This is a genomic window from Curtobacterium sp. MCPF17_047, assembly GCF_003234045.1.
In the GTDB taxonomy this organism is placed as follows: domain Bacteria; phylum Actinomycetota; class Actinomycetes; order Actinomycetales; family Microbacteriaceae; genus Curtobacterium.
In genome coordinates this window covers 1-55,744 of record NZ_QKSF01000018.1, presented here as the reverse complement: position 1 = coordinate 55,744, position 55,744 = coordinate 1, and the positions used below count along the sequence as shown (strand labels likewise).

General features: G+C 70.0%; 47 protein-coding genes. 23 read left to right on the top strand and 24 right to left on the bottom strand.

The window, feature by feature from the left end; all coding sequences use genetic code 11:
- Positions 1-64: 64 nt before the first annotated feature.
- Complete coding sequence (locus DEJ33_RS15375; RefSeq protein ID WP_111195443.1) at positions 65-766, top strand: response regulator transcription factor; 702 nt, start codon at positions 65-67, stop codon at positions 764-766.
- 106 nt (positions 767-872) lie between these two features.
- Complete coding sequence (locus tag DEJ33_RS15370) at positions 873-2,903, top strand: potassium transporter Kup (RefSeq protein ID WP_258378187.1); 2,031 nt, start codon at positions 873-875, stop codon at positions 2,901-2,903.
- A 10-nt stretch (positions 2,904-2,913) separates the two neighbouring features.
- Here DEJ33_RS15370 and DEJ33_RS15365 read toward each other — a convergent pair whose 3' ends face one another.
- Together DEJ33_RS15365 and DEJ33_RS15360 are read right to left on the bottom strand one after the other, a co-directional pair.
- Complete coding sequence (locus DEJ33_RS15365) at positions 2,914-3,345, bottom strand: hypothetical protein (RefSeq protein WP_111195442.1); 432 nt, start codon at positions 3,343-3,345, stop codon at positions 2,914-2,916.
- A 112-nt stretch (positions 3,346-3,457) separates the two neighbouring features.
- Entirely contained in the window at positions 3,458-3,808 is a 351-nt protein-coding gene (locus DEJ33_RS15360; protein ID WP_111195441.1) for a hypothetical protein, read from the bottom strand.
- Positions 3,809-4,000: 192 nt separating this feature from the next.
- Between DEJ33_RS15360 and DEJ33_RS15355 the strand changes: the two genes are divergently transcribed.
- Both DEJ33_RS15355 and DEJ33_RS15350 read left to right on the top strand, forming a co-directional pair.
- Positions 4,001-5,335, top strand: a complete 1,335-nt coding sequence (locus tag DEJ33_RS15355) for a sensor histidine kinase (protein WP_111195440.1) — start codon at positions 4,001-4,003, stop codon at positions 5,333-5,335.
- Positions 5,332-6,039, top strand: a complete 708-nt coding sequence (locus tag DEJ33_RS15350) for a response regulator transcription factor (protein WP_111195439.1) — start codon at positions 5,332-5,334, stop codon at positions 6,037-6,039. The genes DEJ33_RS15355 and DEJ33_RS15350 overlap by 4 nt, the downstream gene beginning before the upstream one ends.
- A 20-nt stretch (positions 6,040-6,059) precedes the next feature.
- Here the strand turns inward: DEJ33_RS15350 and DEJ33_RS15345 are convergent, their stop codons facing one another.
- From DEJ33_RS15345 to DEJ33_RS15325, 5 genes are all read right to left on the bottom strand, one after another.
- Positions 6,060-7,358 (bottom strand): PP2C family protein-serine/threonine phosphatase, encoded by a 1,299-nt coding sequence (locus DEJ33_RS15345; RefSeq protein WP_111195438.1) that lies wholly within the window; start codon positions 7,356-7,358, stop codon positions 6,060-6,062.
- 163 nt (positions 7,359-7,521) lie between these two features.
- Positions 7,522-11,361, bottom strand: coding sequence for a TIM-barrel domain-containing protein (locus tag DEJ33_RS15340; protein WP_111195437.1), 3,840 nt, complete (start codon positions 11,359-11,361; stop codon positions 7,522-7,524).
- A 310-nt stretch (positions 11,362-11,671) separates the two neighbouring features.
- Entirely contained in the window at positions 11,672-12,979 is a 1,308-nt protein-coding gene (locus DEJ33_RS15335) for a carbohydrate-binding protein (RefSeq protein WP_111195436.1), read from the bottom strand.
- A 235-nt stretch (positions 12,980-13,214) separates the two neighbouring features.
- Complete coding sequence (locus DEJ33_RS15330; protein ID WP_111195435.1) at positions 13,215-13,676, bottom strand: hypothetical protein; 462 nt, start codon at positions 13,674-13,676, stop codon at positions 13,215-13,217.
- 121 nt (positions 13,677-13,797) lie between these two features.
- Positions 13,798-14,520 carry a CPBP family intramembrane glutamic endopeptidase gene (locus tag DEJ33_RS15325; RefSeq protein WP_111195434.1) on the bottom strand — a complete coding sequence of 241 codons (723 nt, stop codon included), beginning with the start codon at positions 14,518-14,520 and terminating at the stop codon, positions 13,798-13,800.
- Between the two features lie 157 nt (positions 14,521-14,677).
- On the opposite strand from DEJ33_RS15325, the gene DEJ33_RS15320 reads away from it, so the two are divergent.
- From DEJ33_RS15320 to DEJ33_RS15295, 6 genes are all read left to right on the top strand, one after another.
- Positions 14,678-16,123, top strand: coding sequence for a polysaccharide biosynthesis tyrosine autokinase (locus DEJ33_RS15320; RefSeq protein WP_111195433.1), 1,446 nt, complete (start codon positions 14,678-14,680; stop codon positions 16,121-16,123).
- A 16-nt stretch (positions 16,124-16,139) separates the two neighbouring features.
- On the top strand, positions 16,140-17,069 hold the full coding sequence (locus tag DEJ33_RS15315; RefSeq protein WP_111195432.1) for a hypothetical protein: 930 nt from the start codon (positions 16,140-16,142) through the stop codon (positions 17,067-17,069).
- 13 nt (positions 17,070-17,082) lie between these two features.
- Positions 17,083-18,549 (top strand): sugar transferase, encoded by a 1,467-nt coding sequence (locus tag DEJ33_RS15310; protein WP_111195445.1) that lies wholly within the window; start codon positions 17,083-17,085, stop codon positions 18,547-18,549.
- Positions 18,549-20,066, top strand: coding sequence for a lipopolysaccharide biosynthesis protein (locus DEJ33_RS15305; RefSeq protein WP_111195431.1), 1,518 nt, complete (start codon positions 18,549-18,551; stop codon positions 20,064-20,066). Before DEJ33_RS15310 ends, DEJ33_RS15305 begins: the two co-directional genes overlap by 1 nt.
- Entirely contained in the window at positions 20,063-21,133 is a 1,071-nt protein-coding gene (locus DEJ33_RS15300) for a polysaccharide pyruvyl transferase family protein (protein ID WP_146242652.1), read from the top strand. Before DEJ33_RS15305 ends, DEJ33_RS15300 begins: the two co-directional genes overlap by 4 nt.
- A gap of 281 nt (positions 21,134-21,414) precedes the next feature.
- Positions 21,415-22,194, top strand: coding sequence for a glycosyltransferase family 4 protein (locus DEJ33_RS15295; protein ID WP_181437327.1), 780 nt, complete (start codon positions 21,415-21,417; stop codon positions 22,192-22,194).
- 106 nt (positions 22,195-22,300) lie between these two features.
- Here the strand turns inward: DEJ33_RS15295 and DEJ33_RS15290 are convergent, their stop codons facing one another.
- A complete protein-coding gene (locus DEJ33_RS15290; RefSeq protein WP_111195428.1) occupies positions 22,301-23,722 on the bottom strand; it encodes an O-antigen ligase in 1,422 nt (473 codons plus the stop codon).
- A gap of 75 nt (positions 23,723-23,797) precedes the next feature.
- On the opposite strand from DEJ33_RS15290, the gene DEJ33_RS15285 reads away from it, so the two are divergent.
- A complete protein-coding gene (locus tag DEJ33_RS15285) occupies positions 23,798-24,862 on the top strand; it encodes an acyltransferase (protein ID WP_181437326.1) in 1,065 nt (354 codons plus the stop codon).
- Between the two features lie 232 nt (positions 24,863-25,094).
- On the opposite strand, the gene DEJ33_RS15280 is transcribed toward DEJ33_RS15285, so the two are convergent.
- From DEJ33_RS15280 to DEJ33_RS15265, 4 genes are read right to left on the bottom strand one after another with little or no spacing between them, the layout of a single operon-like run.
- Entirely contained in the window at positions 25,095-26,048 is a 954-nt protein-coding gene (locus DEJ33_RS15280; RefSeq protein ID WP_146242651.1) for a glycosyltransferase family 4 protein, read from the bottom strand.
- Positions 26,045-26,923: a glycosyltransferase gene (locus tag DEJ33_RS15275; protein ID WP_181437325.1), complete on the bottom strand. Its 879-nt coding sequence runs from the start codon at positions 26,921-26,923 to the stop codon at positions 26,045-26,047. Before DEJ33_RS15275 ends, DEJ33_RS15280 begins: the two co-directional genes overlap by 4 nt.
- Entirely contained in the window at positions 26,920-27,999 is a 1,080-nt protein-coding gene (locus DEJ33_RS15270) for a glycosyltransferase (protein ID WP_111195424.1), read from the bottom strand. The genes DEJ33_RS15275 and DEJ33_RS15270 overlap by 4 nt, the downstream gene beginning before the upstream one ends.
- Positions 27,996-29,090 carry a glycosyltransferase gene (locus tag DEJ33_RS15265; protein WP_258378186.1) on the bottom strand — a complete coding sequence of 365 codons (1,095 nt, stop codon included), beginning with the start codon at positions 29,088-29,090 and terminating at the stop codon, positions 27,996-27,998. Before DEJ33_RS15265 ends, DEJ33_RS15270 begins: the two co-directional genes overlap by 4 nt.
- 167 nt (positions 29,091-29,257) lie before the next feature.
- Here DEJ33_RS15265 and DEJ33_RS15260 point away from each other — a divergent pair, with 167 nt between their 5' ends.
- The gene (locus DEJ33_RS15260) at positions 29,258-31,078 is read left to right on the top strand and encodes a DUF4012 domain-containing protein (protein ID WP_111195422.1); all 1,821 of its coding nucleotides are present in this window, start codon (positions 29,258-29,260) and stop codon (positions 31,076-31,078) included.
- Positions 31,079-31,525: 447 nt separating this feature from the next.
- The gene (locus DEJ33_RS15255; protein WP_111195421.1) at positions 31,526-32,080 is read left to right on the top strand and encodes a hypothetical protein; all 555 of its coding nucleotides are present in this window, start codon (positions 31,526-31,528) and stop codon (positions 32,078-32,080) included.
- Between the two features lie 269 nt (positions 32,081-32,349).
- Here DEJ33_RS15255 and DEJ33_RS15250 read toward each other — a convergent pair whose 3' ends face one another.
- The 3 genes from DEJ33_RS15250 to DEJ33_RS15240 form a co-directional block, all read right to left on the bottom strand.
- A complete protein-coding gene (locus tag DEJ33_RS15250; protein ID WP_111195420.1) occupies positions 32,350-32,703 on the bottom strand; it encodes a hypothetical protein in 354 nt (117 codons plus the stop codon).
- Positions 32,700-33,860: an ATP/GTP-binding protein gene (locus DEJ33_RS15245; protein WP_111195419.1), complete on the bottom strand. Its 1,161-nt coding sequence runs from the start codon at positions 33,858-33,860 to the stop codon at positions 32,700-32,702. Before DEJ33_RS15245 ends, DEJ33_RS15250 begins: the two co-directional genes overlap by 4 nt.
- An 81-nt stretch (positions 33,861-33,941) precedes the next feature.
- The gene (locus DEJ33_RS15240) at positions 33,942-34,484 is read right to left on the bottom strand and encodes a VanZ family protein (protein WP_111195418.1); all 543 of its coding nucleotides are present in this window, start codon (positions 34,482-34,484) and stop codon (positions 33,942-33,944) included.
- Positions 34,485-34,768: 284 nt separating this feature from the next.
- Here DEJ33_RS15240 and DEJ33_RS15235 point away from each other — a divergent pair, with 284 nt between their 5' ends.
- The 3 genes from DEJ33_RS15235 to DEJ33_RS15225 all read left to right on the top strand — a co-directional run bounded on the left by DEJ33_RS15235 (position 34,769) and on the right by DEJ33_RS15225 (position 42,999).
- Complete coding sequence (locus DEJ33_RS15235) at positions 34,769-35,092, top strand: hypothetical protein (protein WP_111077550.1); 324 nt, start codon at positions 34,769-34,771, stop codon at positions 35,090-35,092.
- A 369-nt stretch (positions 35,093-35,461) separates the two neighbouring features.
- Positions 35,462-42,388 (top strand): Ig-like domain-containing protein, encoded by a 6,927-nt coding sequence (locus DEJ33_RS15230; RefSeq protein ID WP_181437324.1) that lies wholly within the window; start codon positions 35,462-35,464, stop codon positions 42,386-42,388.
- Between the two features lie 386 nt (positions 42,389-42,774).
- On the top strand, positions 42,775-42,999 hold the full coding sequence (locus DEJ33_RS15225) for a hypothetical protein (protein WP_146242650.1): 225 nt from the start codon (positions 42,775-42,777) through the stop codon (positions 42,997-42,999).
- Positions 43,000-43,044: 45 nt separating this feature from the next.
- Here DEJ33_RS15225 and DEJ33_RS15220 read toward each other — a convergent pair whose 3' ends face one another.
- Complete coding sequence (locus DEJ33_RS15220) at positions 43,045-43,602, bottom strand: histidine phosphatase family protein (protein ID WP_111195415.1); 558 nt, start codon at positions 43,600-43,602, stop codon at positions 43,045-43,047.
- A 46-nt stretch (positions 43,603-43,648) separates the two neighbouring features.
- Between DEJ33_RS15220 and DEJ33_RS15215 the strand changes: the two genes are divergently transcribed.
- Complete coding sequence (locus tag DEJ33_RS15215) at positions 43,649-44,104, top strand: GNAT family N-acetyltransferase (protein WP_258378185.1); 456 nt, start codon at positions 43,649-43,651, stop codon at positions 44,102-44,104.
- A gap of 49 nt (positions 44,105-44,153) precedes the next feature.
- Here the strand turns inward: DEJ33_RS15215 and DEJ33_RS15210 are convergent, their stop codons facing one another.
- From DEJ33_RS15210 to DEJ33_RS15200, 3 genes are all read right to left on the bottom strand, one after another.
- Positions 44,154-45,380 (bottom strand): MFS transporter, encoded by a 1,227-nt coding sequence (locus tag DEJ33_RS15210; RefSeq protein WP_181432812.1) that lies wholly within the window; start codon positions 45,378-45,380, stop codon positions 44,154-44,156.
- Positions 45,381-45,545: 165 nt separating this feature from the next.
- Complete coding sequence (locus tag DEJ33_RS15205; RefSeq protein WP_111195412.1) at positions 45,546-46,124, bottom strand: NADPH-dependent FMN reductase; 579 nt, start codon at positions 46,122-46,124, stop codon at positions 45,546-45,548.
- A 248-nt stretch (positions 46,125-46,372) separates the two neighbouring features.
- Positions 46,373-47,053, bottom strand: a complete 681-nt coding sequence (locus DEJ33_RS15200) for an SDR family oxidoreductase (protein ID WP_181432810.1) — start codon at positions 47,051-47,053, stop codon at positions 46,373-46,375.
- A gap of 124 nt (positions 47,054-47,177) precedes the next feature.
- Here DEJ33_RS15200 and DEJ33_RS15195 point away from each other — a divergent pair, with 124 nt between their 5' ends.
- Entirely contained in the window at positions 47,178-47,735 is a 558-nt protein-coding gene (locus DEJ33_RS15195) for a TetR/AcrR family transcriptional regulator (protein ID WP_220034058.1), read from the top strand.
- Between the two features lie 33 nt (positions 47,736-47,768).
- Here the strand turns inward: DEJ33_RS15195 and DEJ33_RS15190 are convergent, their stop codons facing one another.
- Positions 47,769-48,500 carry an SOS response-associated peptidase gene (locus DEJ33_RS15190; protein WP_111195410.1) on the bottom strand — a complete coding sequence of 244 codons (732 nt, stop codon included), beginning with the start codon at positions 48,498-48,500 and terminating at the stop codon, positions 47,769-47,771.
- 66 nt (positions 48,501-48,566) lie between these two features.
- Between DEJ33_RS15190 and DEJ33_RS15185 the strand changes: the two genes are divergently transcribed.
- A complete protein-coding gene (locus DEJ33_RS15185; protein WP_111195409.1) occupies positions 48,567-49,193 on the top strand; it encodes an NAD(P)H-dependent oxidoreductase in 627 nt (208 codons plus the stop codon).
- On the opposite strand, the gene DEJ33_RS15180 is transcribed toward DEJ33_RS15185, so the two are convergent.
- From DEJ33_RS15180 to DEJ33_RS15170, 3 genes are all read right to left on the bottom strand, one after another.
- On the bottom strand, positions 49,178-49,852 hold the full coding sequence (locus DEJ33_RS15180) for a maleylpyruvate isomerase N-terminal domain-containing protein (protein ID WP_111195408.1): 675 nt from the start codon (positions 49,850-49,852) through the stop codon (positions 49,178-49,180). The two genes, DEJ33_RS15185 and DEJ33_RS15180, sit on opposite strands and share 16 nt — an antisense overlap.
- A gap of 51 nt (positions 49,853-49,903) precedes the next feature.
- Positions 49,904-50,578: a hypothetical protein gene (locus DEJ33_RS15175; RefSeq protein WP_111195407.1), complete on the bottom strand. Its 675-nt coding sequence runs from the start codon at positions 50,576-50,578 to the stop codon at positions 49,904-49,906.
- Positions 50,579-50,698: 120 nt separating this feature from the next.
- On the bottom strand, positions 50,699-51,484 hold the full coding sequence (locus tag DEJ33_RS15170; RefSeq protein ID WP_111195406.1) for an SDR family oxidoreductase: 786 nt from the start codon (positions 51,482-51,484) through the stop codon (positions 50,699-50,701).
- An 82-nt stretch (positions 51,485-51,566) separates the two neighbouring features.
- Between DEJ33_RS15170 and DEJ33_RS15165 the strand changes: the two genes are divergently transcribed.
- From DEJ33_RS15165 to DEJ33_RS15155, 3 genes are all read left to right on the top strand, one after another.
- Positions 51,567-52,154 (top strand): TetR/AcrR family transcriptional regulator, encoded by a 588-nt coding sequence (locus tag DEJ33_RS15165; RefSeq protein ID WP_111077559.1) that lies wholly within the window; start codon positions 51,567-51,569, stop codon positions 52,152-52,154.
- A gap of 163 nt (positions 52,155-52,317) precedes the next feature.
- Entirely contained in the window at positions 52,318-52,743 is a 426-nt protein-coding gene (locus tag DEJ33_RS15160) for an organic hydroperoxide resistance protein (protein WP_111074879.1), read from the top strand.
- A 225-nt stretch (positions 52,744-52,968) separates the two neighbouring features.
- Entirely contained in the window at positions 52,969-53,349 is a 381-nt protein-coding gene (locus DEJ33_RS15155) for a YchJ family protein (RefSeq protein WP_111195405.1), read from the top strand.
- Positions 53,350-53,506: 157 nt separating this feature from the next.
- Here DEJ33_RS15155 and DEJ33_RS15150 read toward each other — a convergent pair whose 3' ends face one another.
- Positions 53,507-54,373, bottom strand: coding sequence for a shikimate dehydrogenase (locus DEJ33_RS15150; RefSeq protein WP_111195404.1), 867 nt, complete (start codon positions 54,371-54,373; stop codon positions 53,507-53,509).
- A 75-nt stretch (positions 54,374-54,448) separates the two neighbouring features.
- Between DEJ33_RS15150 and DEJ33_RS15145 the strand changes: the two genes are divergently transcribed.
- Positions 54,449-55,462 (top strand): iron-siderophore ABC transporter substrate-binding protein, encoded by a 1,014-nt coding sequence (locus DEJ33_RS15145; protein WP_258378184.1) that lies wholly within the window; start codon positions 54,449-54,451, stop codon positions 55,460-55,462.
- Positions 55,463-55,744 lie beyond the last annotated feature (282 nt).

The window sequence follows — 55,744 nt, the reverse complement described above, 5'->3', positions numbered from 1 at the left end:
GGACGCGGATGGTGCGGCCGCCGGCCGCGACCGCGCACCCCGGCACCACCACGGAAGGCCCCCGATGACCGACAGTCCGGCCGACGGCCGCACCATCCGCGTCCTGGTCGCCGACGACCAGCCCCTCGTCCGCGCCGGCGTCTCCGCACTGCTCGACGCGGAACCCGACATCGAGGTCGTCGCCGTCGCAGCCGACGGTGGACAGGCGCTGGAGCTCGCCCGGAGCACCCGTCCGGACGTCGCGGTCCTCGACATCCGGATGCCGGTCCGGAACGGCATCGAGGTCGCCCGCGAACTCTGCCGCCCCGACGCCGACCCGGCCGTGCCGGCGCTGATGCTCACCACGTTCGACATGGACGACCTGGTGTTCGGTGCACTCGAGGCTGGAGCGTCCGGGTTCCTCCTCAAGGACGCCGAACCCGACGTGATCATCGGCGCCGTCCGCCAGGTCGCCGCCGGCAACGGCACCCTCGACCAGGCGCTCACCCGCCGGGTGCTCCGCGAGTTCGCCTCGCGCCGGAGCCTGCAGCCGGTCACCGGGGACCGCCTGGACGGCGTCCTCACCGCGCGCGAACGCGACGTCCTGCTCCTGCTGGCGCAGGGCATGTCGAACGAGGAGATCGCCGCGGAGCTGGTCGTCGAGGTGTCCACGGTGAAGTCACACCTGGCACGCATGCTGCCGAAACTCGGCGTCCGGTCCCGCCTGCAGGCCGTGGTCTGGGCGTACCAGAACCGGATCGTGACGGTGCCGGAGCAGGACCGGTAGAGCCGTTGGGCGCAGGCGCGGGTGTTCCCGGCGCTCCGCTGTCACTCCGCGGGTGCATGATGGGCGCGGCCGTCGCACCCGTACGGCCCGGACTGGAGTACCTGCTGTGACCGAGACCCGCGCATCGTCGCAGTCGTCCGACCGCCCCTCGGGTGGGCGCGATGCCCAGCCCGGTGACGCCGGTCCCGGCGACGACGCCACGCATCCCGCGAAGGCCGCGCAGCACCCCGCCGGCCGGGAGGCCCGTGGGCACCGTGGCAAGGCCGGCCTGGCCCTCGCTGCGCTCGGCGTCGTGTTCGGCGACATCGGCACCAGCCCGCTCTACTCGATGCGCACCGTGTTCTCCGTGGACGGCGGCATCGTCCGACCCGTCCCCGAGGACGTCTACGGCGTCATCTCGCTGCTCTTCTGGTCGATCACCATCGTCGTGTCGATCAAGTACGTGCTCGTGCTCATGCGCGTCGACAACCACGGTGAGGGCGGGGTGATGGCGCTCGCCGCACTCGCCCGACGGCTGCACGCGCACCGTCCGGGCGGCACGACGGTGTTCCTGGTCATCGGCATCGTCGGGGTGGCCCTGTTCTACGGCGACTCCGTGATCACCCCGGCGGTGTCGGTGCTGTCCGCGGTCGAGGGTCTGGGCACCGCAGCCCCGTCCGTCGAGCACCTGATCGTGCCGATCGCCGCCGTGATCCTCGTCGGGCTGTTCATCGTGCAGAAGTTCGGCACCGCGAAGGTCGGCGCCTCGTTCGGTCCCGTGATGATGCTCTGGTTCATCGTCATCGCGGTCGCCGGCATCCCGCGCATCGTCGAGCACCCGGGCGTCCTGCAGGGACTGTCCCCGACGTGGGCGATCGCGTTCCTGTTCGCGCACCCGTTCATCACCTTCATCGCGATGGGCGCCGTCGTCCTCGCCATCACCGGCGCCGAGGCGCTCTACGCCGACATGGGCCACTTCGGGCGCATGCCGATCCTCCGGGCTTGGTTCTTCGTGGTGTTCCCCGCGCTCGTCTGCAACTACCTGGGCCAGGCGGCCCTGGTGCTCGAGGACCCGACCGCGACGAAGGACCCGTTCTTCCTGCTGTTCCCGAACTGGGCGCAGCTGCCCGTCGTGATCCTGGCCACCGCCGCGACCGTGATCGCCAGCCAGGCCGTCATCTCCGGCGCGTTCTCGCTCACCCGTCAGGCCGTGCAGCTCGGGCTCCTGCCGCCGCTGACCATCCGGCAGACGTCGAAGCGCGAGGGCGGCCAGGTCTACCTGCCGGCCGTCAACCTGCTGCTGTTCATCGGCGTGATGGCGATCATGCTCGCCTTCCGCTCCTCGGCCGCACTCGCCACCGCGTACGGCGTCTCGGTCACCGGCGCACTGGTCGTCGACACCCTGCTGCTGCTCGTCGTCGTGAAGCCGCTGTGGCGCTGGGCGACCTGGAAGCTCGTCACCGTCGCCGTGGTGTTCGGCGGCCTCGAACTGACCTTCCTCGCCGGCAACCTGTCGAAGGTCCTGCACGGCGGATGGGTGCCGCTGCTCATCGCCCTCGCCGTGATCACCCTCATGACGACCTGGCACCGCGGCCGGCAGCTCGTGCAGATCGAGCGCCGGAAGCGGGAGGGCTCGCTGGCCGAGTTCATCGAGACCGTCAACGCCGACCACATCCCGCGCGTCCCGGGCATCGCGGTGTTCCCGCACCCGAACAAGGAGACGACCCCGCTCGCGCTCCGTGCCAACGTGGAGCACAACGGCGTCGTCCACCAGCGGGTCATCATCGTGTCCGTCCTGACCGCGAACGTGCCGCACGTGGCGATGGAGGAGGCGTTCCGCCGCGACGAGCTCGGCTACGACGACGACGGCATCGACCACATCACCATCACGTTCGGGTTCTCCGACGACCAGGACCTGCCCGCCGCGATGCGTGCCGCGTGTGCCGGGGGTGTGCTCGACCTGGCGCAGGAGGACATGTCCACGGCGTCGTACTTCATCTCACGCGGAGCACTCCGGACCGGCGCGGGCAAGGGCGGCATGGTGTCGTGGCGGCGGAAGCTGTTCGTCGCGATGGCGCACAACGCTGCCGACCCGGCGGCACGCTTCGGGCTGCCGCTCCGCCGCACGGTGACGATGGGCAGCGACGTCGAGGTCTGAGCCGCGGCGGTCAGCCGTCGAGACGCTCGGCGGCACCCGGCACGACGAGCTGCCACGGGCCTCCGCCCCGGACCCGCGTCAGGGACAGGCGGTAGCTGCCGGGCTCGGCGAGCGGGTCGCCGTCGACGTACTCGACGGGCTGGCCGCTCGTCGTGCACTGGTCGGAGGTCGCGATCACGTCGATCCGGTCGTGCAGCTTCCCACCCTTCCGGGACGCGGTGACCGTGGCCTCGTACACGCGGTACCGGCCGAAGGCCTCGACCGTGCGGTCGGTCGAGCGGACGTCGGCGTCGACGACCAGGGTCGCCTGCCGTGCCTGCTCCGCCGGGGTCATCGAGACGTAGTCGACGCAGCGTCCGACCGCGGCCACCGAGCAGCCGGCGGCGCCGGCCCCGATCGCGCACACGATCCCGATCGCCAGCGCTGTCTTCCCCCATGTCATGCGGCCAGTGTGCGGCACGTGCCGGCCGCCGGTGCCGATCGTGACCGGATCGTGCCGAGCCTCGTGGTGGGCGACACGGCTCGCATGCCGGCATCCGCGCGCGCCGCCGCACTCACCGCAGCACGCGCGCCAGCTCACTCCGGTAGCCGCTGAGCTGCCGGACGAGCCCCTCGCTGGCACGGGACCCGCCGAGGTCCCCGAGCAGCCGGTCGACCCGTCGGAGCACCGCGTGCTGGTCCGACCGCGAGAGCGTCCGGAAGCGGTCCGCGTCCGGCAGCTGCCCCGGCCATCCGTCGTCGTCCGAGGTCGCGACCGTGGTCTGCACGACGGTCGACGTGGTCGCGGGACGCACGACGTCCGACGAGGCGTCCGGGCCCCCGATGGTCGCCGCCGCGGCACCGGTCCCCGCGATGGCCAGGATGAGGGCCAGGGTGGCCAGACTGACAGCGGTCTTCTTCTGCATCAGGTGCTCCGTTCGACGGCCGCGGACTGCGGCGGGCCGCGCACTGCGGCAGGTCCAGCCTCTGACGAGGCGGGCGGGAGGCGCATCGGCGGAAGGTGGTGGGCCTCCCGTCCGTTCGACTGATCGTCCGGACCCGGCGCTTCCGTCGTTCGGGGGAGGCGCGGAGCCGCCTCGGGCGGCTAGCCTCACGCCATGCGTCCTCTCTCGATCCCGCCGTGGGCGCGTTCTGCCCTGGCCGGGGTCGTGTTCCTCGCCGTCGCACTCCTCGCGATGGAGGGGCTGCACCGCGCCGGCTGGTACCCGACGCGCCTCGACGACTACCGGGTGACGGCGGCGCTCGTCGCGCTCTGCATCGTCGTCGGCCAGCGTTCGCCGTACCCGCTGCTGGTGGTGGTCGGGCTCGTCGTGGCGTGGCCGACGTGGGCGTTCGACGTGCTGACGGTGCGACTGATCCCCCTCGTCATCGCCGTCTACCTGGCGTGCGCCGCCGGGCGTCGGGTGGTCGCCGTGCTGGCCGTCGCGGCGGTGCCGACGTCCATGGCGATGTTCCTGCCCCTCCGGTACGAGCCGGTCAGCGCGTGGCTGCCGGTCCTCCGCGCGTGGCGGGTGTGGTCGAGCGACGCGGACTGGTCGACCATCGTCCTGATGGGGATCCTGCTCGTGGCGTGCGCGGTCCTCGGCCGTGCCACCGCCCGTCGTCGTCGTTCCGAGCTCGTGCTGCAGCGCCGCAACGAGGAGCTCGTCCGGCTGCGGGAATCTGATCAGGCCCGCATCGCGTCCGAGGAGCGGACCGCCGTCGCCCGCGAGGTCCACGACGTCGTGGCCCACCACATGGCCGCCATCGTCGTCCGTTCGCAGGCCCTGGTGCGGGTCGGCGTCGCGGACCAGGCCGAGTTCGCCGAGTACGCCGCGTGGGTCGCCGGCACCGGGCAGCAGGCGCTGTCCGAGATGCGGAAGGTCGTGCGTGTCCTCCGCGCGGGCGGTGACGGCGGCACGACCGACGCCCCGGTGTCGCTGCGGAGCGCGCTCGAGGACGCCGTCGACCGCGTCCGCGCGACCGGCGTCCGCGTCGAGGCCGACCTGCGTGTGCCCGAGAGCCTGGGCGTGATGCAGGACTTCGCCGTCCTCCGCGTCTGCCAGGAAGCCCTGACGAACACCCTCGTGCACTCCGACGGCTCGTCGGTGCGGATCAGCCTGGCCGCCTCCGAGGACCGCATCCGCCTGGAGGTCCTGGACGACGGGGGCTCCGAGGGCAGCCCCCGGGTCCCCGAACTCGCCGCCGGTGGCGCCGGGATCCGCGGGATGCGGGAGCGCGCCGCCTCCATCGGCGGTGTCCTGGACGCGGGTCCGGCCGAGGGCGGTGGGTGGCGCGTCACGCTCGAGGCCCCCCGGGAGGCCCGTGGTCAGACCGCGGGCAGCCTCCGGCCCGTCACGGGGTCGGGTGTCGCTGCCGGTCCGGCTGGCGCTGCGACTGCTCCTGCTGCTCCTGCTCCTGCTCCGGCCGGTCGTCGGGCGGTCGCGTCGTGATCCGCGTGGTGATCGTCGACGACCAGGCCGTGGTCCGCACGGGTCTCGGGATGATGGTCGACGCCGAACCCGACCTGACCGTGGTCGGCCAGGCGCCGAACGGGGCCGAGGCGATCGCCGTCTGCGCCGAACTCCGCCCCGACGTCGTGCTGATGGACGTCCGGATGCCGGTGCTCGACGGCATCTCGGCCACCCGGTCGATCGTCTCCGCCGGCACCGCGGGCGCGGTCGTCATCCTCACCACCTTCGACGACGAGGAGTACCTGCTCGACGCCGTGCAGGCCGGGGCGCTCGGGTTCCTGCTCAAGGACGCCGGCCCCGACCTCATCGCCGCCGGGGTCCGCTCGGCGCACACCGGCGACACCCTCATCGCGCCGTCGATGACCCGTGCGCTGCTCGAGAACCGGTTGCTCGGCGCCCGGTCCGGCGGGGGCACGACCGGCGGCGCCGCCGGTGCGCCCGCGGTCCCGCCAGCCGAGCACGCACCGGTGCTGGCATCACTGAGCGCCCGTGAGCGGGAGGTCCTCACCGCCCTGGTCCGCGGGGCCAGCAACGCGCAGATCGCGAAGGACCTGTGGATCAGCGAGGCCACCGTCAAGACCCACATCAGCAGCGTGCTCGGCAAGGTCGGGGCCGCGAGCCGGGTGCAGGCCGTCGTGTTCGCCTACGAGAGCGGCTTCGTCCGGCCCGACTGGTCGGCGTAGCCCGGCCGGGCACCCGCAGGTCAGACGGCGCGGGAGCGGGACAGCGGCGCGGCCGTGACCTCGGTGACTCCGGTGGCGGCGGCCTCGCGGCGGATCGCGATGACGGTCACGTCGTCGTCGTGCGGCACCTCGGCCGCACGGTCGGCGAGGGCCGCGACGATCGCAGCCGGCGTCCGGTCGGCGCGCGCCAGCTCGGCGACCGAGTCCACGGCGTCGTCGCGCCCGCCGAACAGGTCGAGCACGCCGTCGCTGAACGAGATGAGCAGGTCGCCCGGCTCCAGGGTCCCGGTGGTGGTCGCCCACTCGTCCCGGAGGCCCATCCCCAGCGGCAGGTCGACCGAACGCAGGCGCTCCACCCCTCCGGCAGCACGGAGGATGAAGCTCAGCCCGTGCCCGGCGTCCGCCCACTGCAGCGACCCGTCGTCGTCGATGCGGGCGTGGAACAGCGTGGTGAAGGTGACGTCGGTGCCGGCACCCTCGGCGGCGAGGCCGTCGGAGGCACGGCGCAGGGCCTCGGAGGCGTCGTCGACCGTGCGGGCGCTGCGGATCGTGGCCCGGACCGCGGCGGCGATGAGTCCGGCGCCGACGCCCTTGCCCATCACGTCGCCGAGCCCGACGGCGATGCCGTTCTCGGTGCGGTACCAGTCGAAGAAGTCGCCACCGACGCTCTTCGCCGGGAGACAGGTGCCCGCGACGGTGACGAAGTCGCCCAGTCCGTCGCTGGAGGTCGGCAGCAGGGAACGCTGGACGTCGGCGGCGCGGCTGATCTCCTCGAGGACCTTGTCCTCGCGGGCCTGGGCGGAGCGGACGGAGCGGCGTGCACGCCGGGAGAGCTCGTGCACGATGACGGCGACGGTGCCGAACACCACGACGGTGATGCCGAGGCGCACGAGTTCGCTGACCCGCGGCGCGTTGTCCGGCAGGAGCACGTACGGAGCGAGGATCACGAGCGTGACACCGAGGACCGAGTAGACGATCGTGCGTCGTCCGTCGAGGGAGGCCCACCACACCACGGGCAGGACCACCAGGGACGTGAACACCGACGCTCCGGCACCGGTGCCGGTGCGGAACAGGGCGAGGGACACGAAGTCGACGGCCAACAGGATCGGGATGAGTGCGATCGCGCGCGGGAACCGCAGTGCGAACGCAGCGAGCACGGTCGCGACGGCGGTGGCGACCAGGCTGGCGAGGAACAGCCCGGGATGGCTGATCTCGAGCGACGGGAGCACCAGGCTCAGCAGCGCACCGAGGGCCAGCAGACCCGTGATCGGGGTCTGCCGGACGAGGGGGTTGTCGATGACGCTGGTTGGGCGAGACATGTTCAGGGAAGGCTACTGGTTCGCGGTGGGCTGCGCCGGTGCGTCGACCCGAAGAGGGGCGGACAGTTCCGTCTGCCGCCGGGGACGCCGAACGGCGGGGCACCCGTTCCCGGGTACCCCGCCGTTCGGCGTTCAGGAGCGCAGCGCTCCCGCGTCTCCTGCGCTACTGCGCGCGGCGGCGACGCATCCGCTGTGCCAGGAGCAGTCCGCCCGCGGCGAGGAGCACCACGGCGAGGATCCCGATCGGCACGACGTTCGCACCCGTCCAGGCGAGGGCGCCGTCACCGACGGAGGACGAGCCTCCCGGCTGGTCACCCGCACCGTCACCGGCACCCGGTCCGGCGCCCGCGCCGGCACCCGGCGCAGGCGAGCCCGGCGCAGGGTCACCCGGTGTGGGTGTGGGGGAGCCCGGCGTGGGTGACGGCGATGCCGTCGGGGGAGCCGCGGTCACCGTGAAGGCAACCCGGGCCAGCACGACGCCGCCCACCGAAGCGGACACCGTCACCCGACCGGAGGCCGTGGCCGGCACCGCCAGGTCACTGCTGAACGTGCCGTCGGCGTCGGTGCGCACGGTGACCTCGCCACCGAGGGCCGGCGTCGTCGACAGCGTGACCGTCGCGTTCGCCGGGAACCCGGAGCCGGTCACGGTCTGCGTGCCACCGGCGGTGACCTGCGGGGACGCGACCTGGAGGCTCGGCACCGCAGCAGCGACGCTGGAGTACCGCACGACGGTCCGGTCCGTCACCGAGCGCTCGGCGACCGGCACCGTGATGGTGCGGCTGTCGGCGTCGTACGTCCAGTCGGACGCGGCGACGGGGGCGCCGTCGATGGTGACCGACACGGGGCGCTCGGCATTCGTGAACGTCGCCGTCCACGAGCGGTCGCGCACCTGGCCGGTGAACGAGCCGTCGGCGGGGGCGATGTCCAGCGTGCCGCCGTCGGCCTGCTGCGTGAACCGCATGGCGGTCGACGCGGAGTCGCCAGCCGCACGGGCCGTGGCCTTCGTCGGCTGGCCCTCGCCCGAGTCCTCGTGCAGGGCGAAGGTGCCGTCGGCGCCGGTCGCGACCGTCACCGTGACCGCGTCGAGCGGTGCGGCGTCGTTCGCGACGTGGTGCGAGCGGGTCGGGACGATGCCGCCGCTGCGGACGAACACCGGCATGGTGGTCAGGTCCGTCGTGACGTCGGCCGTCGTGCCGCCCTCGTACGTCTTGCCGGTGAACCAGTCGGTCCACGAGTCGCCGGCCGGGAACCACACGGAGCGGGTGGCGGTGCCGTCGTCACCGTTGCCGGTGGTGACGGGCGCGACCAGCACGTCCTTGCCGTAGAGGTACTCGGAGCCGGCCTGGGCGTAGGACTCCTGCGCCTCCGGGTACTGCAGGTAGAGCGGCTGCAGCATCGGGGTGCCGGTCGCCGTGGCGTCGGCAGCGAGCGTGTAGGTCAGGGGGAGCAGGTCCTCGCGGAGGTTGAGGAACTGCTTCGCCGACGCGTTCGCCTCGGCCGGGTACTGCCAGGGCAGCCGGTCGCTGTGGTTGCTGTGCAGGCGGTCGATCGGCTGGAAGGCACCGAACTGGACCCAGCGGGCGTACATGTCCGCGGGGAGCTGGGTCGTGCCCGGCTCCTTGCCCTCGATGCCGTACTGGCCGCCGTTGTGGCCACCGATGTCGTGGCTGATCGCGGACAGGCCGGTCGCAGCCGACTCACCGGGCGTGTACCCGACCTGGGCTGCGAGTTCCTGCCAGGTCGACGTGGTGTCGCCGGTGAAGTGCACCGTGGTGCGCTTGTCGGCCCACGGTCCGGTCGGGACGGCCTGCGGGTTGCCGTAGCCGCCCGCGGTCAGCGAGCCGTACGCGCGGGAGAACGCCAGACCGCGGCCCTTGAGCTGCTCGTCCGTGTACTTCGCGTACTGCTGGTTGATGAACGCGTCCGGGGTGACACCGTTGGCGGAGTACTTCGAGTTCTCACTGCAGCACCAGTCGAGCCACCACATGTCGACGCCCTCCGGCTGCAGCGACGTGTGCAGGTCGAAGTAGGCCTTGAGCTGGTCGGGGTCCGACCAGTCGAACAGGTAGCGGTCGCCGTCGCCCTTGGTGAGCTTGCCCTTCGCCGTGGCCTGGGCCTCGGCGAACTTGGGGTCCTGGCTCGAGATCGACGGGTGGATGTTGAGGGTGTTGTGGATGCCCTCGGCGTGCCAGTCGGCGAGCAGGCTCGTCATGTCCGGGATGCGGGCCGGGTCGACCGACCAGCCGTCCCACTTGCTGTCGCCCTCGTTCGTCGGGCTGCCGATCTTGTAGTCGGTGTCGATCGCCATGACGTCGACGGGGACGCCCTCGTCCTTGAACTTCTTCGCGATGTCCAGGTAGTCCTGCTGCGAGCGGTCGTAGTACTCGGAGTACCAGACGCCGTACGCCCACTGCGGCAGGAGCTTCGACGGCCCGGTCAGGGTCGCCAGGTCCTTCAGCGCGGTCGTGTACTCGGTGCCGTACCCGAAGACGTAGCCGTCCTGGTAGCCCTCGCCGCCGTGGTCACCACGGGGCGTGGTCTTCTCGGACGCGGTGTCGTACAGCGCCGAGGCGGTGTCGTCGAGCAGCGACCAGCCGTCCTGGTAGAGCAGGCCCGGGTTGGTCTTGACGGAGCCGTTGGCCGTGTCAAGGTCACGACGGTAGCCGCCGAGCGGGGCGTGCGCGGCGAGCACCGGCGACGCGGTGTCGACGACCGCGATGGTGTCGACGTTCACGTTGCAGTTGTTGTCGACCGTCGGGCAGCCGAGCGCGATGTCGTTCGCGCCGGCGGCCAGGTGCACGGGGACCGTCACCGTGTTCCAGTAGTCCCAGCCGCTGGTCGGGGCCAGGGTGCCGGTGGTGGCTTCCTGTCCGGTCGGTGCGACGGTCAGCGCCGGGGAGTTCCCGGTGCCGTTCGCGTACCGCACCTGCAGGGCGTAGTCGCCCGCGGCGGGGACACCCGTGACGTGCGTGGTCAGTGCCGAGTCGGCGCCGCCCCACAGGCCGGAGGCGAAGCCGTCGCCGGAGAAGCCGTTGTGGTCGGTCGCGACCTGGGCGTTGCCGGCCTTGCCGGCGTCCTCGGCCTCGCAGACCGCGCCGAAGGCGCAGTCCTGACCGGCGTTCGCGGCGGTCGGCGCCGGGTAGGCGGCACCCGAGGGGACGATCGCCAGGCTGTCGACGTTCACCCGACCGGAGTCGCCGTCACCGCGGACGACCTTGACCGTGTGCTGGCCGGCGGTCAGGTCGAGGGCCGCGGTCGTCTGCTTCCACTCGTCCCAGTTCTTGCCGGCCGGCAGGCGCAGCGTGACCGGTGCCCCGCCGTCGACGACGATGCTCAGCGTGCGGGTCTCGACCTTGCCGTCGCCGCCCTGGTTGTTGGCGTAGCGCATGGCGAGGTCGTACGACCCGGCCTGCTGCACGGTCGTGCGGAACGTCATGGAGTTGCCGACGTTCTCGAACCCGGCGGCGAAGCCCGATCCGGTGTACCCGGCGTGGTCCTTGGCGGACGCCAGGCCCTGCAGCGCGAGTGCCTCGCCCTCGCAGAGCGTGCCCACCGCGCAGGAGGGCGTCTCGGCGGTGACCCAGGGCGAGCCGGTGACGGCCTGGCCCAGGGAGGTCGTGAGCTTCACCCGGAGGTTGTCCTGGCTGAAGTCGCCGGTGCCCTCCCGGTACTGCACGGTCATCGAGCCGGTGTCGAGCGTCAGCCAGCCGTCCTGCACGGTCTTGGTGAACGGGGTCGCGGCGAAGTCGTCGCGCCCGACCACGTTGAACGTGCCCTGGTCGGTGAACTGCCCGTCACCGGCGTACTCGGTGCGGATCAGGGTGGGGGAGAGCACCTGGAAGCGGGCCTCTCCGGACACCACTGTGCGGGCGTCCGGGGCGGCTGCTGCCGGCAGTGCGGAGATACCGAGCCCGCCGAGCGCAAGCGCTCCGACCAGGGCTCCGGCGAGGGACGACCCGAGGACGCGTCTGCGCCTCCGGGTCTGCGTGGGGTTGGGACGCAAGGGTGTGTGCTCCTCGTGGACGGCGTCGTCCGGTCATTCGTCGGCGGTCTGGCCGCCTTGTGCGGGTACGTGTCCCGCGGCCACCCCCCTAGAGGGCCGCGTTACAACGTGGAAACTGTAGGGCCTCATAGCTCGTACATGGAAGCCCGCAAGGAGAACGCGTCCCTCGAGCGGCGCTCAGCGGACCAGCCGGGAGGCCCGGATCGCCTCCCGCAGACCGGCCCGCCCCTGCGCGGGGGAACGACGACGGGCCGCCCGGCGCGACCGAGGTCACACCGAACGGCCCGTCGATGATCGGACGCTCCGGAGCTCACTTCCCCAGGGCGGTGAGGAACCGGTTCGTGTACGACAGGGCAGCGTCCGGTCGGGAGCTGCACGTCGCCGAGGCGGTGCTCTGCGCGCACGGGGTGTCACGGTCGAGCGACCAGTAGTGCACGCCCGCCAGTGCGTTCGCCCGCGCGTACGCCGAGACCGTGTCGACGTCGGCGAGGGTGAACACGTTGCTGACGACGTCGTTCACGCCGATCATCGGCGTGACCTCGATCTTGTTGGACGGAGTGCCGTACGTGTGCTGCAGGTTCTTGACCGCCTGCACCGTCGAGGCACCCATGTCACAGGCGCCGTTCGTGACGACGCACACCGCCGAGGACGCCCCGCCGAAGTCCATCGTCATGAGGTTGATCGTGTAGTTCGTCAGCCCCGAGGCCTTGATCGCCGTGACGGTCGTGTCCCCGGTGCTGTTCAATCCGGCGAAGGACCCGTTCGACGCCGCGAGGGTGGCGAGGGTGAACGAGAACCGGAGCTTCGGGTACTGCGCCTGCGCGGCCGCTGCCGAGCTGACGAGCGACCGGATGTCCGCCGCCGACTGACCGCTCTCGATGTCGAAGTCGATGCCGACCAGGTGCGGCGAGGCGTAGCGGGCGATGAAGGCGTTCATCGCTGCCCCGGAGGTGCACTTGAACGACCCAGCCGCGCCTCCCGTCGAGACGACGTAGTCGACACCCGCGGCGTCGAGCGCCAGCACGTTCGCCTTCGCGAAGGCGTCGCCGGCCACACCGCCCCAGTTCTCGCTGCCACACGTCCCGGTCGCGAAGGCGAGCGAGAGCGGCCGGAGCTTCGGGACCTTCGTCGCGAGGCTGTTCGACCCGCCGGCCACCGGGATCGTGCTGCCGGTGATCGCGGTCTGCATCACGTTGGTGTTCCAGTTCAGGTTGACCGTGACGTCCTTGTACGGGCTGAACAGGGTCCCGGTGGTGGCGCCGGTCCCGGTGCCGCCGCCGGTGCCGCCTCCGCTACCACCGCCACCGGTGCCCCCGCCGCCGGTGCTGGCGGGGGTGCAACTCCCTGCCGAGGTCCACGGCTGCCCGGAGCCGGTGGCTCCGGAGTGGGTCGCCGGGTCATCGCCCTGCGTCCACCAGTTCGCGGTGTAGTTCGTGCTGCCGGTGCTCACGCTCGCGCCGCCGGAGTACGCGGTGGACGCACTCCAGGTCGGTGCGCAGGTCGTCGCGGCGCTCGCCGGTCCGGCGGTGACGAGCGCTCCGCCGAGCACGAGCCCGGCGATCGACGTGACGAATCCGAGACGCCTGATCCGACGTCCGATCGATGGTGTTCTGGTCATGACAGATCCTCCACGATGGGCGGCCCGGGCGACGCTGCCCGAACTCGCGGGAGGTTTTCGAAACCTCCTTGCGTATTCGTACTGCGATCGCCGGCGGATGTCTGTCCGCATTTCGCTGGACGAACAGCCGGGACGTCGACCGCCACCTCGGTCTCGCGGCGGAGATCGTCCGACACCTGCGGACCTCGGGCGCCCCGGCCGCCCGGGCACTCCGCCAACCGGCCGCGCCGAGCGGTCACCCCGGGAACGGGGGCGTCGTCACGGAACAGGTGACGGGCCTCCCGGGCTGCCCCTGTCGTTCTGCGATCGCGCGCTTGCCGTCCAGCAGCACCCGACAGGTGGCGGTCGTTTCCGGCGGCGGCGTGACGGCGACGCGTGCGCGGTCGCCGGTCAGGACGATCGCCTTCTGCTGCCACCGCGATCCGGCCGTACCGGCTGACAGCGCGGTCGTCGTCACCTGCGGGTACCGGTGCGCGGTCGGTGCGTCGCCCCGCCGCTCGGCCCCGCGGACGGACACGTCGGTCAGTGCGGTTCCGGCAGGGGCGTCCGTGGTGACCTGGTAGGTCACGGACCAGGCGTCCGCCGTCTGCTGCCGGATCATGGCGCAGCCGGTCGTCGCCGCGACCAGGGCGGCCGCGATGGTGAGCACGCCGATGGCGCGTGTGGTGGTCGTGGTGGAGTGGCTTCCGTTGGACATGCGTCCAACGTCTCCTCCGCCCGGTGCTCGGCGCGACCGCTGCGGGGATGACCGGGGTCATCCTCTGGTCGCGGGTCCGGTCGCGGCTGTCGCTGTCGCGTGCCGGGAGGCGCGGCTCGACTCAGCGAGGCCAGGTCGCGACGACCGCGACCGCGTTGAACAGCACGTGCGCCAGGATCGCGCCGCCGATGCGGTTCGTCATCGCGACCAGGGTGCCGGTCAACGACCCCAGGGCGAAGATCGTCAGGAACACCCGGAAGCCCTCGAGCTGGGTCCCGCCGGCTCCGAGCAGGACGTGCAGGACCGCGAACAGGAACGCGGTGAGCAGCACGGCCAGGAAGCGGGTCCGCGGCGTCAGCTCAGCGGCCATCCGGCGCTGGAAGAGCCCGCGGAAGAAGACCTCTTCCAGGAACGGGCTGACCAGGACGATGCCGATGGCCGACACGACGAGCAGGCCGATGTCCGGCGTCCCGAGGGTCGGTGCCGGCGCGAGACCGGTCGAGCCGGTGAAGGCCAGACCGAGGAACACGTCGAAGACCCGGCAGAGGATCACGATGCCGATCGCGAAGATCGCGTCGCCGAGTCCCAGTCGCAGGCGCGCCGCATGGTCCGTACCCGCCGATCGTCGCAGCACCCAGACGATGCCCGCGACGAGCGGCAGCCAGACGGCGAAGTCGGCGACCAGGACCTGCATCACGGGCGGCTGGATCTTCCCCGCGGTGCTGAAGCCGGCCGCGACCCGGGCCAGGATGACCGCCACCCCCAGCGCGACCAGCAGGATCACGAGGTCCCGCTGGCGACTGGTGTCGGGCTCGGCGTGGGTCACGTCGGACTCGGTGCTCATGGGCTCACCGTAGAGGACGGGAGGCCCAGAACGGCCGATACAGCCGAGCGTTGCTCGATCATGTGGCACTATTTGAATGCCGTCTGCTGGGACATCCCCAGTGCACTCGTGTCGGGACCACGGGAGAGCGGCGGGATCGTCGGGGAAGGCGGGCCGCGTGGAACTACGCGACTACATCACCGTGCTACGTAAGGGATGGGTCCTCATCCTGGTCTTGGCACTCGTCGGGGTCGCCGCTGCCGCGGGCTTCTCCCTGCTGAAGAAGCCGGTGTACTCCGCTTCGGCGCAGGTCTTCGTCTCGACGGAGACCTCCGGCAGCGCGAGTGACCTGGCGCAGGGCAACACCTTCACCCAGCAGCGCGTCCTGACGTACTCGAACCTGGTGTCGACGCCGATCGTGCTCCTGCCGGTCATCTCGAAGCTCCAGCTCGACATGAACGCCGACCAGCTCGCGACGATGGTGTCCGCGACCGCGCCGACGAGCACGACCCTGATCTCGATCAGCGTGAACGACACGGACCCGGTCCAGGCGGCAGACATCGCGAACGCGACCTCGCAGAGCCTGACCAACGTCGTCGAGGACATCGAGGCCACCGACGCCGAGGGAACGAGCAGCGTCAAGCTCACCCGCGTGAAGCAGGCCGACGTGCCGAGCAGTCCGGTCAGCCCCAACGTCCCCGTCAACGTGGCCCTGGGCCTCCTGGTCGGTCTCGCACTGGGCGTCGGCATCGCCGTCCTCCGCGAGACGCTGGACAACCGCGTCCGTACCGAGCAGGACGTCGAGAAGATCAGCGACAAGCCGGTCGTCGGCGGTATCGCCTTCGACAGCAAGGCCTCGGAGCGTCCGTTGATCGTGCAGGTCGACCCACGCAGCCCGCGTGCCGAGTCGTTCCGCACGCTCCGCACGAACCTGCAGTTCCTGGACATCGGCACCGGCGCCCGCACCTTCGTGATGACGTCGTCCGTGCAGTCCGAGGGCAAGAGCACCACGGTCGCCAACCTGGCGATCGCGCTCGACAGCGCCGGCTTCCGCGTCATCCTGATCGACGCCGACCTCCGTCGTCCCCGCGTCGCCGAGTACATGGAGGTCGAGACCAACGCCGGCCTGACCGACGTGCTCATCGGGCGTGCCGAGCTGGAGGACGTCGCCCAGCCCTGGGGCCGTGGCAACCTCGTCGTGCTGCCGGCCGGTCAGATCCCGCCGAACCCGTCCGAGCTCCTCGGTTCCCGCGCCATGCAGGACCTCATCGAACGCCTGGAGGGCGAGTTCGACTACGTCCTGTTCGACGCCCCGCCGCTGCTGCCCGTCACCGACGCGGCGATCCTGGCGAAGAAGGCCTCCGGCGCGATCGTCGCCGTGGCCTCGGGCAAGACGCACAAGGGCCAGTTCGCCGCCGCGGTCTCCGCACTCGAGAGCGTGGGTGCGCCCATCGCCGGCTTCGTCATCACGATGATGCCCGTCCGCGGCCCGGGCGCCTACGGCTACGGCCGGTACGGCTACGGGTACGGCTACGGCCTCGAAGAGGACGAGAACACACCGAAGGTCAAGCCGCCGAAGCGCGGCGGGAAGAAGCTCGGCGCGCTGAGTCGCGCCGAGCGCTGAAGCGAGGTCGGGGGACATGAACGCACGCCGGGGGACCCGAAACCTCGGCTCGACGCGTACACGAACGACCCTGATCTGGGTCGCCATCGTGATCGTCGTGCTGGTCGTCATCGACATCGCACTCGTCACGCTCGCACTGGGACGCACCGCACCGAACTCAGGTGACCCGGCGGGCCCCATCCCGACCTTCTCCAGCTCACCGCGCTCCAGCACGAGCCCATCACCGAGCCCCACCGCTGACGCCGCCGGCGCACGTCGGTCCCTCGCCGCGGTCGACGGCCAGGAGGCATGGCGCGCGACCGGCGGCACGTGCGGCGGTCCCGCCCCCACCCTCGAGCACACCCTCGACGCGGGAGCGACCTGGAAGCCGGTCACGCTGGGAGGCGACGTCTCGTCGGTCATGGCGATCCGCGCCTCCAGCGCGAGCCTGACGGTCCTGGCCGGTGTCGGCGACGACTGCACGCCCACGGTCCGTTCCAGCACCGACGACGGCGTGACCTGGAACGCCGCCGCGGACGGCGATGCCGGGGCGGGCATCTCGACCGCGGGTGTCGTCCTGTCGACCGGTGTCGTCGACCCGCCCTGCAGCGACCCGATCGAGGCGTTCCAGGGCAAGCAGACCTCCGTCGTGATCTGCGACGGTCAGCTCGACTGGCGGTCCGGTACCGGCGACTGGGTGGACGTGCCGCTCGACGGCGTCCGCTCGATGGCCGACGCCGGCAACGACTACTCGCTCGCCCGCATCGGCACCGACACCTGTGACGGCGTGCAGATCGAGTCGATGCCCGCCGTCGGTGTGACGCCCGCGACGACGACCACTCCGATCGGCTGTGACGCGGACGCCGCCACCGAGGGGCCGATCAGCCTGGACCGATCCGGGGACGACGTCTGGCTCTGGGCCGGCGACACCGTCGCGGTCTCGACCGACGGCGGTGCGACGTGGTGAGCCGGTGGCGGACATGACAGCGGGCGCGGTGCGGGTCTCCCCGTCGACGGGCTCCACCGAGGAGTGGAGCCGGTCGTTCTCGCGCCGCGTCCTGATCACCGACCTGCTCGCGCTGTTCTGGGTCGTGTTCGGCGTGCAGATCGCGTGGCTCGGTCTCGACTCGAACCTGGCCACCAACACGGCTGACCTGCGCCTGAGCTACACCGGGATCTCCATCGTCGTGATCGCCGTGTGGATGACCGCTCTGGCCCTCTACGACACCCGTGGTGACCGCGTCATCGGCGTCGGCAGCACCGAGTACCGCCTGGTGGCCGATTCGAGCGTGCGTGTCTTCGGGGTCCTGGCGATCGCCGCGTACCTGCTCCACGTCGATCTGGCCCGCGGCTACATCCTCATCGCGTTCCCGGTCGGCATCGTCGTGCTGCTGCTGTCGCGGTGGATCTGGCGCCAGTGGCTGGTCGCCGAGCGCAAGCGCGGCAACTACTCCGCGAAGGTCCTACTGGTGGGCTCGACCGCCAGCGTGCTGCACCTGGCACGCGAGCTCGGACGCTCGCCGGAGGCCGGCTACCGCGTCGTCGGCGCAGCGGTGTCGGCGGGGACCCGCGGAGTCCTGCCCGGGTCGACCGTGCAGAGCTTCGGTGGCTTCGACGACCTGACGGACGCCCTCGCCGCCACCGGTGCCGACACCGTCGTCATCACCAGTGCCGACGACCTGCCCCCGGAGCGCGTCCGCCAGCTCAGCTGGTCGCTGGAGCCCGGCCGACAGCACCTGGTCGTCGCCCCGAGCCTGACTGACATCGGCGGCCCGCGCATCCACACGCGTCCGGTCCAAGGTCTGCCGCTGATCCACGTCGAGACGCCGACCTACTCGGGGCGCAAGCTCTACACGAAGCGTGCCTTCGACCTGGTCGGGTCCGCCCTGCTGATCATCGTCCTGTCGCCCGTCCTGCTGATCCTGGCGCTCGTGGTGAAGACCACGTCCCCGGGCCCCGTGTTCTTCCGCCAGGAACGCGTCGGCCTGAACGGTGCCACCTTCCGGATGATCAAGTTCCGGTCGATGGTCGTCGATGCCGAAGCCCGCCTGCAGGAGCTCAGCCAGCTGGACCGCGCCGAGGGCAACGACGTCCTGTTCAAGATGAAGAACGACCCCCGTGTCACCCGTGTCGGGGCGTTCATGCGGCGGTACAGCCTGGATGAGGTGCCGCAGCTGTTGAACGTCCTGGTCGGCGACATGTCGCTGGTCGGCCCGCGGCCGCCGCTCGCCAAGGAGGTGGCGCGCTACGACTCCCACGTCCACCGCCGGTTCCTCGTGAAGCCCGGCATGACCGGGTTGTGGCAGGTGAGTGGCCGATCGGATCTGTCCTGGGAGGACTCCGTGCGGTTGGACCTCTACTACGTCGAGAACTGGTCGATGGTCGCCGACATCGTGATCCTCTGGAAGACGCTCAGAGCCGTCGTCCGCAGCAGTGGGGCGTATTGATGGCACGCAAGGGACGCGGTGGTCACCGCGGCCTGGCAGGGGTTCTCAGCAGCGCAGGAGCCGGTGTCGCCGGCCTGATCGCCGGGATCGTCCTACTGCCCGTCATCATCAGCACGGTGTCTGCTGAGCAGTACGGGATCTGGCTCGTCGTCTCAGCGATCGCGCAGTACCTCAACTACTCGGACCTCGGAGTGGGTACTGCGATCGTCCACTTCGGGTCGCGCTCCCGAGCTGGTGGGGAGGAGCGCGACCTCGGAGCCTTCCTGCAAGCCGGGTTGATCTGGAATGCGCTGGCCCTGGTGGTCGTGGCACCTGTGTTCCTCGTCGTCGCCTACCTGTACCTCTGGTCGGGCAAGGCCCAGGAAGTCCTCACACAACCCGAATCCCTGACGTTGCTGCTCGTCGGTGTGGCGATGCTCGGAGCACTGCTCCTCAAGCCGTTCGGCTCGGCTCTGAACGGAGCGGGGCTCCTGCCGATCGAGCGGCGCAACCAAGCGGTCGGGGTGCTCGTCCGTGTCGTGCTGACGCTCGTCGCGTGTCTGGTTCTCCGGGACATCGTCTTCGTCGCAATGGCTGAGGCGATCGCCGTGATCGTCCCGGTCTGCCTTTCCTGGGCAACAGTCCGCATGCGGAAGCTCGCGCGCATGAAGTGGGCAGGATTCCCGGGAGGGACGCTTCGCTACATGCTCTCCTACAGTGTGCGGTCGTTCGCCGTGAACGCCGTCGGCGCGTTACTGCTCCAAGCAGGGACCATCGCGGCCGGCGTCACGCTGCGGCCGCAGGACGTCACCTACTACAACGCTGCTTTCCGGGTCTACACCAGTGTCCGACAACTCATCGGGTGGGCGAACGACCCCTTCCGTCCGGCTTTGAGCCGCCTCAACGTCGCTGCACCTGCCGAAGCGCGACGGGCCCTCTTGTCGATCTGCTTCGTCACCCTGTCGCTCAGCGTCGCGGGGTGCGCCGTCCTCATGATCGCTGCGCAGGACGTCATCCGGATCTGGCTCGGCCCAGGAGTCCCCATCGCCACGATCGCTGTGACGATGGTCGTTCTGCTGGCCGGCCTCATGGTCAACGCGATCCACCTTCCACTGATCCCCGCCGCCGATGCGTCCGGCGCACCCGGTGTGTTCTTCGTCCCGCAGCTGATCTGGATGCTCCTGACGGTCGGTGGTTCCCTGTTCTTCGGCGCGGTGTTGGGCCTGCCGGGCATCGCTCTCGGTCTGACACTGCCACTCATCGTGATCGAGCCGTTCTACCTCGTCCGGGCCGCAAGGGTCCTGCGCTTCACCCTGCTCGACTGGACCCGTGCAGTCGCCCGACCGGTGCTGATCCTCGCCGCCGGTGGCGGCGCTGCCGTGGGGTTGTGGCTTCTCGCTGCAACTGTGTCCGACCTGCACGGCTCGGGGATCGTCGCCGCGGTGGCCTTCCTCGTCGGGAGTGGAGTCACCGCCGTTCTCCTCAGGAACGTGTTGCCGTGGCGGAGTTTCGTGACCATGGGAAGGCTCGAGTTGTGAACCGATCAAGCGAACCGAAGGCTGCCGCGCGGCCGCAGAGTCTCGAGCAGTTGCGGCACGAGACGCAAGCTGTCCTGCAGGCGCTCGTCGGACCGCACCGAGACGTCGCGCTCCTGGACTTTCCCAATCACCAGAACGTGGGCGACACCATGATCTGGCGTGGCGAACTCGACCATCTGGCTGGTCTCGGCCTCCGTGTGCGGTATCGGACCGACATCCAACGCTTCTCGCGGGAGCTCCTGGACAAGTTGGTTCCTGACGGCCCGATCTTGCTCCACGGCGGAGGCAACTTCGGCGACCTCTGGCCGGACTTCCAGCGCTTCCGGGAACGGATCGTCTCGCTCTACCCGAACAGACGTGTGATCCAGCTCCCGCAGTCCATCGAGTTCCGTGACCCTGCCGCAGCAGAGGCAGCGAACCAGGTTTTCGGGCAACACGACGACTTCCATCTCCTCGTACGGGATTGGCAGTCGCATGCTCGTGCACGAGCGACGCTCCCCGACGTGCGAGTGCAGTTCTGCCATGACGCGGCCCTCGGTTGGCAGCCGAGAGCCGGGGGAGGGCGCACGAATGAGAAGGTCGATGTTCTCGTGCTTGCCCGGCGAGATCACGAGCGGGGCATCGGGATCAGCCGATTCGTGCAAGCACGCCCTGGCCGTCGTGATCGCACAGCCGACTGGGGGCTGAGCGGCATCGACGCGCTGCTCTGGCGGTTGGCTCGCGTCCCGCTGGGCCTCGCCCGGACGGTGCCGAAGCTCGCGTCACTGCCCGCCTACTACCCGGCGATGTCATTCGCGTACCGCGCTCTCGCTGCCCTCAACCTCCGAGACGGCCTGCGCCTCTTCCGAGGAAGTCGTGTGATTGCGACTGATCGACTCCACGCTCATGTCCTCGCACTCCTGCTGCGGAAGCCCCATGTCGTAGCCGACAACAACTACGGCAAGATCGCAGGTGTGATGAACGCGAGCACCGGCGACCTCGGTGACTTCCTGTTCGTCTCCGGTGACGGCGACGTCGATCCGGCGAGGTGGATCGATGAAGCTCTCCAGCGGGACGAGGCGCGATGACAGTGCAATCCGGTGGTCCCCGATCAGGGATGAACATCGTCTTCGCTCAAGGGCGGGATGTTCCGTCATGGGAGCAGCGTCACGCGAGTGGGTTGATCCCCGATCGGTGGCCCTACGGGTTGGACGGCGTCACACGCCGATTCCAGGAAGCACGAGCTGTCGAAGTCGGACCGCTCCGCCCCCTGCGACTCCTGCGAGCCCTACTCGCACGGAGGGAGCGGCAGCGTGACAGCCGGCAGACGACGATCTCACTCAGCTGGGAGGAGGACGTCGCGCTTCGGATGCTCGAGCAGTACCCGGCAGACGTCGCCCTGAGTGGCGTGATCTGGGCGACGGACGCTCCGAACTCCATGGCCGCGCGGCTGAAGCAGCGTCTCTCCCGTCAGGCTCTCCGGCGGATGAGTCTGGTGTGGACCTTGAGCAAGCCGCAGGTGGAAATCGTCGAACGCTGGCTCGGCGCCGGCGGACCGCCGGTCCGGTACCTCCGCTTCGGAGTCGACCACGAGTTCTTTGCTGAGAAGCCGTTCCCGAGCGCGCCCATGTTGTTCAGCGCTGGGGGTGACCGGGACCGAGACCCCGCGACTCTGTTCCGGGCCATCGAGATCGTTCGACGAGAGCGCCCGACGATCGAGGTCATGGTGCAGTCGCGAACGCTGCTGCAGCCGCCTGACGGCGTCACAGTCGTCCCCTACCTGACACACCTCCAGCTGCGGGAAGCATACGAACGAGCATCGGTTGTTGCGATCGCGACCCGACCGAACATGCATGCCTCTGGCATGACCGTCTCTCTTGAAGCCATGGCGGTCGGACGTCCCGTGGTCATCACCGAGACGCCGGGCCTCGATGACTACGTCCAGAACGGAGAGACTGGATTCTTGGTGCCATGTAACGACGACCGCGCTCTGGCTTCGAGGATCTTGACTCTGCTCGAGGACCACGACGTGGCAAGAGCCATGGGCGGAAAGGCGCGCGAACGAGTCGTCGCGAGTTTTACTTCAGCGCAGATGGCCGATGAGCTCGCGATCTTCGCGGCATCAGTCAGCGGTAACTCGGTGAGGTAGGTCTCTCCGTGGGCCGCGTTGCCCAGACCGGCAGGATTGAGTTGCGCTGCATGCACGCAATACTGTCCTCGTGCGCTGGTGGAAACGCCCTGTCAGCGCGAGCGAATCACAGCGACGTGAGGACACGGACAGGTTTGTCGGCAGGTTCTGCTTGGCCTGACCGATCTGTTGCTGCGGCGAGGGCCCCGAGCAGACCTCCGAAGAGGAGCGCCGAGTTGGTGCTCAGCGCCACCGGCGCGACGATGGAAACTGCCAGCATGGCGGCGAACGCTGCGGCAAGAGCAAACGTGGTCTTCGATGCATCACCGAGCGAGCGCAGCAGTGGACTTGCGACCGACGCGACCAGGAGTAGCACGCTCAATGCCCCGCCCTTCACGGCAAGCCACCCGTAGAAGTTGTGCGCGAAGTACGGGGCGTAGTCCAGCAGGAAGCTCGCGTTACCAGTCGAGGGCTTGTACGCGTATCCGAACCCGTGCCCGAACACGGGCGACGACTGAAACCCCTGCAGCAGGAACGCGTTCTCCCTCGATCGGAACTGCACCGATGGGTCGGTGGCCTGCACGGTAGACGTCAATCCACTCACGACACGGTCGCTGTAGCTGTGTACCTGCGTGTTGATGAATTCCCCACCCGGCAGCTGCGCCAGCACTGGTCCGAGCACGACGAGCAACCCGAAGACCGCCAACGCGGACACGACAATTGCCGAGCCGCGGACAAAGGTTCCTACTTGCCGATTCGCAACGATGGCGAACAGGATGGCAACTGCCACCGCGAGGATCGAGTTGCGAGAGAAGCTGAGCACGACGATCAGAAGCGCGGGCGTGCTGAGCATCCACGAGTCACGAACGCGGACCCTGCCTGCGACTGCCAGCGCAAGAACGCCGCATAGGACCGCGAGAGCCGGAAACGTCGCCTCCGTCAGAAGGCGTGTCGCTGCAGCGCTGTCCCCAGTGACGGAGGTGAGCGAAGCGTCTTCGGTGCGCCCTCCCACAGCCAGTCCGGTCGTCGCCCCCGCAAGGGTCACCAGGGCGGAGATCCACAGCACCCAACCGAGAACCTTGAAGCACCGTTCCGCGATCGGGGTCCTGAAGACGCGGCTCGCGATGATCACGGCGGCCGCTGTCTCCAGCAGTGGCCGGACGTCGTAGAGGATTTTCGAGATCGGGTTCTGGTGAGCGAGGCCGACGAGCAACGCCACGGCCATCGATCCCGCGAAGGCGAGTGCGACCAGATTTGCCCGTCGGCTTGCTGGGAACTTGGCCACTGAGTAGACGAGGGCGACCACCAGGAACGGTTCGTGGGCGTGCAGCGTGAGGCCTGCGACATCGAACGTGGTCGGCAGGAAGGCCGGCAGCGCGCTGCTGGACAGGATCAGCGCGAGATAGATGGACCAGGTGGGCCGCATCAGCAGGAGCAGGATGACCGCCGCGCCCAGCACGGCGACGAGCGCTAACGGCGACTGCACGACGGCGTAGGCCGCGAACGTCGTCGCGACGACGGCTCCGATCGCAACGATGATTCTCTGCACAGCGGCGAGACTACAGGCAGTGACAAGCGCTCAGAGGAGCCCTTAGGCTGAAGATCAGCCGACGGAAGGGGCCTGGTGGCCGTCGAACACCCGCGCACGAGCCGCGAGAACAGCCTTGACTTCCTGCGCCTCTTCGCTGCCTCCGTCGTCGTCCTCGCTCATGCTCAAGCTGACTTTCACACAAGCTTTCTCTGGAACGCTTCGCAGCTTTTCGACGGCGTCGGCATGTTCTTCATCATGAGTGGCATGCTCGTCTACCGGTCTGGCGAGTCGACGTGGACCCGAACAGGCCGCTGGCGAGACTTCTTTTGGAATCGATATCTCCGGGTCGCGCCCGGTATCTACGCGTTCGCTGTCATCGCGCCGCTCGTGCTCGTTGCGGCCGGTGCCGTGACCCTCGCAAACCTTTTCAAGTTCCCGCTGGTCGTGTGGCTCGGTAGTAGCCTGGTCCTTCTGCCGAACTATGACCCGCCGACCTGGCAACACGTTGGTACCGGCGTCATAAACGGTCAGCTGTACACCATCCCCGCTGAGGTTAGCTTCTACCTCATCGTCCCTGTGCTGGTTCTCGCCGCTCGCCGCTTCGGCTTCCCCCGAATGCTCGCCGGTTTCGTCCTGGTCTCCATCGTCATCAGCATCGGGGCGGTCCTCGGTGGTCACACCTCGGAAGCAGTCGTTCACCACACGTTCGTCGAGCGGGCCGGGTTCTTCGCCGCAGGTATCTTCTGGGCGAGGTACCGCGAGCGCGTTCCTGCCCGGTGGTGGCTGTTTGTTGTCGCCTGCGCGATCTACCTACCAGTGAAGCTGATCGCGCTCGATACGGACGTTCTTGGCCCTCTTTCCCCGTTCCTGATTGCGATCCCGCTGAGCTACATGGTCGTTTTCTTCGGGTATCACGGGCCTCGGGCTATCGGCCACTTGACGGAGCGGGTAGGCGATCTCAGCTACAGCACGTACATCTGGCATGTACTGGTGATCAACCTGCTCCTCTTCCTCGGCCTCGCGGGCGAGTGGTGGCTTGTCCCACTGACGCTCGCCATCACTTGGTGTGTCGCTTGGCTCTCCTGGCGGCTCGTTGAGAAGCCGGCGCTGCGGCTGAAGCGCATCTCAAGCCGGAATCTCACACGCGTACCGGGTTGACCTCATCGTGGCTCACCGGAATGCCTTCGTGGTGGTTTGTCGAATATCCGCATCCTGATATGCAAACTCCGAAGTGTGCGATCTTCTGCAGCGGCATGAGCCCACGCCCAGCGGTCGGCTTACGTCGACGAGGAATCGTCATTCTGAATGAAATCGATCTTGTTGAAGCGACTAGCAGGCTGCTCGTTCATCTTCTCAAAAAAGAGAAACGTGCAGTTCTGACTTGGGGCGGTCAAAACTCGCCCCACAGCTCCTTGGCCTGATCTCTGGCGACTCGGCTAAGCTCTCGAAGTTCGTCCGCCGACAAATCAATCGCCGCTGTCGTGGCACGAGCCCAATCCTGCGAACGCTCACCCGCCAAGAGTTCCTCGTGGGTCGCGAGGAGCTCTCGGAGGGAGCTGTTCCTCGGCCCCACCACGGGCGTACCGAGCTCCAAACACCGAACTGCGATACCGCTTTGGAAGAAGCGTCGATAGGGGATCAGAACCACAGATGCGCTTCGGATCAGATCGTCGAGCTCATCCTCGGGCACGAACCGATCGTCGACATGCCACCCTTCGACCGCAGGCCAGCCGCGACCGGTGATCGCGTAGTGGCTCGCGGAGCCGTCTTCGGCAATTGACCTGAGGAGGTCGAGGTCTCTGTCGGCCTTGTACTGACCGAGCACCCGCACGACGTCGCCCGCGGGTCGAGATCGCCCGGTCTCCGGTTCCAGGATCGGATGCGGCAAGAGTGCGAGTGTCGCTGCCGGCAGCGCCTTGCGCACCTCGTTGGCCGCCGCTTCGCTGAGGACGATGATCTTCGCGTGTCGACCGAGTAGCCGGGCGAGGAAACTCGACACCGGGCCGTAGCCCAGTGATCGGACGAGTGGGACAGGGTCATGCACCGTCAACCAGGCACCGGGCAAGCATGCCGCGATGATGTGCAGATCGAGGTATCCGAGGACGGGCCAGGTGATCACGACCCGAGAGGGCCGCGTTGTCGTGCGTCCCCTTCGACGCAACTCCCACAACGCTTCGACGTAGCGGAGGACCCACCTTGAGCGGGACCCTCCACCAGCGGAAGGCTCGGGGAACTCAAGCACGTCGGTCGACTGTCCCGACGCTTCGAGCACGCTGACCAGTTCACGCCGGTAGTGCAGTAGGGCGGCGCCGAGCGGGTTCAGTACGACCGTTCGTGTGTTCATCGGACGAGCCGTTCTCGAAGGCCACGGCTGATGCCTCGGACCACATCGAGGACGGGCCGCATGCTCCTTCGGCGAACCGACTGCGGGAGAGCAGTTCGCAGCGCGACGAACGGGACCAAGCCGATCCGTAGGCGCTGACCATTCAGGCGGAGAAGTAGCACGAGGTTGCGGCCCAGGTAGAACATCGGTGTCCCGGCGGAGCTCTGATGAACACGCGCGGCGGGTACCCAACCGATCGCATGGCCAGCGCGTTCGAGGCGGAGGTGCAACTCGACTTCCTCGACGTACATGAAGAAGGACTCGTTGATGCGGAAGTCGGCCAGGAGACGAGCTCGGTAGAGGACGAAGGCCCCGTCGAGCCACACACGTCGAACGACGGCCGGCTCATGACGGCTGAAGACGACGTCCGGCTCCGCGCGGTGATCGTGGTGTCGCGGAATCCTGGCCCAGCGCGTCAACTTCCCGCCTGTCGACCACACTTCGTCTCGGCCGTCATTCGTTGTCGTGAGGAGGGTGGGGCCTACAGCACCTATGGCTGGGTTCGCGTCGAGCGCTGCTTCGAGGTCCACCAGTGAACCGGCTCCGAGGTGAACCTCGTGAGTTGCGACCAGGAGGAACTCGTACGAGGCGCGGGTCTGGATCGCGCGGACTCCCTCGTTGACAGCTGCGCCGTATCCCCGGTTCGCGACGAACAGCAGAGGCACGTCCTGAGGCAAGATCTCACGCAACCGCCTTCCCGAGCTCGTCTCTTCGCTGTTGTCCACGATCAAGATGTCAGCTGTCTCAAGTCCTTGTGACAAGAGGTCCGAGACGACTGTTCCGATGGTGTCGTAGCTGCGGTGATGCACCACAACCGCACCGGTGCGACCTGTCATCGAGGGTTCTCCTGTCCCGCACGAAGCCATCGATCAGCGACAACGCGCCCGTCCTCCGCCGGAAGCGTTGCCACAACCGCCCGTGGATCGAGTGGCTGAGTCAGCGCAGTTTCGATTGCCTCCGGCAACGCCGAGTCGGTACCTTCCACGATGAAGTGGCCGTGAGCAGCGAGCCACGACGAGAGTCCTGTGTCGGATGTGCTCACCACGGTCACTCCCGCTGCCAGCCCTTCTTTGATGGGGAGGCCGACCTGCTCACGCCAACGCCCTTCGCGCTGGGAAGGGGCGACGAGTACGGTGCTCGCCTGCAGAAGCTCCGCAACGCGAGCGTGCGGGAGCCGGCCAGTGAACTTCCGGCTATCCGGCTTGCCCTCGGACCATGCCCGGACGTCGTCGTGCAAGGGGCCGTCGCCGACGATTGTGAGGACTGCCCCTGGCAACGCTTGTTCCACCTGTTCCCACGCCGCTTGCAATCGAGTGATCCCCTTGCGGGCTTCCAGTGCGCCCACGAAGATCGCGCCACGGCGTCCGCTTGAGTCGGTCACTTGCGACGAAGGCCGAGCGGGCAGCTCTTCGATGAGCGCGCTTCGGATGCGACGGAAGAACGGGAGGGCGTCATAGCTCCGCTGAGCCCCCTGCGAACCGAAGGCGATCCCATCGACCAGGAGCCGAGCAGTCGCGCCGACGAGAGTGAGCGCGAGTTTGACCGCCAGCCTCGGGTAGCCCCTCGTTCCGAACAGTGCTCGACGTGGGTCGTTGTTTTCGATTCCGTAGAAAACCCTCCGACTCGAACCATGCGTACACACCTTGTGGACCAACAGGAGCGCGACAGTACGAGGAAGTTCCCTCGCCCAGAGAAGTTCCGGTACCTCGAGCACGCTCACGTCGCCGCGGGCGACGGCCTGCAGAGCCGCCCGCGTGTTCATCTGGACGAAGTGGTCTGGGACGTCCTCCGTCGGGAGGTCGTAGTTCCTGTTGAAGAACCAGCCTTCAGCAGGCATCAGTTGGGAATCGCGATGCACCTGCGCCGCTCGGAGCTCAGGGTAGATGCGAACCGAGCGGGTAGCGGTTCTCATCGCTGTTTCTTGTCGATCAGATCTGCCAAGGCTGTTTCGTAGGCGCGGCAGACGCCGTGCCACGAGTACTCGGCTTCTGCGCGATCGTGTGCTGCCTGACCCAATCGCTCGCCGTCGCCGGACGTCATCAGCTCGTCCACACGTTCGATGATCGAGTCCGCGTCCGGCTGCACGAACAGACCCGTTTCGGCCAGTGTCTCGCGGTTGTAGACGGTGTCTCGCGCAACTGTCGGGGCGCCGCTGGCCATCGCCTGAACCAGTGCTGGGTTGGTCCCGCCGACACTGTGTCCGTGGAAGTAGGCTCCGGCGTGCTGCCAGAGAGCCTTCAAGCGATCGTCATCGTTGACATGCCCGAGCCACCGGATCTGCGGCGAACGGTCTGACAGCGCCTGCGCGGCACGGTCGAAGTCTCCTTGGAACCCATCGCTCCCGACGATGACGACCGGCCATCGCTCGGCGAGTACTTCTGCGGCCCGGAAGAACTCGTTGATGCTGTTCTCGGGGACGAATCTCGCGACGTAGAGCACGTACCCTCGGTGCTGCAATCCCTCGTCGACCGGCAGCGCCCCATGCGTGTCTCCACCGTACGGAATGAAGGTGCCGTCCGCATGGAACTCACGCTTCCAGCGATCTCCGATCGCCCGTGCATCGAACACGAGCTCATCGGCCCAACGAGCTGACATCACGGCCCCTGCTCGGAAGACGGTTTTCGCGGCTCTGTTCCATTTGGCGCGGTCCCACTCGATGCCGTCGACGTTGAGCAGCGTGGGGACGCCGCGAGCGCGAAGAGCAGGTAGGAAGAATCCGTTGGCCACGTTCATGATGAGGGCAACGTCGGGCTTCCGTGCAAAGGCAGATGCGGTTGCCGTCGCACCGAATGACAGCGTGCTGAGCGACTTGGAGTTGACCCCCCAGCTGTAGACGCTGCGGACATCGTCGTTGCGCTCCGGATCGTCCGCCTGGACAGAACCCTTCCGGCCGTACACGGTCACGTCCCACCCTGCATCCGCGAGGAACGGTGCGAGGCGACGTACCGCGGTCTCGAACCCTCCGTAGTAACTGGGATAGCCGCGAGTACCGATAATGGCCACGGATCGACTCACAGATGGCTCCGCTCGATGGGATGGACGGTCGAACCAATCGTAGGTGCAATGCCGAAAAGCACTCGTCTCTCACGACCGCCGTCACGGATGGCGGGACCGCGAGCGACGAACCAGTCGGCGGGGCGTCCTGGCTTGAGGAACCCTAGAATCGAGTCATGTCCGACCTTCCCGAGTCGCGACGCACTGCTGCACGCCGGGGGTCTGGGGCCCGTGTCGTGCTGTGGATCGTCCTCGCGATCGTTCTGCTGTTGCTCGCTGCCGTCGTCTGGGTCGGTGTCCGAGGGCTGCTCGCCAAGCAGCACCTCGAGCGCTCGGTGAGCCTCGTCGACACGCTGAAGTCGCAGATCACGGCGGGTGACCCTGATGCCGCAAAGCGGACAGCGCAGGAACTGGAGGACAACGCCGGATCGGCACGGAGTCTGACCGGGGATCCGGTCTGGGGCGCTGCGCAGCACACGCCGTTCTTCGGGACGAACCTCCGCGCTGTCCGCGAGATAGCTGTCGTGGTCGACGACGTCGCGACCGGAGCGGTGCGCCCCGTCGCTGGCGTCATCGGGGATCTGAACACCGAGGCATTCGCCCCGAAGAACGGGCGCATCGACCTGCAGCCCCTCGTCGACGCACAGCCCGCCGTAGCCCGAGCGACGACGACCCTGAGGGGGGCCGACTCTGCTGCAGACAAGATCGACACTGCCGCGACGCTCTCGCCGGTCACCGCCGCAGTGAACCGCCTCCGCAATGCTCTCGGTTCCGTGTCGCAGCAGGCAGTCACGGCGAACAAGGTCGTGCAGCTGGCTCCGGCCATGCTCGGGCATGACGGAGATCGAAACTACGTCCTGTTGTTCCAGAACAACGCTGAGCTCCGCGCCGGCGGCGGTATCCCGGGGGCAGTGGCACTCCTGCAGGCCAAGGACGGCGCCGTCAGCCTGGGTGATCAGGCAGCCGGCTCGTCGTTCGGCCCGTACGACAAGCCCGTTCTTCCGCTGACGCCGGACACCGAGAGCCTCTACGGCGACATCACCGGGCGGTACATGCAGGACGTCAACCTGACGCCGCGGTTCGACCTGACCGGCGCGCTCGCGCGTGAGATGTGGAAGCAGAAGTTCGGCAAGCAGGTCGACGGGGTGCTGGCGATCGACCCCGTGACGCTCGGCTACATCCTCCGCGCGACCGGGCCGGTGCAGCTGGCGACCGGGGACACGTTGACGTCGGACAACGCCGTGAAGCTGCTGCTCAGCGACGTCTATGCGAAGTACCCGGACCCGACTGTGCAGGACGCGTTCTTCGCCTCGGCTGCGAGCGCTGTGTTCGACAAGGTGTCCAGCGGCGGATTCGACGCGAAGAAGCTCATCACAGCTCTGTCTGACGGCACTGGAGAGGGCCGCCTTCGCCTGTGGAGCGCGAACAAGGGTGAGCAGCAGCGGATCGCGGGGACGGCCGTGGCCGGGACCCTGCCGACGGCGTCGAAGCAGACGCGCGAGTTCGGCGTCTACCTCAACGACGGCACCGCCGCGAAGATGGACTACTACCTCGACAAGCAGGTCTCGGTCGGCGGCTCGGTGTGCCGGAAGGACGGGCGCCCCACTTCGGTGGTCGAAGTGACGCTCAAGAACACGGCTCCGGCGGACGCGGCGACGAGCCTGCCTCGTTACGTCACCGGTGGCGGCGCCTTCGGGACGGAGCCCGGCAAGATCAAGACGCTCGTCGCGGTCTACGCACCGTCGAACGCCATCTACCTCGGCGCCTCACAGGATGGCAAGGCTGCGGGTCTGCAGACGACGGTCGACGGCGACCACCCGGTCGCGCAGCTGCAGACGCTCCTCGCGCCGGGGCAGAGCACCACGTTCCGTGTCGCGTTCCTCGGCGACGCCAAGTACGCCAAGGCCGGCGTGCAGGCAGAGTCCACGCCCGGCGTGCGGCAGTCGAAGGTCGAGCCGCTGCAGTTCGACTGTGCGAAGCCGGTCCCGATCGGCTGAGTCGATCGGCGGCAACCGGATCGCGAACTGTAGGGCCAGAAGACCCCGTCGCAAGCGCAGGTGTGATCGGTGAGTCGCCACATACCGCGGTCCTCTGTGACCCCCACTCCGGGGGGTCTCGGTCGACCTGAGCGGGTGTTAAGCCTTCCCACCGAGCGGCAAGATCCGTTCCTTCAGAGCCCAATGCGCCGACTGACCGGGGATTTCGTGCGCTGTGAGCCCCGGGGAGGTCGCCTCGCGGCTCGATGCAGAGCCCAGGCTGAGAGCAGATCCAGCTGCAGTTCACGCACTCGTTGCACAGCGGGTGGTAACAAACTGTGAAAGTCCGCTAGATTGAGGGAACTTCGCCAATCGCACTCGCCATCATTGGCTGTGGGGGATTGACTTCTGCGGAGGCAGGGCTCTGGTATCAGGGTCTGTCAGATCAGATCACTAGGGGAAAACTTCATGAAGAAGCTCATCGCCGCGGTCGTGCTGGCTGGCGCCGCACTGCTCGCAACGCCGGCCGCCGCCAACGCCGCTGGTTACGCACCCGACTCCACCGTCACCGTCTCCGGCAACTACGTCGCCGGTGGCATCGTCATCGTGAACTTCAGCGACGGCGCGTTCCAGAACAACGAGACCGTCAACGTGCAGATCACCGGTGCCGGTGTCTCGTCCGCGACGCTCGGTGCGCTGCCGGTGACCACCGTCGCAAAGGCCTACACCGCCGACGCCGACGGCTCCCTCCGCGTCCGCGTCACCCTGCCGGTGGGTGGCTCGGGTTCCTACAACCTGACCGCCACGGGCGCCACCTCCGGTGTCGTCGGCGTCGCGTCCTTCACCATCGCGCCGGCTGACGCCGCTGCGGTTGCTGGCTCGAACGGCACCAACGGTTCCCTAGCCTTCACGGGTTCGACCGTCTCCGCCCTGGCCCTCTGGGTCGCCGGTGGCGCAGTCGTCCTCGGTGGCGGCCTGCTGGTCGTGCGCGGCTCGGTCCGTCGCCAGCGCGAGACCGTCTGAGCTTCAGCTCACTGAACGAAACCCCCGGGGCCGAGAGGCTCCGGGGGTTTCGTCGTTCGTGGGGCCGTGTGTCAGGTCACGACGAGGAGGACGGCGACGACGCCGATGACGGCGAGCGGGGCGACCACCCACAGCCACCACGGGAAGGCGGAGGGACGACGGTACTGTCTGCGATTCGGGTTCACCTGCTGACCGTACGACCGCCACGTCCCGGTTTTCAGTGATCAGGCGCCCCGGATGCCGAACTCCATGAACTTGTCGGCTGATCGTCACATGTCGGACACAGAGCCCGGGGCCTTCGGCAGCTCCCACACCTCTGCGTACCGCTCCCGCACCAGTGGCCACACCTGCGCGACCGCGTCCTCGACCGAGCGCACCGAGTCGCTGAGCGGCGGGGTCAGCACGAACTCGTGGGGGATCGGCCGACCGGAGCGGTCCTGCCGGCCTTCGGGGTCGGGGAACCGCACGGCGAGCATCCCGGTCCGTCGCCGGATCGTCGCCGGCACATCGCGGACGCCGGCGAACGCCTCCTCGTAGCGGACCAGTGGGTCCTGGCCGGGCTGCTCGGTCGACAGGAAGCGGAAGCCCCAGGTGCGTCCGCGGGTGGCCCAGATGAAGTTCATGCGTCGTCTCCTCGGCGCAGGACACGGTCGTCCACCCCGCGGTCCAGGTCCTCGGCGAAGCGTGCGAGCACCCGGGTGGTGAACTCCCGTTCGGCCTCGGCCTGGTCCTTCACCTTCGCGACCTTCTTGGCGGCGAAGCTGACGGCCCTCGAGCCGAGTCCGCCACCGATCATGCTGACGGCGGCACCGACCAGGTTCGACTTCACGAGCTTGGACGTGCCGAGGAACCCGACGACCGGTCCGACGAACTTCAGCAGCTGTTCGGCGACCTGAGCACCGCGTTGCCGGGTGGAGGCCCACTTCGCGAAGCGTTCGAAGGGCAGCATCGCGGTCATCGGCAGCAGCAGGTCGACACCCGTGCGGGTGGTGACGTCGATCTTCCCGGGCTCGAACTTGGCGGACGACAGCAGCAGGAAGTCCTCGCCGACGTCGAGCGCGTCGGGGTCCTCGACGAAGCTCTGCAGCACGCTCCGCAGCTCGTCGAGCTCGCCGCCGGCCTTGCCGATCACGAGCTCGCGGAAGTCCTCGACGTCCAGGTCGGGCAGCAGGTCGGCCTTCGACAGTGCGATCGTCCAGATGCGTGGGAATCGGGTCAGGCGCTTGCCGTCCTCGAGCACGTCGTCGCGCAGGGCGTAGAGGCCGGTGTGGAAGTCGGTGAGCAGGGCCTTCAGGTAGCGCTCCTCCTCTCCGGCGTTCTCGGCGAGCAGCTGTCCGTCGACGAGGACGACGGCGACGTCCGCGCTGAGGAGGGACCGGAAGGTCTCGATCCGGCGGGTCTCTTCGTCCGCCGAGCTCGGGTCCTCCTCGAACCACTCGCCCGGGTAGTCGTGCCACACGATGCCCAGTGGCTTCGCCGCCTTCTGCTTCGACCGGCCCTTCGGCAGGTCGTCGGCGGACGGCTCGATGACGAACCGGTACGCGGAGGCGCTGAACCGGTTGGCGCTCGGGACCGTGGAGCTGTCGCGCATGCCGAGGTAGTTGCGGTGCAGGGTCCGGCCCTGCGCACGGTCCTCCGCGGTCACGGCGTACCGGTTCGCCCGCCGGACCTTCGGCTCCTGGGCGGCGCCGTAGAACGACGAGAGCAGGACGGTCTTCCCGCTGCCACTGCCTCCGAAGACGGCGATGTGCTGTTCCATCGTGGTGCTGGTCGAGGCCATGCTCCGACCGTAGGCGTGTGCACCTTGGCGCTCGTCGCACCACGGCGGGCAGGCGAGGACGGACGGGCCGCTGAGAGCGCGTCAGCCCCGTCGCTGCCGAGCCGCCGCCGCGAGCAGCACGACCCCGAGCGCCGCCCCGAGGACCGCACCCATCGTGTTGGCGACGACGTCGTCGATGGTCGCGAACCGCGCCGGCAGGAACAGCGCCTGCCCGGTCTCGATCGTGGCGCTGACCAGCAGGCCGGCCCCGGCGCCGGCCCACCACCACCGGGCGCCGGCGAGCAGGACCACGAGCAATCCCAGCGGTACGAAGAACGCCACGTTCGCCAACGACTCGATTATCGGGTACCCGAACCAGCTCGGCGCTCCGTGCCGGTGCGCGGCACCGATCAGGCGGTCGATCCAGGGCTGCGCCTTCGCGTCGACGGGCGTGCCCCAGAAGCCGATGAGGACCACCGCCACCGCGTACGCGACGGCCAGCGCCCCCGCGATCCGGCGACTGCGGCCGGTCGCGTGGGCGCTCGTGCCGCCACGTCGGCGGAGCGCACGTCCGGAGGCGACCATCCGCCGGACCGCGGCCGACGTCACGTCGCGCACGTCGGGCTCGGGTCGGTCGGGGGTCACGGGAGCGACGCTACCGGGGCGGGCCTCCAGGCCGGATCCGTCGCGGGGCTGACCGCCGGACTGGAGGCCCGTCCCGCCTTCTGTGGACCCGGTCCAGATTGCGAGTACCCCGGTTTGTCCCCTGTACCCCGGAAACGTGACGTCTTGTCCCGGTTTTCCGGGCTTCGATACCGGAGCGGATCAGGAGAACCCGTGAATCAACGGGGCTCGCTGGTGGGCGGCGGCGGGCGCCCGTACCGTTGACCCGCAAGCAGATGTACCCCAGAACGTGAAGGAGCAGGGCCATGACGATCATCAGCCACGACGTGCACCAGGTCGAGGTGACGCTGGACACCGACACGGTGAACACGATCGCCGTCCTCGAGGCCCAGGTGGCCCACACTCCTTCCCGCGCCTCCCTCTCGTGGTCCGAGGTCGAACCCGGCCTCTGGTCCGCCAACTACGGCGGCTACTTCGGTGGCACGGTCGACAAGCGCGACGGGCACTACTTCGTGTCCGACACGTTCGGCCAGTACGTCGGGGACTTCCGCTCGCTGGAGGACGCACAGTCGCGTCTCGCCGAGCGTCTGCACATCGTGCTCCCGTCCGTCATCCGACCGGTCGACTGACCGGCACTGACGCAACTGACCGGCACTGACGCAACTGGTCACGGTCACCCGACCACGAGGGATCGAGCGCAGCAGCGAAGCACCACCCGGAGCATGACCTCCGGAACCGCATGACCGAGGCCCCGCCGGAACACCGGCGGGGCTTTGACGTTGGCCCAGGGCGACCCCAGTCTGGGGGCCTGTACCCCGTTCTTCCAGGTTGGTCCCCCCTATTGGGGACGCTTCGTGTCCCCATCAATGCGGACAAGGCTGTCAGGATCAGGCTCGGCGCAGACGGTTGTTCTCCGATTCCCTCGGGTCCTCGAGCGCGCCAGGTTCGCTGTCTCGACCCGAAAGTGACTGATGCTGCCTGCTTCCCACGGCTCTGCCGTGCCCCGCCGCACGTTCGGCCTCCGCCCCCTCGCGATGCTGGGCGCCGCGCTGCTCGTCGGTGCCGGTCTGAGCGCGGCCGCCGTCGTCTCGGCCGCGCCCGCCTCCGCCGCGGTGCAGGCGACGCAGGACAGCCACTTCGTCTGCGACCAGAACACGCTGTACGCGACGAACAGGTCAGGCTCGGTCATCGCGATCGACCTCGCGAAGGGGACCAGCGCCGGGACGACCGTGCCGGTGGCCGAGCTCGGCGAGCAGGCGAACAACGGCCTCGGGATCTCGCGCGAGGGCACGTCGATGTTCGCTGCAGCGAACGGCACGTACGCCACGCTCCGGACCTACGACCCGGCGACGAAGGCCGTCTCGGGGGACATCGCCACCGACAAGGTCCGCCCGGTCATCCGCGGTGCGGTCAACCCGGTCACCGGCTTCTACTACTACGGCGACAACACCGGCGCGCTGATGGCGTACGACCCGGCGACTGGCAAGGCGATCGGGCAGGTCGGGCAGATCAACGGCCTGAAGTCCGGCAACGGCGACTTCGCGTTCAGCTCCCGCGGCCTGTTCTTCGTCGTCGCGGCCGACAAGGTCTACCGCGTCGACACCGAGACCGTCCCCACCACCGCGGGCACGACGGCGCTGACCACCACCGAGATCGCGACGCTGCCGGCCGGCACGAACAGCCCGGGCATCGCGTTCTCGTCCGACGGCTACCTCTACGTCTCGAACTCGGTCACGACCGGCACCGCGCCGAACACCACCACGACCACGACGCTCATGCAGCTCGACCCGACCTCGGGCACCCAGGTCCGGAGCTTCCCGGTCGTCGGCAACTACGGCGCCAGCGACTTGGCGACCTGCAACTACGCCGACACGGTCACCGGCCGCGCGAGCGTCGACCAGCGGTGGAAGTCGACCGACCAGTTCGGGCTCTCGATCACCGGCGACGGCATCACCGCGACGAGCAAGGGCACCAGCGCCAGCACCACGGGCAGCGCCACCGGTCTGCAGGACCAGAAGGCCGGCGCGATCCTCACGACGCCGGGCAAGAAGTACACGGTCGCGCAGACCGCCGTCGGCACCACCGACCTGGCGAACTACACGACCACGTGGAAGGCCGTCGACGTCAACAGCGGCACCGCCGTCGCATCCGGGTCCGGCCAGATTGCCGCCTTCACGTTCCCGCAGGCCGTGGGCAGCGACGGCACCGACGTCGTCGTCACGTTCGCGAACACGCTCAAGCTCGTGCACGGCTCGACCACGTCCGACACCTACTCGACGCCGGTCGACACCACCCTCACGGTCCCCGCAGCCGCCGGCGTGCTCGCGAACGACAGGGGCACCGGGCTGACGGTCACGAGGCACACCGACCCGACCAACGGCACCCTGACGATGACCGGCACGGACGGCAGCTTCTCGTACGTGCCCAAGGCGGGAGCCTCGGGCACCGACCAGTTCGACTACACCGCGACCGACGGCAGCGGGCAGAGCTCGACCAGCACCGTGACGATCACGGTCACCCCGACCGCCACCGACGACGCGTTCAGCGTGCACGCCGGCGCCACCGTCACCGCGGATGCCGCCCGCGGCCTGCTCGGCAACGACCACGGCTCCGGCCTGACGATCGCCGGCAACTCGACGCCGGCCCACGGCTCCCTGACGCTCGCCGGCAACGGTGCCTACGCCTACACGCCCGACGACCACTTCTCGGGCACGGACTCCTTCACGTACACGGCGGAGGACGCCTCCGGTGCGACGATCACCGGCACGGTCAGCATCACGGTCCTGCCGACCGCGAAGGCCGACACCATCACCGCCACCGCCGGACAGACCACGACGGTCGCCGCCCCCGGGCTGCTCGGCAACGACCTCGGCACCGGCCTGACGGTCACCGGCAACACCGCCCCCGGGCACGGCACCGTCTCGGTCGGCACCGACGGCACCACCACCTACACGCCCGCACCCGGCTACTCCGGACCGGACGCCTTCGACGTGACGATCACCGACGGCAACGGGAAGTCCGACACCGTCACGATCACCGTCCGCGTCGCCCCGAAGGCCACGGACGACACCGCGACGGTCGACGCCGGCAGCTCGGTCAGCACCACCACCCGGGCGACGGGCGTCCTGGGCAACGACTCCGGCACGGCCCTGACGATCACGAACTCCACGACGCCGGACCACGGCACGCTGGTGCTCGACGCCTCGACCGGCACGTACACGTACACGCCGACCGCGGGCTTCTCCGGCACCGACCGCTTCGGCTACACCGCGACCGACAAGTCCGGTGCGACGACCTCCGCCACGACGACCATCACGGTCCGCCCGGCCGCCACGGCCGACACCGCGACGACGCCCGCCGACCACCCCGTCGTCGTCGACGTGCAGGCGAACGACCACGGGTCCGGCCTGGCCACCACGGTCGTCGGCCAGCCCGCGCACGGCACCGTCGCGGTCGCCACCGACGGCACGGTCCAGTACACGCCCGCCGCCGGTACTTCGGGGACCGACTCCTTCACCTACACCGTGACCGACGCCGGCGGCCGGACCACCGCCCCGGTGACCGTCACCGTCACCGTCACACCCGTCGCGACCGACGACAGCCAGGCCACGCAGGCGACGAAGCCGCTGTCGATCCCGGCCGCGACCCTGCTCGGCAACGACTCCGGCACCGGCCTGACGATCACGAAGGCCGTCGGCACGTCCCACGGCGACGTGACCCTCGGCACGGACGGCACGATCAGCTACACGCCGGCGCCCGGGTTCTCGGGGACCGACACCGTCACGTACACGGTGACCGACGCCTCCGGGCAGACGACCACCGCGACGATCACGGTCGTCGTCGGCCCGATGGCCGTGCGCGACACCGCGACCGCCACCGCCGGTGCGACCCTGACGGTCACGAAGGCCGACGGCGTGCTCGCGAACGACAAGGGCTCGGACCTGACCGCGAAGGTCGACCGTGCCCCGACGAACGGCACGCTCGACCTGCACGCCGACGGCTCGTACACGTACACGCCCGCTGACGGGTTCTCCGGTACCGACCGCTTCACCTACACGGCGACCGACGGCTCGGGCCGCACGTCCACCGGATCCGTCACCGTCACCGTGCGGCCGGAAGCCCAGGACGACCGCCTCACCACGACGGCCGGCAGCCCGCTCGTCGTCACCTCCGGCACCCTCACCGGCAACGACGCGGGCACCGGCCTGACCGTCACCGCCGTCACCGGCGGCACGCGCACCACCGTCGTGCTCGGCACGGACGGCTCGATCACGATCACGCCGGCCGACGGCACCTCGGGCACCGACTCGTTCACCTACACGGTGACCGACGCCGCCGGGAACACCAGCAGCGCCACCGTGCGGATCACCGTCGCCCCGGTGGCGACCGACGACTCCGGAACCGTCCGTGCGGGGGAGACCCTCACCCGCACGACCCGCGCCACCGGGATCCTCGGCAACGACCGCGGCACCGACCTGGCCATCACCCGGCACACCGAACCGGGCCACGGCGTCCTGGTCCTCGACGACACCACCGGCGCCGTCAAGTACACGCCGGTCGACGGGTTCTCCGGCGACGACTCGTTCACCTACACGGTGACCGACATCGCCGGCACGCCCGCGACCGCCACGATGACCCTCGTCGTCACCCCGACGACCGCGGACGACCGGGCGACGACCTCGGCGGACCGGCCGGTCACGATCGACGTCCAGGCGAACGACTCCGGCGTCGGCCTGCACACCGAGCTCGTCGGGGCCCCCGCACACGGCAGCGCCGTGCTCGAGCGGGACGGCAGGGTCACCTACACGCCGGCAGCCGGGACCTCGGGGACGGACACGTCCACCTACCGGGTGACGGACGCGAGCGGACGCCCGAGCGGGCTGTCGACGGTGACCGTCACGGTCCTCCCGGTCGCCATGGCCGACACCGTCGGGACCGCAGCCGGCAGGCCCGTGTCGATCCCGGCGGCCACGCTGCTCGGCAACGACTCCGGCACCGGTCTGACCGTCACGGCGGCCGGCGGCGCCGACCACGGTGACGTGGTCCTCGGCTCCGACGGCACGATCCGCTACACGCCGCAGCCCGGGTTCTCGGGGACGGACACCGTCACGTACACGGTGACCGACGCCTCCGGGCAGTCCGCGACCGCGACGGTCATCGTCGTGGTGGGGCCGATGGCGATGCCCGACAGCGCGACCGCGACGGCCGGATCGATGCGCACCGTCTCGAAGGCGGACGGCGTCCTGGCCAACGACCGGGGCACCGGGCTCACCGCCACGGTCGACCGGGCACCGGCACAGGGCACGCTCGACCTGCACGCCGACGGCTCGTACACGTACACGCCGGCCGACGGGTTCTCCGGCACCGACCGCTTCACCTACACGGTGACCGACGGCTCCGGGAAGAAGGCGACCGGCACCGTCACCGTCACCGTGCGGCCCGCCGCCGGGGACGACACCCGCACCACCAGTGCCGGCCAGCCGGTCACCGCGACCTCGGCCGCGCTGACCGCGAACGACCACGGCACCGGCCTGCACGTCACCGACGTCACCGACGGCGCGCACGGCACCGCCACGGTCGACGCCGACGGCACCGTCACCTACCTGCCCGCCGCCGGCTGGTCCGGCACCGTCACCGTCACCGTCACCGTGACCGACGCGATCGGCAACACCGCGACGAGCACCCTCACCATCACGGTGGACCCGGTGCTCGCAGCGCCCGACGCCAGCGCCACGGCCGACGGCCAGCTCGTCGTCCCCGCCGGACAGGGCGTCCTCACCGGCGCCACCGGTACCGACCTCGAGGTCACCGGCCACGGCACCCCCGACCACGGCACCGTCGAGGTCGGCGGGGACGGCTCGTACACCTACACCCCGGCGCCGGGCTACTCCGGCCCGGACGGGTTCGACGTGACCGTGACCGACGGCAGCGGCGGGACCACCACCGGTACCGTGACGATCACCGTCGCCCCGAAGGCCGTCGACGACACCACCACCACGACGGCCGACGCACCGGTCGCCGTCGCCGTCACCGCGAACGACTCCGGCACCAGCCTGCGCGTCAGCGGAGTCGGCACGGCCGCACACGGAACGGTGAGCGTCACCGGAGGCGGGACCGTCACGTACGTCCCCGCCGCCGGGTACTCCGGCACCGACGCCTTCCGGTACACAGTGGTCGACCCCACGGGCGGCACCGCCTCGGCATCCGTCACCGTCACGGTCACCCCGACGGCCACGGGCAACGTCCTGCGCACCGCCGGGGGGACCCCGTTGGTCATCGCCGGCACCGCCCTCACCGGGAACGACTCCGGCACAGGCCTCACCGTCACCGGACACGGCCACGCCAGGCACGGGACCGTCACCGTCGACACCGACGGTGGGCTCGTCTACACGCCGGCCGCCGGGTTCTCCGGGACCGACCGCTTCACCTACACGGTGACCGACGCCTCCAGGCAGACGACGACGGCCACCGTCACCGTCCTGGTCGGCGCCGTCGCGGTCGACGACTGGAGCACCACGAAGACCAACGGCGTCGTCCGCATGGCCCGCGCCCACGGTGTCCTGGCCGACGACTCCGGCACCGGACTGTGGGCCTCGGTCGACGTCCACCCGCAGCACGGCACGCTCCGGCTCGCGAAGGACGGGGCGTACGTCTACTCCCCGTCCGCGAACTGGTCCGGCCGCGACTGGTTCACCTACACGGCCCACGACGCCGAGGAGAACACCGCCGTCGCCCTGGTCGCGATCGACGTCACCCCGACCGCGACCGCCGACACCGCCCGCACCACCGCGGGTGCCGCGGTCACCGTCCGCGGCCCGGGCGTGCTCGGCAACGACCGCGGCACGGCGATGACCGTCGTCTCCGTCGGGACGGCCGCGCACGGCACCGCCACCATCGCCGCCGACGGCACGTTCGTCTACACGCCGGCCGTCGGGTTCTCCGGCACCGACACCGTGCCGTACACGGCTCGCGACGCCAGCGGGCAGACCGTCGACACCACCGTCACCGTCACGGTCGGCATCACCGCGACGGACGACTCCGGTCGCACGATCGCCGGGACGGCGCTCGCCGTGGACGCCCGCCACGGGCTGCTCCGCAACGACTCCGGCACCGGGCTCACCACGAGCCTCGCCCGGAAGGCGGCACACGGCACCGTCCGGGTGCAGGCGGACGGCTCGTACGTCTACACGCCGGTCGCCGGGTTCACCGGACGCGACACGTTCGACTACACGGTGACCGACGCCTCCGGGCAGTCCACCCGTGCGACCGCGACCATCACGATCGTCGCGAAGGCCGTCGCCACCGACGACCGGGGCACCGGCCGCACCGGGCGCACCGTCACCGTCGAGCCGCTCGACAACGACAGCCCCACCGGTGGCGCCACCTTCGACACCGACACGCTGCACCTGGTCGACCCCGACACCGGGCACATGACCGACCGGGTCACCGTCCGCGGCGCGGGCACCTGGCACGCCGAGGACGGGGTCGTCACCTTCACGCCGGCGCGCGGGTTCCACGGCACCGAGGCGATCGACTACACCGTGCAGGACAGCGCCGGACAGGTCGTCACGGCGACGATCACCGTCACCTACCCGGTCGGGGTCGCGGCCGTCGCCCACGTGGCGCAGCTCGCCTTCACGGGCAGCACGGGCCTCCCGTCCGTCCGCAACGGGTGCGGTGCCGCCGGTCAGTCGGTGCGGAGGGTGCTGTTCCCCTCGGACGGCAGCGGCTCGACCGGGGTCCAGCCGTACCAGCGACCGTCGATCTCGGTCGTGAGGCGCCCGTCGCCGCAGGTGACGAGCGAGGAGGTCGGCAGCTTCTCCGGCAGGAACCCCGCGGTCATCGCCGGGCCGCCCTTCGCACCGTCGACCGGTTCGCAGGCGCTCGTATCGACGCCGTCGGCCGAGGTGAAGCCGATCACGTAGCCCGGCTTGCTCGTGTCGAGCCGGACGTCGATGTCCTCCGCATCCGCCGGCACCCACTTCGGCATGAACCAGGCGAGGTCCTCCGAGTTCGCCTTCGAGGGGGCGTCGGCGTAGGCGTCGTAGTGCTCCTGCTGTTCGGGCAGGTAGGGCTTGACGACACTGCAGCCGGCGAGGGCCAGGACGATGACGCCCATGCCGAGGACGCCGACCGCGGAGGTCAGGGCCGAACGCTCGGAACGGGTGGTGGGCTGCGTGGTGTCGTTCGTGGTGGGGTGCTGCGTCGAGGTCATGTGTCCATCGTCTCGGCGGCCGTCCGGCCGGAGAATGCGGCCACCTCCCGGATGCGGGTGGGGTTGACCCCCGGGCAGCCGGGCTACGCTGCGGCCATGGCTGACGACCCGATGAGCGCCCTGTTCTCGAGCGCGACGACCGCGGTGGCGGGCGGTGGGGACGCCCGTCGGGCAGTCGGACTCGTGGGGCTCCTCGGACTGCTCACCGCGATCGTGTCGGGGGTCGGAGCGGTGGTGGTGGCGGTCGGCGTGTTCGTCGTCGTGCTCGGGCCGATGGTGCTCGGGTTGGGCCTGCTGCCCGGCTTGCTGTCGAGTCCCTGACGGGTTCTTCGCCGTTCGAGCCGTCGTGTCAGGTGAGCCGTCGTGTCAGGCGATCCGTTGCCAGGTGGACAGCGCCTCCCAGCGCGTCGGGTCGAACCGGAACAGGCTGCCCACGCCGGGCTGGTCGAGCTCGCGGGTGATCGGGACCTGGGTGAGGCTCGCCAGCAGGAGCGCCCCGACCCCGCCGTGCGCGACGAACACGATCGAACGCTCCGGCGTCTCGGCGACGAGCTGGCGGACCGCGTGCTCGACCCGGCGCTGCGCATCGACGGCACGTTCCCATCCCCGCACCGACTCGAGTGATCGGGCGAAGAACGCGTCGACGGTCGGCTCGAACTCCTGAGGGTCGAGGTAGCCCGTGGCGCTGCGGTCCATCTCGCCCAGTCGCGCGTCGATCTCGGCGTCGAGCTGCCACGACCTCGCGAGGACCGCGGCCGTGTCGAGTGCCTTCCGCTCGGCACTGCTGACCAGACGCTCCGGCCGGGGCAGGACGGAAGCGGCACGTCCGGCGCGAGCAGCTCCTTGCGGTGACAGGCCCCAGTCCTCGATCGGCACGGCGGGGTCCACGACGACCTCGGGGTGGGTGAGGAACGTGCAGCGCATCCGACGACAGTAGTGTCGGGGTGTGGTACTCGTCGGTGGTCGAACCGTGCTCGAAGTCATCTCGCCGGAGCTCGCGCGCCGCATCGTCGCCCGTGACGAGCAGCCGGGCGACGACTGGCATCCCGATTACCCGTTCGCGGACGAGCTCGATCCGCTGCGGTCACTCGCCGCCGCGTCGGGTACCGAACCGGTCTTCACCATGTACCTGATCCGCCGGCAGTCAGACAACCTGGCCGTCGGCGGCATCGGGTTCTTCGGCCCACCGGACGGAACCGGGACCGTGGAGTTCGGGTACGGGCTCGTACCGTCGGCCCGCGGCGCAGGGCTCGCGACCGAGGCCGTCGAGCTGGCCCTCCGGCACGCGGCGGACAACGGAGCACGGGCGGCCATGGCGGACACCGCGATCGCAAACCTCGCTTCCCGGCGGGTCCTGGAGACGAACGGCTTCGTCGAGGTCGAGCGCCGTGCGGCGTTGGTGTACTACCGACGTGACCTCGTCTGACGGACGGTCGCCGCGCCTCCCGACCGGTGCTCGTCGCCGCCACGTCGCGTCAGCGGCGTGCTGCCAGGACGGCGGACGCCACCGCGATCAGGACGAGGCTGACGAGACCGATCGCCGCGCTTCCCGCTCCGGAGCGTGCGACGAGGATGCCCGTGAGCGCAGCGCCGAAGGCGATGCCGGCCGCCGATGCGGAGTTGATCCACGTGAACCCCTGCGTCAGCGACGCAGCCGGAACCGTCGCCTGCACGATCTGTGACGACGACGCGACGAGCGGTGCGATCGCCGTCCCGCCGACGAGCAACATCACCGCCAGTCCGGCCAGCGTCGGCCACGCGGCACCGATGAGCGCTGCCCCGCAGAGCACGATCGACGCCATCAGCTGGACGGCCTGTGGCCGCGGACTCGTCCGGAGTGCGCCGTAGGCGAGCCCCGCCACGATGCTCGCCGCACTGGACAGGGCGAGCACCACCCCGGTGACGGTTTGCAGGCCCCGGTCGGCGGCGACGGCCGTGACGAGGAGTGGAACGGCGCCGAAGAAGCAGCCCAGCCCGAGGTTCACGCCGAGTGTCCAACGGAAGCCCGGCACGGCGAGTACGGGCGACGGCTCCCGGGCGTCGGACACCCGCGGCCCGTGCGGTCGCGGGGCTGTGCTCCGCTGCAGCGACACCACGACGCAGCCGACCGCGACGAGCATCGCCGCTGCGGCCGACCCGGCCCAGGGGAGCAGGAGGGAACTCGCGAGCGTCGCGAGGACCGGCCCGACCAGGAACGCGACGTCGTTGACGGTCGCCTCGAGCGAGAACGCGACGCGGAGTGCCGTCGGTTCGGCCAGGAGGCCCGCCCACCGTGCTGCCGACAGCGCACCGGGTTGGGGCATCGCTGCACCCGCGACGACCACCGTCGCCAGCGTGACCGCGACCGGAGCCGATCCGGCGAGGAGGACCGCGGCGATGATCGCCACGACGTGGACGACGGTGACCGCCGGTACCGTCACCGTCTGCCCCCACCGGTCCACGAGGCGGGCGACCTGTGGTCCCACCGCTGCTTCGGCGACGGCGAACGAGCCCGTCGCGGCGCCGGCGAGGGCGAAGGACCCCGACGTGTGCTGGACCGAGAACAGCAGGCCGAGCCCGGTCATCGCGACGCCGAGGCGGGCGAGCGCCGCCGGCAGGAAGAACCCGAGCGCGCCTGGGCGGCGGAGGACGCCACCGTAGCGGGAGCGTGCCGAGCGGATGGCTCCGAGGAGCAACGACGAAGGAGCATGCGCAGTCGCCATGGACGATGCCTCCGACGCGGTGCGAGCTGTCAGTCGGCAGACAAGTCGGCCTGGGCTTCGACGATCAGCCTCGGCACCGCGGTACATCGCCATGATGGCGGGGCGGGGGAGTCGTGGCAAGCGTGTCGGAGAGGCCAGTGCGGCCTGCTGATCGCAGAACGGACGTCAGACCTCCCAGTCCGACGAGTACGTCCTGCCCTGCAGCAGTTGCGCGAGTTCGACGTGCACCGACATGGTCTTGTCGAGACGATCTGCCCGGTCCGGCCGGAGCTGGTCGCCCTCCCAGTCCCGCTCGGAGAAGTACGCCGTGTACGGGTTCACGATGCACTTGAAGTCGAGCATCAGCGACTGCGCGAGTGGTCCGGTCGCCATGGTGCTGTGCGGCAGACCGGCAGCGCAGACGAACGTGACGACCTTGTCGAACCATGCCGCTCGCCGACCTGCGCCGGTCGCGCCGGTGGACTCGATGAGTGACTTCACCGTCGACGACGGCGACCAGTTGTAGATCGGGAAGGCGAGGACGACGCCGTCCGCTTCGTCGATGATGCGGTGCACCTCGCCGAACGCGTCGCTGTCGAACACGCGGTCGTTGTCGAACGGCGACAGCGACAGGGCCGCCAGGTCGATGACCGTGGCCCGGTGGCCGCGGCGGGTGATGGCATCGGCAGTCTGGTCGGCGAGCCGGCGGCTCACGCTCGCGGGATCGAGGCTGCAGGAGAACACCGGGAGGCTCAGGGACGACACCCGAGCACGGTACCGAAGCAACGGGGCACCGGGCAGAGCGTCGACCGGGGTCGCGAGGTCATCCGGCGCGACGGTTCCGCTGCCGTCGGACCTGGACGAGCGTCACGATCAGCGCGAGCTCGATGAGGACCGGGATCCAGACAGATCCCGATGCTGCCGGTGCCACGACGACACCGAACGCCACGCAGATCCCCGCACACATCGCGAACACGATGTCACCAGCCGTCCGTAGACAGGGGCGCGTCGCCTCATCGTGCTGCAGAGCCCGTTCCCTCCTGATCGTCCAGCCAGTCGGTGAACCGCGGACCGATCACCTCGGTGCCTGCGGCTGGGACCAGCGCTCCGTCCCGGAAGGCCCGCCCCATCGCGCCGGGGATCGGCAACGGGATCGGGACCACGCCCGGGGCGGGCAGCGACCGGGTCATCTCCCAGAGTGTCATCCTCTCCGGACCCGTGACTTCGACCTCCGAGTCGGTGCGGACACCGGTGGCGACGTCGGCGATGGTCGCTGCGACGCTGCCGAGCGCGATCGGGGCGATCGTCATGCCGGGCACCAGCGCGAGCGGTCCGACCCGCATGCGCTCGAGATTCTGTCGCGCGAACTCGAACCACTGTGTCGACCGAACGATCGTGAGTCGCGGACTGACGTCCCGGGCGATCTGCTCCTGGGCGGTCTTGCCGGCGAAGTACCCGTAGCCCTGCACCGCGGGCAGCGTGCAGTTGACGATTGACAAGAGCACGTGGTGCGCCTGGAGTTCCGTCGCGGCTGCAGCGATCGCTCGTGTTGATCGGCCGAAGAAGTCGGTGGCGCGTCTCCTGCTCGTGGTGAACACGCCGGTCGCCTCGATGACGACGTCGGTCCCGGCCAGTCGCCTCGTGGCGTCATCGCGGAGCACGTCGAAACCGGTGGCTCGCGAATGCTGCGTCACGTCGCACCCTCGTGCCCGCAGCGCCTGTTCGATCGCTCCCCCGGAAGCGCCCCCACCCACCACTGCAACTCGCATGCCGTCCCCCTCGTGTCTCTACAGATGTAGAGGATACTACGATCAACGGGTGTCCGAGCGGCGGAAGTCCCTGGCAGACGCCGGTCTCCGGCTGGTCGCCCGTGACGGCCTGCGCGCGCTGACGCACCGGGCGGTCGACGCCGAGGCCGGTGTCCCCGCAGGATCGACCTCGTACTACGCGCGCAGCCGGAACGATCTCACGGCCCTCGTGGTCGCTCGGATCTCCGAACGGCTCGCGACCGCGCTCCAAGCCGTGGCCGTGCCTCCCGTCCTCGACGTCGAGGCCGCGACCGGCATCGCGGAGGCGTTCCTCGAGACGCTGGCGCGAGAGCACGATGCCCAGGCGGCGCGGCTCGCGTTGCTCGCGGAACTCCGGCCGGACGATCTGCTCCGGACGCCCCTGACGGCGGCGGACCCGGTCCGAGCCGCACTCATCGCCACCGCAGAGCAGGTGCTCGATGCGTTGGGGGTACCCGACGTCTCTGCGGCCGCGGTCGACTTCGTCGGCCTGGTCGACGCGCTCCTGCTCTACCGCATCGCGCACGTCGGCCCGGTCGACTCCCGTCGCGTGCTCACCGCCTACCTCAGCGGTCTCACGACGCGGTGACGGCGGGCTCGATCCTCGGGAAGGGCCGGGCGATCAGAACAGCGGCTCGATGAGGTGCGGCCCGTCGTTCCGCACGCTGTTGACCGTCCGGGCGACCTCGTACTGCTCGAGGCCCGCCGCGACCTCCAGCGACTCACGGTCGAGCAGGGCGAGCAGGTCACCCGTACCGGCGCCGTCGCCGAGCCAGGCGTCGTACCCGTCGGGCGTGAGGAACGCCGGCATCCGGTCGTGCACCTCGCCCGGAGCGACGTGGGCGTCACGGGTGATGATCGCGAGCGACAGCCGCCACTTGTCCGGGTCGTCCTCGGGCTTCGTGGGGTCGGGCCAGGCGCTGACGACACCGGCCATCGCGAGCGCGCCGCCGGGCTCGTGGACGAAGTGCGGCTCCTTGCCGTCCTCGCGGACCACCCACTCGTAGTAGCCCTGGGCGGGGACGATGCACCGGTTGGTCGCGAACGCACGCTTGAACATGCCGCTCGTCGCCACGGTCTCGATGCGCGCGTTGATCGGCTTCGGTCGCTGCTTCTGGAAGTCCTTCGCCCAGCTCGGCACGAAGCCCCAGCTGATCTGGGGGAGTTCGCGCTGCCCGTGCCGCTGCCGGACCGCGTACACGGGGTCGGTCGGCGCGACGTTCCAGCTCGGCGCGAGGCCGGCGTGGACCTCGCCCGTGTCCTCGTCGACGTGCTCGGTGCGCGCGGCGAGCTCGCCGACGAGTTCGGGGAGCAGGTCAGCGGTGGTGTCGGAGACGACGAAGCGGCCACACATGCGACCAGTGTGCACGGAGCCGCCGACGTCGGTACGGGCTCAGCCTGGTCCGCTTGACTGACGGCCGTGCAGACCCTCATCGTCACGGCCCACCCCGATCCGGACTCGCTCACCGCGGGCATCGCCCGACAGCTGCAGGACGCCCTGCACCCCGGCGAGGTCGAGCTGGTCGACCTCGCTGCCGAGGGGTTCGACCCGCGGTTCCGTCCGGCGGACCGGGACGCCTACCGCGGCACCGGTGCGCTCCCCGACGACGTCGTCCGCGAGCAGCGGCGGCTCGACGCCAGCGACCACCTCGTGCTGGTGTTCCCCGTCTACTGGTGGTCGATGCCGGCGCTCCTGAAGGGCTGGGTCGACCGCGTCTTCGTCGACGGTTGGGCGTTCGACGTCGACCCGGCAGGTGGGACGCGCCGGAACCTCGGGCGGCTCACCGTGCACCTGCTGCCGGTCGCCGGTGACGCTGCCGGGACGTACGAGCGGCACGGCTACGAGCAGGCGATCCGGACGCAGATCGAGCACGGGATCGTCGACTACTGCGGGGCGGTCCGTGGAGCGACGGTGTTCGTGTACGAGTCCGAACAGGACGACGACGTGGCCCGCCGAGCCGTCGTCGACGACGCCGTCGATCGGATCGCGCGGGCCGTCGCCGGTGCTGCGGTCGTCGTCGGTGCCGACGCTCAGAGCACGGAGTAGGCGGCCGGCAGGGAACCCCGACCGGTCAGGGCGGCGAGCAGCAGCGGGCCGTCCCCACGGCGCGCCCCGACCTCGGCGAGCAGCAGGGTGGCGGCGACCACCGCCTCCACCGGCGGGGAGGCCGAGACGGGAGCACCGGCTGCCGTCGCGGCGCGTGCGACGTCGCCGCCGTGCACGACCAACTCGATGATGCGGGTGCGCAGGTACTCCTCGACCGGCAGGAGCAGACCGCCGACCACCGAGATGCGGGTGCCCGACGGGACCGCCGCGAGGACAGCCAGGGCCTGGTCGCGAGCGGCCGTCACCGCGGCCTCCGGATCGGTGCCGAGTGCTGCGCCGGCGGCGACACCGCGGGCAGCGACCTCGTCCGGGTCGGTCGCCGTGCGGGTCGCAGCCTGGAGGTACTCGGCCGCGTCGTCGAGGACCGTTCCGGACGTGGACGTGGACGTGGTCGGATCGGCGTCCTGCTCGATCGTGGTGGCGGCGTACGTCGACACCGTCACGAGGGCACGGTTCGTGTGCCCGACGAGCGCCCGGAGGTCCCAGACCCCGAGCGCGGGGGATGACCAGAGGGCCGGATCCGCCACGGGGGAGGGCAGCGCGGTGACGAGGTCCACGAACGACTGGGCGGTCGCGGCGAAGAGTGCTCGGGTGTCCACGGCTCATCCTGCCGTGGCAGGTGGCTGCCGTGGCAGGTGCTCGCCGTCCGGTCAGTTGTCGGGGAGGCCGACCTTCGAGCCCGACGGGAAGCGGTTGCGGCCGGTCGGGGTGGTCGACCTGAGCTCGGACGGCGGGAGGGCAGTAGCGGCCCGGTGAGCCCGCTCCGCTCGTCCGAGGCGGGTGACGTACGTCGGGATGAGCGAGGTGTACCCGGCGACGAGGATGAAGTTCAGCCCGTGCCCGTCGCTCGCGACCAGCCCCGTGATCGCGAGCAGTGCGACGCCGATCAGTCCGGGGCTCGCGCGGACGACGTCGACCACCAGGGTCCGTCGCATCAGGGCCGTGTCCTGCAGCACGGCGTCGCGGTCCTCGGGGAGCACCTGCGGCATGCTTCGACGCAGGTACCGCTGGACGGAGTCGCGCGCAACACGCATCGTGTCCGGACGCACCTGCCTGCCGTTGATGGTGGCCGGCGGGTCAGCGGTCTGCTTCACGGGGAAGCAGGACATCGTCAGCAACCCGGCTGCCAGTGCGGTGGACACGACGACCACGGTGGAGCGCGCCGTCCCCGCGCCGGCCCATCCCGTCTGTGCTGCGGTCACCCCGAGCACCGTCGCTGCCACGACGCCGACGACGAGCCCGAACGTCACCGCCCGGCGGAAGCGCTCCAGCGACACGTCCTCACGGAACCGCGCACGCAACACCTGCCACCCCAGTCTGAACACGTGCCATGTCTACCCGCTCGCGCTGCGGATGGCTCGTGCCCGTCGGATGACCGTGGGACGGTCCTCGCGCGCCCGGGCCGGTCGTGCCTCCCGGCTGATCTCCCTGGTGCGGTGACGAGGTCAGGCCGTCGTCCTCGGGGAAGAGTCGGCCAGGCGCAGGACCGTCCGCCTCGGCAGCAGTGGCGCGATGCGGCTGGTCCGCGTGTTCGCACTGCCCGACACGGCACTGACCGGGGGCGTCGGCTTGTCGAGGGCTCGGAACGCCGCAGCAACGACCTGCTCGGGCGTCTCGAACCGCACCCGGCCCTCGTCCGTGCCGGAGTTCCGGTAGAACTCGGTCTTCGTCGGACCGGGCGAGAAGGCCATGACGGTGACCCCGGAGTCGCGCAACTCGTACGCCAGCGCCTCGGTGAACCGCAGGACGAAGGCCTTCGAGGCTGCGTAGACCGCCATCCCCGGCGTCGGCATGTAGGCCGTGAGACTCGCGACGTTGAGGAGCACGCCCCGACTGGAGGACACGAGCCGCGGGAGGAACGCGCGGCACACGTCGACGACGGCGTCGATGTTGACGGCGAGCTGGTCCCCGAGTTCAGACGGCGTGCTGTCCACGAAGTCACGGGTCAGACCGATGCCGGCGCAGTTCACCACCGTGTCCACGCGGACGCCGAGTCGGTCGAGTTCGGTGAGCAGACGCGTGCCGCTCGCCGGCTGCGCGAGGTCGAGCGGCACGACCGTCACCACCCGTCCGTGGTCCGATCGGAGCGACTGTGCCAGCTCCTCGAGGACGTCGGCTCGGCGCGCGACCAGCACCAGGTCGGCTCCGCGCGCGGCCAGGGCGCGGGCGAACTCCCGTCCGATGCCGGAACTCGCGCCGGTGACGAGCGCGGTCGTGTCGGTGTGGTCCATGCCTGCTCCTTCTGGTTGACAGGTGTAAACCTAGGCGGCTGGTTGACGGGTGTCAACCGCGCGCTCGTGCAACAGTTGCTCCATGACGAACACGTCGCGCACCCGCACGGGCGACCAGCTGCGTGACGACCTCCTCGCGGCCGCGACGGACCTGTTGTCGCAGCGCCTGGCCGTCACCCCACCGTCACTGCGCGAGACCGCGCGTGCGTGCGGGGTGTCAGCGACCGCCGTGTACCGGCACTTCCCGTCCCAGCAGGCGCTGCTCATCGCCGTGGCCACCCAGAGCCTCACCGCGCTCACAACGGCGATCGAGGCCGCAGGCGCGAGCGCCTCGACCGACGACGATCGCGCCGCTGCCCTGCGGACCACCGCGAGCGCGTACGTGACGTGGGCGGTCGCGAACCCCGGCGCGTACCAGCTGCTGTTCGAGGGACGTGATCTGCTGGAGGACCCGGTGACGATCGAGTCCGGGATCGACCGACTACAGAGCCGCCTCGATGCCCTCCTCGTCGGCTTGCCTGCTGGCGATCGGGACGAGCGGTTGCAGGCCGACCTGCTCTGGATCTCCCTGCACGGCCTGGTCGTCACCCGCATCCGGAAGACCCGGCAGCAGTGGCAGCGCTCGGTGGTCGAGGACGCCACCGCGCTCGTCGACACCTTCATCGGCTGAACCCGGTCGCGGGGCCCTCGCAGGTGCGGGGCCCTCGCGGGTGCGGGGCCCTCGCCTGCGAGGAGCCCGGACACGCCCGGCGCTGTGCGCGGGCCGAGCCGGTGAACAGCCCACCCCCGGGCCTCCCCAGCGAGCGTCCAGCCACTCCCGGTGATCTGGTCGGATGAGTCTCGACATCGTCTACACCGCAGCCGCCCACGCCACCGGAGGCGGCCGCGACGGACACGTCCGCACCGAGGACGACCGCATCGACCTCGACACCCGACCGCCGAAGGAGATGGGCGGCAGCGGCGAGGGCACCAACCCCGAGCAGCTCTTCGCCGCCGGGTACGCGGCCTGCTTCCTCGGCGCCCTGCACGCCGCCGGCCGCGAGCTGACGCTGGACACCACCGGCGCCGAGGTCTCCGCCGAGGTCAGCATCGGCGGCAACGGCTCGGGCGGGTTCGGCCTGGCGGTGGAGCTCGACGTCTACGCGCCGAGCGTCGCCGGCCCGGAGCGACAGCGGCTGGTCGAACTCGCGCACACCATCTGCCCGTACTCGAACGCCACGCGGGGCAACATCACGGTGACGCTGTCGCTCGTCGACTAGGTCCTGCTGCGTCGGGGGTGCGGGCGTCTGCGGGTGGAGGTGAGATGTCGGCGTCTGGTCGAGACGCCGGCGTCTGGTCGAGACGCCGTGCTGATGCCGAGACGCCTCCGTACCCGGCGGCGTCTCACGTGCTGAGCGGCGTCTCGCGCAGACGGGGGCGTCTCGCGCACACGGGGGCGTCCTGAGGCCGTGCGGCGGCGGGCTGGGGCTGCCTAGGCTGGTGCGGTGCCAACCGACCGCTGCCCCTGCCTGAGCGGCAACCCCTACGACGAGTGCTGCGGACCGCTCCACGCCGGCGCACCTGCACCGACCGCCGAGCGGCTGATGCGGTCGCGGTTCTCGGCCTTCGCGCTCGGCCTGCCCGAGTACCTGCTGCGCAGCTGGCACCCACGTACCCGGCCAGCGTCGGTCGACCTGGACCCCGGGCAGCGCTGGACGCGGCTCGACATCGTCGCCACCCGGTCGGGAGGCCCGTTCGACTCCGCGGGCACCGTCACGTTCCGTGCGTGGTGGCGCTCCGACACTGAGCGCGGAACGCTCGAGGAGACGAGCGACTTCGTCCGCGAGGGCGGGCACTGGTACTACGTCGACGGTGTCGTGGTCTGACCTTCGCTGGCTCCCACTTGTGCGTGTGAGACGCCAGCGTCTGTGCGCGACGCCGCCGAGTGCCCGAGACGCCTCCGAGGTCGGCGGCGTCTCAGCTGATCGGCGGCGTCGCGTGCAGACGGGCCCGTCTCGGCAGCGCCGAGCCCCGGGTCCCCCGTCAGCCGATCGTCTCCGGCAGGCCCACGGCAGCGCGCATCGCTCGGCGGACCTCGGCCTCGTCCGGCAGCAGCTCGTCCTCGTCCCCGGTCAGGAAGAAGCGGATCTGCCCGATCGCCTGCTCGCTGAGCATGTCGAGGCCGTTCAGCACCCGACCACCCGCGGCCGTCCACGCCGTCGAGGCCCGGGTCGGCCACGGCTCGTACGCCACGTCGAACAGCACCGCGTCCGGCCCGGACGGCACGAGGGGTAGTTCGTCCGCCGCGCCTCCCGGCAGGGTCGACACCACGAAGCCCATCGGGTCCGCCGTGGCGAGGTCCTGCAGGTCGTGCACCTCGAGCGTCACCCCGAGTCGGGCCGCGAGCAGCACCAGGTCACCCGCCTTGCCGGTGTCGCGCAGGAACACCCGCACCAGGTTCGCCCCGAGCCGGAGTGACGCGGTGAGGGCGCTCGCCGCCGTCGCTCCGCCGCCGAGGATCGTCGCCTCTCCCGGCACGTGCCCGAGCGCGGCGACCGGGCGGACGATGCCGGCGACGTCGGTGTTCGCTCCCGCCAGCACGATGGACGGACCCTCGCGACGGAACGCGACCGTGTTCGCGACGCCGAGCTCGTCGACGAGCGGGGTCGTCCGGTCGAGCAGGGGCAGCACCTCGCGCTTCAACGGCATCGTCAGGCTGAGGCCGCGCCACTCCGGACCGAGCCCCGAGACGAACGCGGCAAGCCCACCGGAGGCGACCTCGTGCCTCCCGTACGAGAACGGCAGCCCGAGCACGTCGTAGGCCGCAGCGTGCAGCGTGGGGGAGAGCGAGTGCGCGATCGGGGAGCCGAGCACGGCGAGTTCGGTGCGGTCGGCGTCGGGGAAGGTCATGGCCACGGGCGCAGCCTATCCACGGGCGTCACACGAGCCTCCCGGGGGAGGAGCGCTTAGGTTAGGCTACCCTTCGTGATCCGTACCTCCCTCCCCAAGCGTCGCCTCGGGCGCGTGCTCGCCGCGGCCGGTGCCGTCGTCGCGGCCTCGCTCGTCCTGGCCGGCTGCTCCTCGTCGAGCCCCTCGTCCTCGTCGTCCTCCGCCGGTTCGTCCGACGGTGCGTTCCCGGTGTCCATCTCCACCGGTCTCGGCACCACGACGATCGACTCAGCGCCCAAGCGCGTCGTCGCCCTCGGCTGGGGAGACGCCGAGACGGCGCTCGAACTCGGCGTGCAGCCTGTCGGGGCCAGCGACTGGCTCGCCTTCGGTGGCGAGGGCGTGGGCCCCTGGCTGAAGGGTGCGTACGACAAGGCGCCGAAGATCATCAACACGCTCGAGCCCAGCTACGAGGAGATCCTCAAGCTCAAGCCCGACGTGATCCTCGACGTGAAGTCCTCGGGGGACAAGGACCGCTACGACAAGCTGTCCGCCATCGCCCCGACCGTCGCGATCCCGAAGGGCGGCGAGAACTACCTGGCTTCCACGACGGAGCAGGTCGACATGATCTCGAAGGCGCTCGGCAAGGAGACCGAGGGCAAGAAGCTCCTCAGCGACCTCGACGACTCCTACGCGGCAGCGCGCAAGGCGCACCCCGAGTTCGACGGGAAGACCGCCGCGATCGGCGCGTACACGTCCGAGGGCTTCGGCGTCTACGCCTCCCGCGACAGCCGTGCGACGTTCATGCAGAACCTCGGCTTCACGATCCCGAAGGCGATCGACGAGGCCGCCGGCAAGGAGTTCTCGGTCTCACTGTCGAACGAGAACCTCGACCTGCTCGACGCCGACCTGACCGTCGTGCTGCCGATCTACGTCGACGCGTCGAAGGCGAGTTCGGACCCGCTGTTCCAGAAGGTGCCGTCGGTCGAGGCCGGGCACTCCATCGTGATCGACGACTCGGACGTCTCCACTGCGTTCTCGCTCGGGACGACCGCGGCGATCGAGTGGGCGCTGCAGCGGCTGCCGGACGAGTTCGCGAAGAAGCTGGGCTGACGCCGGGCGGCGCTGCGCGGTCGGCGCTGCGCTGCGCGCTTGGCGCTGCGCGCTTGCGCGGCTCCAGCCGGACCCGCACAACAGGAACCGGCCCGCACCACGGGATGTCGTGGTGCGGGCCGGTTCCTGTTGTGCGTGGACCCAGCCGCACTGCCGGGCCAGCCGCGCTGCCGGGCCAGCCGCGCTGCCGGGCCAGCCGCGCTGCCGGGCCAGCCGCGCTGCCGGGCCAGCCGCGCTGCCGGGGCCGTGGGGCGTCGGGCGGCGCGGCTGGCCCGGCAGCGC

What these genes read in the sequence shown, in the direction of transcription:
- DEJ33_RS15245 (WP_111195419.1), bottom strand. Translation starts at nt 33,860, where the DNA reads ATGGCCTCGACCAGCACCACGATGGAACAGCACATCGCCGTCTTCGGA.
- DEJ33_RS15345 (WP_111195438.1), bottom strand. Translation starts at nt 7,358, where the DNA reads ATGTCTCGCCCAACCAGCGTCATCGACAACCCCCTCGTCCGGCAGACC.
- DEJ33_RS15190 (WP_111195410.1), bottom strand. Translation starts at nt 48,500, where the DNA reads ATGTGTGGCCGCTTCGTCGTCTCCGACACCACCGCTGACCTGCTCCCC.
- DEJ33_RS15165 (WP_111077559.1), top strand. Translation starts at nt 51,567, where the DNA reads ATGACGAACACGTCGCGCACCCGCACGGGCGACCAGCTGCGTGACGAC.
- DEJ33_RS15310 (WP_111195445.1), top strand. Translation starts at nt 17,083, where the DNA reads ATGACAGCGGGCGCGGTGCGGGTCTCCCCGTCGACGGGCTCCACCGAG.
- DEJ33_RS15295 (WP_181437327.1), top strand. Translation starts at nt 21,415, where the DNA reads ATGCTCGAGCAGTACCCGGCAGACGTCGCCCTGAGTGGCGTGATCTGG.
- DEJ33_RS15235 (WP_111077550.1), top strand. Translation starts at nt 34,769, where the DNA reads ATGACGATCATCAGCCACGACGTGCACCAGGTCGAGGTGACGCTGGAC.
- DEJ33_RS15170 (WP_111195406.1), bottom strand. Translation starts at nt 51,484, where the DNA reads ATGGACCACACCGACACGACCGCGCTCGTCACCGGCGCGAGTTCCGGC.
- DEJ33_RS15250 (WP_111195420.1), bottom strand. Translation starts at nt 32,703, where the DNA reads ATGAACTTCATCTGGGCCACCCGCGGACGCACCTGGGGCTTCCGCTTC.
- DEJ33_RS15150 (WP_111195404.1), bottom strand. Translation starts at nt 54,373, where the DNA reads ATGACCTTCCCCGACGCCGACCGCACCGAACTCGCCGTGCTCGGCTCC.
- DEJ33_RS15280 (WP_146242651.1), bottom strand. Translation starts at nt 26,048, where the DNA reads ATGAACACACGAACGGTCGTACTGAACCCGCTCGGCGCCGCCCTACTG.
- DEJ33_RS15260 (WP_111195422.1), top strand. Translation starts at nt 29,258, where the DNA reads ATGTCCGACCTTCCCGAGTCGCGACGCACTGCTGCACGCCGGGGGTCT.
- DEJ33_RS15255 (WP_111195421.1), top strand. Translation starts at nt 31,526, where the DNA reads ATGAAGAAGCTCATCGCCGCGGTCGTGCTGGCTGGCGCCGCACTGCTC.
- DEJ33_RS15220 (WP_111195415.1), bottom strand. Translation starts at nt 43,602, where the DNA reads ATGCGCTGCACGTTCCTCACCCACCCCGAGGTCGTCGTGGACCCCGCC.
- DEJ33_RS15330 (WP_111195435.1), bottom strand. Translation starts at nt 13,676, where the DNA reads ATGTCCAACGGAAGCCACTCCACCACGACCACCACACGCGCCATCGGC.
- DEJ33_RS15305 (WP_111195431.1), top strand. Translation starts at nt 18,549, where the DNA reads ATGGCACGCAAGGGACGCGGTGGTCACCGCGGCCTGGCAGGGGTTCTC.
- DEJ33_RS15160 (WP_111074879.1), top strand. Translation starts at nt 52,318, where the DNA reads ATGAGTCTCGACATCGTCTACACCGCAGCCGCCCACGCCACCGGAGGC.
- DEJ33_RS15335 (WP_111195436.1), bottom strand. Translation starts at nt 12,979, where the DNA reads ATGACCAGAACACCATCGATCGGACGTCGGATCAGGCGTCTCGGATTC.
- DEJ33_RS15270 (WP_111195424.1), bottom strand. Translation starts at nt 27,999, where the DNA reads ATGAGAACCGCTACCCGCTCGGTTCGCATCTACCCTGAGCTCCGAGCG.
- DEJ33_RS15375 (WP_111195443.1), top strand. Translation starts at nt 65, where the DNA reads ATGACCGACAGTCCGGCCGACGGCCGCACCATCCGCGTCCTGGTCGCC.
- DEJ33_RS15315 (WP_111195432.1), top strand. Translation starts at nt 16,140, where the DNA reads ATGAACGCACGCCGGGGGACCCGAAACCTCGGCTCGACGCGTACACGA.
- DEJ33_RS15355 (WP_111195440.1), top strand. Translation starts at nt 4,001, where the DNA reads ATGCGTCCTCTCTCGATCCCGCCGTGGGCGCGTTCTGCCCTGGCCGGG.
- DEJ33_RS15210 (WP_181432812.1), bottom strand. Translation starts at nt 45,380, where the DNA reads ATGGCGACTGCGCATGCTCCTTCGTCGTTGCTCCTCGGAGCCATCCGC.
- DEJ33_RS15225 (WP_146242650.1), top strand. Translation starts at nt 42,775, where the DNA reads ATGGCTGACGACCCGATGAGCGCCCTGTTCTCGAGCGCGACGACCGCG.
- DEJ33_RS15365 (WP_111195442.1), bottom strand. Translation starts at nt 3,345, where the DNA reads ATGACATGGGGGAAGACAGCGCTGGCGATCGGGATCGTGTGCGCGATC.
- DEJ33_RS15325 (WP_111195434.1), bottom strand. Translation starts at nt 14,520, where the DNA reads ATGAGCACCGAGTCCGACGTGACCCACGCCGAGCCCGACACCAGTCGC.
- DEJ33_RS15360 (WP_111195441.1), bottom strand. Translation starts at nt 3,808, where the DNA reads ATGCAGAAGAAGACCGCTGTCAGTCTGGCCACCCTGGCCCTCATCCTG.
- DEJ33_RS15275 (WP_181437325.1), bottom strand. Translation starts at nt 26,923, where the DNA reads ATGACAGGTCGCACCGGTGCGGTTGTGGTGCATCACCGCAGCTACGAC.